The 56,306-nt window shown below is 69.6% G+C and carries 57 protein-coding genes and 4 tRNA genes; 48 read left to right on the plus strand and 13 right to left on the minus strand.

Annotation, left to right across the window (positions count from 1 at the left end):
- The 4 genes from ABT354_RS27670 to ABT354_RS27685 form a co-directional block, all read right to left on the minus strand.
- The coding region (locus tag ABT354_RS27670) for a 2-oxoacid:acceptor oxidoreductase subunit alpha (RefSeq protein ID WP_351498621.1) at positions 1 to 1,823 on the minus strand (1,823 nt) is incomplete at its 3' end.
- A 251-nt stretch (positions 1,824 to 2,074) separates the two neighbouring features.
- Positions 2,075 to 2,746, minus strand: a complete 672-nt coding sequence (locus ABT354_RS27675; protein ID WP_351498623.1) for a response regulator transcription factor — start codon at positions 2,744 to 2,746, stop codon at positions 2,075 to 2,077.
- A 315-nt stretch (positions 2,747 to 3,061) separates the two neighbouring features.
- Positions 3,062 to 4,426 carry a sensor histidine kinase gene (locus tag ABT354_RS27680; protein WP_351498625.1) on the minus strand — a complete coding sequence of 455 codons (1,365 nt, stop codon included), beginning with the start codon at positions 4,424 to 4,426 and terminating at the stop codon, positions 3,062 to 3,064.
- Positions 4,427 to 4,636: 210 nt separating this feature from the next.
- Positions 4,637 to 5,893: a sensor histidine kinase gene (locus tag ABT354_RS27685; protein ID WP_351498628.1), complete on the minus strand. Its 1,257-nt coding sequence runs from the start codon at positions 5,891 to 5,893 to the stop codon at positions 4,637 to 4,639.
- Between the two features lie 263 nt (positions 5,894 to 6,156).
- Here ABT354_RS27685 and ABT354_RS27690 point away from each other — a divergent pair, with 263 nt between their 5' ends.
- From ABT354_RS27690 to ABT354_RS27745, 12 genes are all read left to right on the plus strand, one after another.
- On the plus strand, positions 6,157 to 6,564 hold the full coding sequence (locus ABT354_RS27690) for an NADH-quinone oxidoreductase subunit A (RefSeq protein ID WP_351498630.1): 408 nt from the start codon (positions 6,157 to 6,159) through the stop codon (positions 6,562 to 6,564).
- A complete protein-coding gene (locus tag ABT354_RS27695; protein WP_351498632.1) occupies positions 6,555 to 7,274 on the plus strand; it encodes an NADH-quinone oxidoreductase subunit B in 720 nt (239 codons plus the stop codon). Before ABT354_RS27690 ends, ABT354_RS27695 begins: the two co-directional genes overlap by 10 nt.
- Positions 7,271 to 8,536: an NADH-quinone oxidoreductase subunit C gene (locus ABT354_RS27700; protein WP_351498634.1), complete on the plus strand. Its 1,266-nt coding sequence runs from the start codon at positions 7,271 to 7,273 to the stop codon at positions 8,534 to 8,536. The genes ABT354_RS27695 and ABT354_RS27700 overlap by 4 nt, the downstream gene beginning before the upstream one ends.
- Positions 8,533 to 9,501, plus strand: a complete 969-nt coding sequence (locus tag ABT354_RS27705; RefSeq protein ID WP_351498636.1) for a complex I subunit 1/NuoH family protein — start codon at positions 8,533 to 8,535, stop codon at positions 9,499 to 9,501. The genes ABT354_RS27700 and ABT354_RS27705 overlap by 4 nt, the downstream gene beginning before the upstream one ends.
- Positions 9,502 to 9,503: 2 nt before the next feature.
- Positions 9,504 to 10,136 carry a NuoI/complex I 23 kDa subunit family protein gene (locus ABT354_RS27710; RefSeq protein ID WP_351498638.1) on the plus strand — a complete coding sequence of 211 codons (633 nt, stop codon included), beginning with the start codon at positions 9,504 to 9,506 and terminating at the stop codon, positions 10,134 to 10,136.
- On the plus strand, positions 10,133 to 10,786 hold the full coding sequence (locus ABT354_RS27715; RefSeq protein ID WP_351498640.1) for an NADH-quinone oxidoreductase subunit J family protein: 654 nt from the start codon (positions 10,133 to 10,135) through the stop codon (positions 10,784 to 10,786). The genes ABT354_RS27710 and ABT354_RS27715 overlap by 4 nt, the downstream gene beginning before the upstream one ends.
- A complete protein-coding gene (gene nuoK / locus ABT354_RS27720) occupies positions 10,786 to 11,175 on the plus strand; it encodes an NADH-quinone oxidoreductase subunit NuoK (protein WP_351498642.1) in 390 nt (129 codons plus the stop codon). The genes ABT354_RS27715 and nuoK overlap by 1 nt, the downstream gene beginning before the upstream one ends.
- On the plus strand, positions 11,172 to 13,175 hold the full coding sequence (locus ABT354_RS27725; RefSeq protein WP_351498644.1) for an NADH-quinone oxidoreductase subunit 5 family protein: 2,004 nt from the start codon (positions 11,172 to 11,174) through the stop codon (positions 13,173 to 13,175). The genes nuoK and ABT354_RS27725 overlap by 4 nt, the downstream gene beginning before the upstream one ends.
- A 27-nt stretch (positions 13,176 to 13,202) precedes the next feature.
- Positions 13,203 to 14,849, plus strand: coding sequence for a complex I subunit 4 family protein (locus ABT354_RS27730; protein ID WP_351498818.1), 1,647 nt, complete (start codon positions 13,203 to 13,205; stop codon positions 14,847 to 14,849).
- Positions 14,846 to 16,471 (plus strand): NADH-quinone oxidoreductase subunit N, encoded by a 1,626-nt coding sequence (locus tag ABT354_RS27735; protein WP_351498646.1) that lies wholly within the window; start codon positions 14,846 to 14,848, stop codon positions 16,469 to 16,471. Before ABT354_RS27730 ends, ABT354_RS27735 begins: the two co-directional genes overlap by 4 nt.
- A gap of 147 nt (positions 16,472 to 16,618) precedes the next feature.
- Positions 16,619 to 17,479, plus strand: coding sequence for a zinc metalloprotease HtpX (gene htpX, locus ABT354_RS27740; RefSeq protein ID WP_351498648.1), 861 nt, complete (start codon positions 16,619 to 16,621; stop codon positions 17,477 to 17,479).
- Complete coding sequence (locus ABT354_RS27745) at positions 17,476 to 17,868, plus strand: YccF domain-containing protein (protein ID WP_351498650.1); 393 nt, start codon at positions 17,476 to 17,478, stop codon at positions 17,866 to 17,868. The genes htpX and ABT354_RS27745 overlap by 4 nt, the downstream gene beginning before the upstream one ends.
- Positions 17,869 to 17,906: 38 nt before the next feature.
- Here the strand turns inward: ABT354_RS27745 and ABT354_RS27750 are convergent, their stop codons facing one another.
- The 3 genes from ABT354_RS27750 to ABT354_RS27760 all read right to left on the minus strand — a co-directional run bounded on the left by ABT354_RS27750 (position 17,907) and on the right by ABT354_RS27760 (position 19,963).
- Complete coding sequence (locus tag ABT354_RS27750; RefSeq protein ID WP_351498652.1) at positions 17,907 to 18,635, minus strand: alpha-ketoglutarate-dependent dioxygenase AlkB family protein; 729 nt, start codon at positions 18,633 to 18,635, stop codon at positions 17,907 to 17,909.
- Positions 18,632 to 19,156 carry a methylated-DNA--[protein]-cysteine S-methyltransferase gene (locus tag ABT354_RS27755; protein WP_351498820.1) on the minus strand — a complete coding sequence of 175 codons (525 nt, stop codon included), beginning with the start codon at positions 19,154 to 19,156 and terminating at the stop codon, positions 18,632 to 18,634. Before ABT354_RS27755 ends, ABT354_RS27750 begins: the two co-directional genes overlap by 4 nt.
- Before the next feature lie 318 nt (positions 19,157 to 19,474).
- Positions 19,475 to 19,963 (minus strand): YajQ family cyclic di-GMP-binding protein, encoded by a 489-nt coding sequence (locus ABT354_RS27760; protein ID WP_351498655.1) that lies wholly within the window; start codon positions 19,961 to 19,963, stop codon positions 19,475 to 19,477.
- 196 nt (positions 19,964 to 20,159) lie between these two features.
- Between ABT354_RS27760 and ABT354_RS27765 the strand changes: the two genes are divergently transcribed.
- A tRNA-Tyr gene (locus ABT354_RS27765) sits at positions 20,160 to 20,241 on the plus strand.
- A gap of 404 nt (positions 20,242 to 20,645) precedes the next feature.
- Here ABT354_RS27765 and ABT354_RS27770 read toward each other — a convergent pair.
- From ABT354_RS27770 to ABT354_RS27780, 3 genes are all read right to left on the minus strand, one after another.
- Complete coding sequence (locus ABT354_RS27770; RefSeq protein WP_351498657.1) at positions 20,646 to 21,146, minus strand: GyrI-like domain-containing protein; 501 nt, start codon at positions 21,144 to 21,146, stop codon at positions 20,646 to 20,648.
- 152 nt (positions 21,147 to 21,298) lie between these two features.
- Entirely contained in the window at positions 21,299 to 21,955 is a 657-nt protein-coding gene (locus tag ABT354_RS27775; RefSeq protein ID WP_351498659.1) for an NAD(P)H-binding protein, read from the minus strand.
- A gap of 133 nt (positions 21,956 to 22,088) precedes the next feature.
- Positions 22,089 to 23,318, minus strand: a complete 1,230-nt coding sequence (locus ABT354_RS27780; protein WP_351498661.1) for an amidohydrolase family protein — start codon at positions 23,316 to 23,318, stop codon at positions 22,089 to 22,091.
- A gap of 402 nt (positions 23,319 to 23,720) precedes the next feature.
- On the opposite strand from ABT354_RS27780, the gene ABT354_RS27785 reads away from it, so the two are divergent.
- From ABT354_RS27785 to ABT354_RS27810, 6 genes are all read left to right on the plus strand, one after another.
- Positions 23,721 to 23,793 (plus strand) — tRNA-Thr (locus ABT354_RS27785).
- A 46-nt stretch (positions 23,794 to 23,839) separates the two neighbouring features.
- Positions 23,840 to 23,912 (plus strand) — tRNA-Met (locus ABT354_RS27790).
- A gap of 89 nt (positions 23,913 to 24,001) precedes the next feature.
- Positions 24,002 to 24,166, plus strand: coding sequence for a 50S ribosomal protein L33 (gene rpmG / locus ABT354_RS27795; protein WP_003948671.1), 165 nt, complete (start codon positions 24,002 to 24,004; stop codon positions 24,164 to 24,166).
- A 211-nt stretch (positions 24,167 to 24,377) separates the two neighbouring features.
- Positions 24,378 to 24,830: an FAS1-like dehydratase domain-containing protein gene (locus tag ABT354_RS27800; RefSeq protein WP_351498663.1), complete on the plus strand. Its 453-nt coding sequence runs from the start codon at positions 24,378 to 24,380 to the stop codon at positions 24,828 to 24,830.
- Entirely contained in the window at positions 24,827 to 25,255 is a 429-nt protein-coding gene (locus ABT354_RS27805; protein ID WP_351498665.1) for a MaoC family dehydratase, read from the plus strand. The genes ABT354_RS27800 and ABT354_RS27805 overlap by 4 nt, the downstream gene beginning before the upstream one ends.
- 224 nt (positions 25,256 to 25,479) lie before the next feature.
- Positions 25,480 to 26,535, plus strand: coding sequence for a UDP-N-acetylmuramate dehydrogenase (locus tag ABT354_RS27810; protein ID WP_502983514.1), 1,056 nt, complete (start codon positions 25,480 to 25,482; stop codon positions 26,533 to 26,535).
- 88 nt (positions 26,536 to 26,623) lie between these two features.
- Here ABT354_RS27810 and ABT354_RS27815 read toward each other — a convergent pair whose 3' ends face one another.
- Entirely contained in the window at positions 26,624 to 27,274 is a 651-nt protein-coding gene (locus ABT354_RS27815; protein ID WP_351498667.1) for an NAD(P)-dependent oxidoreductase, read from the minus strand.
- Positions 27,275 to 27,424: 150 nt separating this feature from the next.
- Here ABT354_RS27815 and ABT354_RS27820 point away from each other — a divergent pair, with 150 nt between their 5' ends.
- Positions 27,425 to 28,021, plus strand: a complete 597-nt coding sequence (locus ABT354_RS27820) for a TetR/AcrR family transcriptional regulator (RefSeq protein WP_351498669.1) — start codon at positions 27,425 to 27,427, stop codon at positions 28,019 to 28,021.
- A gap of 133 nt (positions 28,022 to 28,154) precedes the next feature.
- Here the strand turns inward: ABT354_RS27820 and ABT354_RS27825 are convergent, their stop codons facing one another.
- Positions 28,155 to 29,195, minus strand: a complete 1,041-nt coding sequence (locus ABT354_RS27825) for an adenosine deaminase (protein WP_351498671.1) — start codon at positions 29,193 to 29,195, stop codon at positions 28,155 to 28,157.
- 218 nt (positions 29,196 to 29,413) lie between these two features.
- Positions 29,414 to 30,640: a pyridoxal phosphate-dependent aminotransferase gene (locus ABT354_RS27830; protein WP_351498673.1), complete on the minus strand. Its 1,227-nt coding sequence runs from the start codon at positions 30,638 to 30,640 to the stop codon at positions 29,414 to 29,416.
- A gap of 247 nt (positions 30,641 to 30,887) precedes the next feature.
- On the opposite strand from ABT354_RS27830, the gene ABT354_RS27835 reads away from it, so the two are divergent.
- The 28 genes from ABT354_RS27835 to ABT354_RS27970 all read left to right on the plus strand — a co-directional run bounded on the left by ABT354_RS27835 (position 30,888) and on the right by ABT354_RS27970 (position 56,122).
- Positions 30,888 to 30,960 (plus strand) — tRNA-Trp (locus tag ABT354_RS27835).
- A 109-nt stretch (positions 30,961 to 31,069) separates the two neighbouring features.
- Positions 31,070 to 31,348, plus strand: coding sequence for a preprotein translocase subunit SecE (gene secE / locus ABT354_RS27840; RefSeq protein ID WP_351498675.1), 279 nt, complete (start codon positions 31,070 to 31,072; stop codon positions 31,346 to 31,348).
- 88 nt (positions 31,349 to 31,436) lie between these two features.
- Positions 31,437 to 32,414, plus strand: a complete 978-nt coding sequence (gene nusG / locus ABT354_RS27845) for a transcription termination/antitermination protein NusG (protein ID WP_351498677.1) — start codon at positions 31,437 to 31,439, stop codon at positions 32,412 to 32,414.
- A gap of 216 nt (positions 32,415 to 32,630) precedes the next feature.
- Positions 32,631 to 33,065 carry a 50S ribosomal protein L11 gene (gene rplK, locus ABT354_RS27850; RefSeq protein ID WP_351498679.1) on the plus strand — a complete coding sequence of 145 codons (435 nt, stop codon included), beginning with the start codon at positions 32,631 to 32,633 and terminating at the stop codon, positions 33,063 to 33,065.
- Between the two features lie 150 nt (positions 33,066 to 33,215).
- A complete protein-coding gene (gene rplA, locus ABT354_RS27855; RefSeq protein ID WP_351498681.1) occupies positions 33,216 to 33,938 on the plus strand; it encodes a 50S ribosomal protein L1 in 723 nt (240 codons plus the stop codon).
- A gap of 664 nt (positions 33,939 to 34,602) precedes the next feature.
- Positions 34,603 to 35,133: a 50S ribosomal protein L10 gene (rplJ, locus tag ABT354_RS27860; protein WP_351498683.1), complete on the plus strand. Its 531-nt coding sequence runs from the start codon at positions 34,603 to 34,605 to the stop codon at positions 35,131 to 35,133.
- Positions 35,134 to 35,243: 110 nt separating this feature from the next.
- Positions 35,244 to 35,627: a 50S ribosomal protein L7/L12 gene (rplL, locus tag ABT354_RS27865; RefSeq protein ID WP_351498685.1), complete on the plus strand. Its 384-nt coding sequence runs from the start codon at positions 35,244 to 35,246 to the stop codon at positions 35,625 to 35,627.
- A 616-nt stretch (positions 35,628 to 36,243) separates the two neighbouring features.
- Positions 36,244 to 39,726, plus strand: coding sequence for a DNA-directed RNA polymerase subunit beta (rpoB, locus tag ABT354_RS27870; RefSeq protein WP_351498687.1), 3,483 nt, complete (start codon positions 36,244 to 36,246; stop codon positions 39,724 to 39,726).
- Between the two features lie 97 nt (positions 39,727 to 39,823).
- On the plus strand, positions 39,824 to 43,723 hold the full coding sequence (locus ABT354_RS27875; RefSeq protein WP_351498690.1) for a DNA-directed RNA polymerase subunit beta': 3,900 nt from the start codon (positions 39,824 to 39,826) through the stop codon (positions 43,721 to 43,723).
- A gap of 577 nt (positions 43,724 to 44,300) precedes the next feature.
- Positions 44,301 to 44,672, plus strand: coding sequence for a 30S ribosomal protein S12 (gene rpsL, locus ABT354_RS27880; protein WP_003948652.1), 372 nt, complete (start codon positions 44,301 to 44,303; stop codon positions 44,670 to 44,672).
- A gap of 2 nt (positions 44,673 to 44,674) precedes the next feature.
- Positions 44,675 to 45,145 (plus strand): 30S ribosomal protein S7, encoded by a 471-nt coding sequence (gene rpsG, locus ABT354_RS27885; RefSeq protein WP_153486777.1) that lies wholly within the window; start codon positions 44,675 to 44,677, stop codon positions 45,143 to 45,145.
- Between the two features lie 38 nt (positions 45,146 to 45,183).
- On the plus strand, positions 45,184 to 47,310 hold the full coding sequence (fusA, locus tag ABT354_RS27890; RefSeq protein ID WP_351498693.1) for an elongation factor G: 2,127 nt from the start codon (positions 45,184 to 45,186) through the stop codon (positions 47,308 to 47,310).
- A 154-nt stretch (positions 47,311 to 47,464) separates the two neighbouring features.
- Positions 47,465 to 48,658 (plus strand): elongation factor Tu, encoded by a 1,194-nt coding sequence (gene tuf / locus ABT354_RS27895; RefSeq protein WP_351498695.1) that lies wholly within the window; start codon positions 47,465 to 47,467, stop codon positions 48,656 to 48,658.
- 650 nt (positions 48,659 to 49,308) lie between these two features.
- Complete coding sequence (rpsJ, locus tag ABT354_RS27900; protein WP_003948644.1) at positions 49,309 to 49,617, plus strand: 30S ribosomal protein S10; 309 nt, start codon at positions 49,309 to 49,311, stop codon at positions 49,615 to 49,617.
- Positions 49,618 to 49,631: 14 nt separating this feature from the next.
- Complete coding sequence (gene rplC / locus ABT354_RS27905) at positions 49,632 to 50,276, plus strand: 50S ribosomal protein L3 (protein ID WP_351498697.1); 645 nt, start codon at positions 49,632 to 49,634, stop codon at positions 50,274 to 50,276.
- A 5-nt stretch (positions 50,277 to 50,281) separates the two neighbouring features.
- A complete protein-coding gene (gene rplD / locus ABT354_RS27910; RefSeq protein ID WP_351498699.1) occupies positions 50,282 to 50,932 on the plus strand; it encodes a 50S ribosomal protein L4 in 651 nt (216 codons plus the stop codon).
- Complete coding sequence (gene rplW / locus ABT354_RS27915; protein WP_323449563.1) at positions 50,932 to 51,252, plus strand: 50S ribosomal protein L23; 321 nt, start codon at positions 50,932 to 50,934, stop codon at positions 51,250 to 51,252. Before rplD ends, rplW begins: the two co-directional genes overlap by 1 nt.
- 39 nt (positions 51,253 to 51,291) lie before the next feature.
- Positions 51,292 to 52,128: a 50S ribosomal protein L2 gene (gene rplB, locus ABT354_RS27920; RefSeq protein WP_351498702.1), complete on the plus strand. Its 837-nt coding sequence runs from the start codon at positions 51,292 to 51,294 to the stop codon at positions 52,126 to 52,128.
- A 12-nt stretch (positions 52,129 to 52,140) separates the two neighbouring features.
- Positions 52,141 to 52,422: a 30S ribosomal protein S19 gene (gene rpsS / locus ABT354_RS27925; RefSeq protein ID WP_030351437.1), complete on the plus strand. Its 282-nt coding sequence runs from the start codon at positions 52,141 to 52,143 to the stop codon at positions 52,420 to 52,422.
- A 51-nt stretch (positions 52,423 to 52,473) separates the two neighbouring features.
- A complete protein-coding gene (gene rplV / locus ABT354_RS27930; protein ID WP_351498705.1) occupies positions 52,474 to 52,821 on the plus strand; it encodes a 50S ribosomal protein L22 in 348 nt (115 codons plus the stop codon).
- Positions 52,821 to 53,651: a 30S ribosomal protein S3 gene (rpsC, locus tag ABT354_RS27935; RefSeq protein ID WP_351498707.1), complete on the plus strand. Its 831-nt coding sequence runs from the start codon at positions 52,821 to 52,823 to the stop codon at positions 53,649 to 53,651. The genes rplV and rpsC overlap by 1 nt, the downstream gene beginning before the upstream one ends.
- A gap of 5 nt (positions 53,652 to 53,656) precedes the next feature.
- Positions 53,657 to 54,076 (plus strand): 50S ribosomal protein L16, encoded by a 420-nt coding sequence (gene rplP / locus ABT354_RS27940; protein ID WP_351498709.1) that lies wholly within the window; start codon positions 53,657 to 53,659, stop codon positions 54,074 to 54,076.
- Positions 54,076 to 54,300 carry a 50S ribosomal protein L29 gene (gene rpmC / locus ABT354_RS27945; protein WP_003956457.1) on the plus strand — a complete coding sequence of 75 codons (225 nt, stop codon included), beginning with the start codon at positions 54,076 to 54,078 and terminating at the stop codon, positions 54,298 to 54,300. Before rplP ends, rpmC begins: the two co-directional genes overlap by 1 nt.
- The gene (gene rpsQ, locus ABT354_RS27950) at positions 54,300 to 54,587 is read left to right on the plus strand and encodes a 30S ribosomal protein S17 (protein WP_351498711.1); all 288 of its coding nucleotides are present in this window, start codon (positions 54,300 to 54,302) and stop codon (positions 54,585 to 54,587) included. Before rpmC ends, rpsQ begins: the two co-directional genes overlap by 1 nt.
- A 94-nt stretch (positions 54,588 to 54,681) precedes the next feature.
- Positions 54,682 to 55,050: a 50S ribosomal protein L14 gene (rplN, locus tag ABT354_RS27955; RefSeq protein ID WP_003956455.1), complete on the plus strand. Its 369-nt coding sequence runs from the start codon at positions 54,682 to 54,684 to the stop codon at positions 55,048 to 55,050.
- A gap of 2 nt (positions 55,051 to 55,052) precedes the next feature.
- Positions 55,053 to 55,376 (plus strand): 50S ribosomal protein L24, encoded by a 324-nt coding sequence (gene rplX / locus ABT354_RS27960; RefSeq protein ID WP_351498715.1) that lies wholly within the window; start codon positions 55,053 to 55,055, stop codon positions 55,374 to 55,376.
- Positions 55,376 to 55,933 (plus strand): 50S ribosomal protein L5, encoded by a 558-nt coding sequence (gene rplE / locus ABT354_RS27965; RefSeq protein WP_351498717.1) that lies wholly within the window; start codon positions 55,376 to 55,378, stop codon positions 55,931 to 55,933. The genes rplX and rplE overlap by 1 nt, the downstream gene beginning before the upstream one ends.
- A 3-nt stretch (positions 55,934 to 55,936) precedes the next feature.
- Entirely contained in the window at positions 55,937 to 56,122 is a 186-nt protein-coding gene (locus tag ABT354_RS27970) for a type Z 30S ribosomal protein S14 (RefSeq protein WP_004571834.1), read from the plus strand.
- Positions 56,123 to 56,306 lie beyond the last annotated feature (184 nt).

The raw sequence follows: 56,306 nt of genomic DNA on the forward strand, positions 1-56,306 counted from the left end.
ACCTTGCTGTATTGGGCCAGGACTTCTTCGAGGTTTGCGGGGAAGGGGTTGAGGTGGCGCAGGTGTGCCTGCGCGATCGGCACATTCTCGCGGCGCAGACGGCGGACGGCGGCGGTGATGGGGCCGTAGGTGGAACCCCAGCCGATGACCAGGGTCCGGGCCCCGTCCGGGTCGTCCACGGTCAGGTCCGGTACCGCGATGTTGTCGATTTTGGCCTGGCGGGTGCGGACCATGTGTTCGTGGTTGGCGGGGTCGTAGGAGATGTTGCCGGTGCCGTCCTGTTTCTCGATCCCGCCGATGCGGTGTTCCAGCCCCGGTGTCCCGGGCACCGCCCACGGCCGCGCCAGCGTCTGCGGGTCGCGTTTGTAGGGCCAGAACACCTCTGACCCGTCCGGGAGGGTGTGGTTGGGTCCGGTGGTGAACTCGGGTGTGAGGTCGGGGAGTTCGTCGACGTCCGGGATCCGCCACGGCTCGGAGCCGTTCGCCAGATACCCGTCGGAGAGGAGGAAGACGGGGGTGCGGTAGGTGAGGGCGATCCGGGCGGCCTCCAGGGCGGCGTCGAAGCACTCCCCCGGGGTCGCCGGCGCGATCACCGGCACCGGCGCCTCACCGTTGCGCCCGAACATCGCCTGCAAAAGGTCGGCCTGCTCCGTCTTGGTGGGCAGGCCGGTGGAGGGGCCGCCGCGCTGGATGTCCACGATCAGCAGCGGCAGCTCCAGCGAGACCGCCAGCCCGATCGTCTCCGACTTCAACGCCACCCCCGGCCCCGACGTCGTCGTCACCGCCAGGGCGCCGCCGAACGCCGCACCCAGCGCCGCGCCGATCCCCGCGATCTCGTCCTCCGCCTGGAAGGTGCGCACCCCGAAGTTCTTGTGCTTCGACAGCTCGTGCAGGATGTCGGAGGCCGGGGTGATCGGATACGACCCCAGATACAACCCCAGCCCGGAACGCCGGGACGCGGCGACCAGCCCCAGCGACAGGGCCAGGTTCCCCGACATGTTCCGGTAGGTCCCCGCGCCGAACGCGGAGCGGGCCGGGGCGATCTCGTAGGAGACGGCGAAGTCCTCCGTCGTCTCCCCGAAGTTCCACCCCGCCCGGAAGGCCGCCACATTCGCCTCGGCGATCTGCGGCCGCTTCGCGAACTTGCGGCGCAGGAACGCCTCCGTGCCCTCGGTGGGACGGTGATACATCCAGGAGAGCAGACCCAGGGCGAACATGTTCTTCGACCGCTCCGCCTCCTTGCGGGTCAGCCCGAACTCCTTCAAAGCCTCCACCGTGAGCGTGGTGAGGGGCACGGGGTGGACGCGGTAGCCCTCCAGGGTGCCGTCCTCCAGCGGGGAGACGGCCCACCCCACCTTCGCCATCGCCCGCTTCGCGAACTCGTCGGTGTTCACGATGATCTCCCCGCCGCGCGGGACATCCGCCAGATTCGCCTTCAGAGCGGCCGGGTTCATCGCCACCAGCACATCCGGCGCGTCCCCCGGGGTCAGGATGTCGTGATCCGCGAAATGCAGCTGGAACGACGACACCCCCGGCAGCGTCCCCGCGGGAGCCCGGATCTCCGCCGGAAAGTTCGGCAGCGTGGAGAGATCATTCCCGAACGACGCCGTCTCCGACGTGAACCGGTCACCCGTGAGCTGCATACCATCACCCGAATCACCCGCAAACCGGATGATCACCCGATCCAGCCGACGAACCTCCTTCGCCGCGGTTTCCCCGGCTGCGCCGGTTTCCCCTGGGGCGTCGGAATGGCGCTGGATTCCGAGAACGGCCTCGTCGGCCTCATCGGCATGTTCGGCGGGGCTACTGACCTGGCTGGTCACTGAACTGGACCTCCCTTGAGGCGGCTGCTCGGGGCGGCCGTCCCACTGGTCGCCCGAGGATTCACCCTACGTCGGTAAGGGTGCCCTTCCCTGGGGCTCTCAAATGGCGGACCCGCTCGTGAGACGCCTCGCTGACCTGATATGTCATATTTCGCACCCTTGGAAATCCCTTTCCGGAGGGTGCGCCTCGCTCGTCCATAAGGACTAGGTCGTGCCTTGCGGATCTTGCCCTTGGCGATGCGCCGCTAAAGCTAGGAGTTGATATAGGTCAGCACGGCGAGAACCCGCCGGTGGTCCCCCTGGCTGGGGGAGAGCCCCAGCTTCAGGAAGATATTGCTGACGTGCTTTTCCACCGCTCCGTCGCTCACCACAAGCCTCTGGGCGATGGCCGAATTGGTACGCCCCTCGGCCATGAGACCGAGGACCTCGCGCTCCCTCGGGGTGAGATGCGCCAGGACGTCCTGCTTCCGGCTGCGGCCCAGCAGCTGGGCGACCACCTCGGGGTCGAGCGCGGTGCCGCCCCGGGCCACCCGGACCACGGCGTCGACGAACTCGCGTACCTCCGCCACCCGGTCCTTGAGCAGATAGCCCACGCCCCGGCTGCTGCCCGCCAGCAGCTCGGTGGCGTACTGCTCCTCCACATACTGGGAGAGGACCAGGACCCCCAGCTCGGGGTGGTGCTTGCGCAGCCGCACAGCGGCCCGTACCCCCTCGTCGGTGTGGGTGGGCGGCATCCGTACATCCGCGACCACCACATCCGGCAGCTCACCCGAGGCGGCCAGCTCGCCGACCGTCCTGACCAGCGCGTCGCCGTCGCCCACCTGGGCTACGACATCATGTCCGCGATCGTTCAGCAGCCGGGCCAATCCCTCCCGGAGCAGTACCGAGTCCTCGGCGATGACGATCCGAACCCTGTCTTCCACCACGTGCCTGACGCCCCCATGTCGTAACCGGTGCCGCTGTCGGCTCCAGCATCCCAGTATCCGGGAGAACGACACGGTGACATGGGACGACCGGTTCCTGACGAGAGCAGCCTCATGGGGGTGCATCCCAGATGGAGCCCGGGGGAGTCCGAGGAAGGCAGGGGCCTCAAAACCCAGTCCTGTGAGGGTCTCCCTGGACGAGCGCTCAAAATTCAGCCTCGCCGGCGCTTGAGGCGCGGGGGTTCGGGGGCCGGCCCCCGACGACTGCCCGAGCCGACTCGGGGCCGAGGTCGTGCGGTCCGGGGAGCGAGGGGCTCAGCCCCTCCAGGGCAGCTCCGCCGTCACCCGGGTCGGCCCCCCCACGGGCGAGTCGATGACCAGCACCCCGTCCACCGCGTCGAGCCGCTCCGCGAGCCCCGCGAGCCCCGTGCCGCCGTCGAGCGATGCGCCGCCCTGCCCGTTGTCGGTGACCTGGAGGAGCAGTCGGTCCTCGGTACGCCAGACCTCGACCCCGGCGCTGGTGGCGCGGGCGTGCTTGCTGATGTTCTGGAGCAGCTCGGAGACGGTGAAGTAGGCGATCCCCTCCTGCGCCGCCGCCGGGCGGGTGTCCAGATCGACCTCCACGGTCACCGGGACGGTGCAGCGGGCCGCGACCGCCGAGAGGGCGGCGTCCAGCCCTCGGTCGGTGAGGACGGCGGGGTGGATGCCCCGGGCGAGGTCGCGCAGCTCCTGGAGGGCGAGCTTCACCTCGCCATGGGCCTCGTGGACCATGGCCGCGGCGGCTTCCCGGTCCTCCCGCAGCTTCTCCTTGGCGAGGCCGAGTCCCATGGCGAGGGCGACGAGGCGGGCCTGGGCGCCGTCGTGGAGGTCGCGTTCGATACGGCGGAGGTCGGCGGCGGCGGTGTCCACCACGACCCCCCGGTCCGACTCCAGCTCCTCCACCCGGCTCGCCAGCCACGAGGGCCCCAGCAGCCCGCTCACCATCAGCCGGTCCACCTGGGTGAGCCCCCGGATCAGCCAGGTGGTGAGCACGACCAGCCCGGCCCCGGCGGCGCAGACCCCCGTGATCTCGGCGAAGGAGTCGACATAGTGGGCGGTGCCGGTGCTGTCCCCGTACAGCTGGATCCCGGGGACGTCGGCGTACTCCGGCAGCGTCCAGTGCCACAGCGGGTAGAAGAGCAGGGCCCAGCCGAGCGGCCAGAGCACGATCACCAGCGTGAAGGAGATGACCGCCCAGGGGAAGTGGATCAGCGCATAGAGGAGATGCCGCCAGGAGCTGCCGCTCTTGAGGACGGCCCCGATCCATGCCAGCGGCCCGCTGGAGGCCGGGCGCAGCGGCTCGGGGGAGCCCACCGGGTGCCCGAGCATCGCCCGCGCCCGGCCGCGCTCCAGCGAGCCGAGGCCCCGGAGGCCGACGAGGCCCGCCGCGAGGACCGGGATGCCCAGGAAGGTGATGAGCAGTCCGGCGCCCAGTGTCATGGTGACCAGGGCGAAGACATAGAGGATCACGCTGATCGGGAGGCCGAGCAGCAGATAGGCGAACTCGCGCCAGGTGCGTGCCTCGAACGGCGCCCGCAGCGCCGTCGGCACCCGGCGGGTGGGGTGACCGGAGTGGTCGAACCTCTCCGGCTGGTGATCCAGGAGCACGGTAGTCGTCCGTTCTGGGGTACGCGCTGTCATGTCATCAAGAATGCGCTGGTCAGAGGGGCCAGAACCATAGGGCGGGTGGGCCTCTCGGACGGGGGGTTTTCCCTACCCCCGTCACAATCCAGCCTCTCCGGCGATTGAGGAGCGGGGGTTCGGGGGCTGGCCCCCGACGTCTGCCCGAGCCGGGCGGGGTTAGGGGTCGGCCCCGACATGGCCCCGAGCCGACTCGGAGACCCGGTCGCGCTAGCGACCCACGCGGTTTCGCCAGGGCAGCTCCGCCGTCACCCGCGTCGGCCCCCCCACCGGTGAGTCCACCACCAGCAGCCCGTCCACCGCCCCCAGCCGCTCCGCGAGCCCCGCGAGCCCCGTGCCCCGGTCGAGCGATGCGCCGCCCTGTCCGTCGTCGGTGACCTGGAGCAGCAGCCGGCCCTCCGTGCGCCAGACCTCCACCTCCGCGCTGGTGGCGCGGGCGTGCTTGCTGATGTTCTGGAGCAGTTCGGAGACGGTGAAGTAGGCGATGCCCTCGATCGCCTCGGCGGGCCGTTCCGCCAGATCCACCGAGACCCGTACCGGCGCGGTGCAGCGGGCCGAGACCGAGGAGAGCGCCGCGCTCAGCCCCCGGTCGGTGAGGACGGCGGGGTGGATGCCCCGGGCGAGGTCGCGCAGCTCCTGGAGGGCGAGCTTCACCTCACCGTGCGCCTCGTCGACCATGGCGGCCGCGGCGTCCGGATCCTCCAGGAGCTTCTCCTTGGCGAGGCCGAGTCCCATGGCGAGGGCGACGAGGCGGGCCTGGGCGCCGTCGTGGAGGTCGCGTTCGATGCGGCGGAGGTCGGCGGCGGCGGCGTCCACCACGACCCCCCGGTCCGACTCCAGCTCGGCGACCCGCCGCTCCAGCTCGTCCGAGGGCGACAGCAGACCCTTCGCCATCGCCCGGTCGGCGTTGGCCAGCCCGCGCACCACGAACGGCAGCACCGGCCAGAGCGTGAACAGCCCGACCAGGACCACGATGAAGGTCACCAGCCCCCAGGGCAGCCGGATCAGGCAGTACAGCACCGTCCGCCAGCCGACCGGGTCCTTCAGGCTCGCCCACAGCCGGCCCAGGCCGCCGTCCTTGCGGTGCGAGTTCCACAACGGGCTCGGCTCGTCGATCCGTACCCCCAGCAGGGCACGGGAGCGGGCCCGCTCGCCCCGGCCGAACAGCCGCGCCCCGGCCAGCCCGAGCGCCAGGGTCGGCAGCCCGACCACGGTGACCGACAGCACCGCGCCCACCAGAACTGTGAACGTCGCGTAAACAAATCCGGTTATCGCCACCGGCAGATTGGCCAGGAGATGGGCGATCTCCTTCCAGGTGTGCGCGTCATAGGCGAAGCGCGGTGGCGGGGGCCGGTGGTCCCCGGCCGCCCGGCCCGGACGGGGGGCCCGGCCGGGCACCGGGGTGCCCACGCGGCTGTCCCGGGCGGATCCCGCCGGGGCTTCGGATGCGGTACTGCTCACGGTCATAAGGGAAAGCCTGCACGTTAAAAGGGTCGGCGCGCCATGGGGTGGCTCGGTGGGGGCGGTGTAGGGATATCCCCACCCGGGCGGATGGGACCCGTACCGGCGCCGTTCCGGAACGGTACCGGGACGGCCGCGCGGCCCCACCCGTCCCGTTCGAACCCGGTGCGACTGCCTACCCCGGTTTGAGCAGGGCCTAGACTCGCGTCCGTACCGAACGAACACCGACAGACAGACACCAGACAGACGGACGGGAGCGAGGGGCGGACGTGCCGGAACCGACCGTGGCCGTGCTCGCGGCGGACCACGCCGACTATTACGACAGCTACTCGGTGGTCGGACTGCTCGCGGTGCTCGGCGTGCTGTTCGTCGCCGTGGCCTTCGGCGCCGGACGGCTGCTGCGGCCCGTGGTGCCCACCCCGGAGAAGCTGCTGACCTACGAGTGCGGAGTGGACCCCGTCGGGGACGGCTGGGCGCACACCCAGGTCCGCTACTACGTCTATGCCTTTCTGTACGTGATCTTCGCCGTGGACTCGATCTTCCTCTTCCCCTGGGCGACGGTCTTCGCCGCGCCGGGGTACGGGGCGACGACCCTCGTGGAGATGTTCATCTTCCTCGGCTTCCTCGCCGTGGGACTGCTCTACGCATGGAAGAAGGGCGTCCTGGCATGGACGTGACCCCCACCGCGGCCACCTCCGCCCCGGCCGCTCCCGGCCCCGCGGCCGGCCAGGGCCCCGGACCGGTCGCGCTGCCCGAGCCCCAGCGGCTCGGTGTGCTCTCCCGCCTCGCGCCCGAGCCGATGAAGGTCGTCCTGAACTGGGGACGCCGCTACAGCCTCTGGGTCTTCAACTTCGGCCTCGCCTGCTGCGCGATCGAGTTCATCGCCGCGTCGATGGCCCGCCATGACTTCATCCGGCTCGGGGTGATCCCCTTCGCCCCCGGCCCGCGCCAGGCGGATCTGATGATCGTCTCGGGGACGGTCACCGACAAGATGGCCCCCGCGGTGAAGCGGCTGTACGAGCAGATGCCCGAGCCGAAGTACGTCATCTCCTTCGGCGCCTGCTCCAACTGCGGCGGGCCCTACTGGGACTCGTACTCCGTGACCAAGGGCGTCGACCAGATCATCCCCGTCGATGTCTATGTCCCTGGCTGCCCGCCCCGGCCGGAGGCGCTGCTCCAGGGCATCCTCAAGCTCCAGGAGAAGATCGCCCGCGAGTCGCTGGGGGAGCGGTACGCCCAGGGGGGCCGGCCCTCCACCGCGCAGCTCCGCAGCGGCCCGGTCGCCCCGCCCGCGCCCGCCCTTCCCGCCGCCGGGTCCGCTTCCTCTTCCTCCGGCGCCGCCCCTTCCGCCGCCGACGGTACGGCCGGGACGGAGGACGGGCGGTGAGCCTGTACGACAGCCTCCCGGACGAGGTCACCGAGGTCTTCGGCCCGGAAGCGACCGCGGAGCACGCCTACGACCTGCTGACCGTCGACGTTCCCGCCGGCTCCTGGATCACCGCCCTGGAGACCGCCCGCGACCGGCTCGGCTGCACCTACTTCGACTGGCTGAGCGCCGTGGACGAGCCGGGTACGGGCTTCCGCGTCTGCGCCCATGTTGTCGCGCTGGAGGGCGGCCGGGTACGACGGCTGCTGCTGCGGACCACGGTCCCGCACGAGGCGCCCGTCCTGCCGACGGCGATCGAGGTCTACGCGGGTGCCGAATGGCATGAGCGGGAGACCCACGAGATGTTCGGGGTCGGCTTCACCGGCCATCCGCATCTGGTGCCGCTGCTGCTCCCGGAGGGATTCGAGGGGCATCCGCTGCGCAAGGACTTCGTGCTGGCGGCCCGGGTCGCCAAGGCGTGGCCCGGGGCGAAGGAACCGGGCGAGGCGGAGCACGGCGGGCCCAAGCGGCGGCAGATGCTGCCGCCCGGTGTCCCCGATCCGAACGAGTGGGGCCCGCTCAAGGGCCAGCTCCCGCCCGCCCCGGCCCGCCCGGCCCGTGCCCCCCGCGCGGCGGGCGCCGCCGGAGACCGTCCGGTCCGCACCCCGCGTGCCGCGGGCGCCGCCGCCGGTGACCGCCCGGTCCGCCGCGCCCGTACCGCCGGTGAGGGTTCCGCGAGCCAGGCCGCACCGGACGCCACCGCCTCGGCCACCGAAGCCCCGGCCCCCGCCGTCCCGGCCACCGAAGCGCCGGCCCCGGCCCCCGCCGTCCCGCGTCGTGCGCGCGGTGCGAGCGAGGGCTCGGCGAGTCAGCCCCGTACCGACGAAACGACGACCGAGCCGGCCACCGAGGCGAAGCCCGCCACGAAGCCCGCTGCGGCGGAGCCCTCCACGGAGGGTGATGCCGGGACACCGGCGCCCGCGCCCCGTACCCCGGACGCGCCCTGGCACAACGCCCGCCCGGCGTTCGACGGGGACCAGGCCTCGGCCGAGGGGAAGCCGGAGAGCACCGAGAGCCCCGGCACCCCCGACGCACCCGCCGCACCCGCCGACGGTTCCGACGGCACATCCGACGCCGACGGCTCCGGCAGCGCTGACGCCTCCGACGGTGCCTCCGGCTCCACCCCGGACCACGGGAGCAAACCCGGACCCGGGCCCGGATCCGGGCCCGCCGACCCCGACCCCGACCGTGATCCCGACCCCGCCGGAGGCGACCCCGCGTGAACGACGTTCTCGACGTCGCCGTCCGGCTGCTGATCGTCTTCGCCGTCTTCCTTGTCCTCCCCCTGGTCGTCGGCCAGGCCGAACACAAGGTGATGGCCCATATGCAGGGCCGCCTCGGCCCCATGTACGCGGGCGGCTTCCACGGCTGGGCCCAGCTGGTCGCCGACGGGGTGAAGTTCGCCCAGAAGGAAGACGTGGTCCCGGCCAACGCCGACCGCCGCATCTTCCAGCTGGCGCCCGCCGTCGCCCTGCTCCCCTATCTCCTCGTCCTCGTCGCCATCCCCATCGGCCCCGGCGAGGGCATGGTCGGCCAGGTCATCGACGCGGGCATCTTCTTCGTCATGGCCGTCATGGGCGCCGGGGTCCTCGGCTCCCTCATGGCGGGCTGGGCCTCGGCCAACAAGTTCTCCCTCCTCGGCGGTCTGCGCACCGCCGCCCAGCTGCTGGCGTACGAGCTGCCGATGCTGCTCGCCGCCGCCTCGGTCGCCATGGCCGCGGGCACCGTCTCCCTCCCCGGCATCCTGGACGCCTTCGAGTGGTGGTGGATCCCCTGGCAGATCGTGGGAGCGGTGGTCTTCTTCGTCGCCGGGCTCGCCGAGCTGCAGCGCCCGCCCTTCGACATGCCGGTCGCCGACTCCGAGATCATCTTCGGCGCCTACACCGAGTACACCGGTCTGCGGTTCGCGCTCTTCCTGCTCGCCGAGTACGCGGGCATCGTCGTGCTCTGTGGTCTGACCACCGTCCTCTTCCTCGGCGGCTGGCACGGCCCCTGGGGCGCCGACGGCCTCGGCTGGGTCTGGACCCTGCTCAAGACGGCCGTGCTCGCCTTCATCATCATCTGGCTGCGGGTCAGCTATCCCCGGATGCGCGAGGACCAGTTGCAGAAACTCGCCTGGACCACCCTGGTCCCGCTCGCCCTCGCCCAGATCGCCCTCACCGGCGTCGTGAAGGTGGTGACTTCCTGATCATGGCTCCCATCCCCGGCTCCGGCCTCGCCAAGGGACTGGCCGTCACCCTCCGCACGATGACGCGCAAGACCGTCACCGCGCAGTACCCCGACGTCCAGCCCGACCTGCCGCCGCGCACCCGCGGTGTGATCGGCCTGTTCGAGGAGAACTGCACGGTCTGCATGCTCTGCGCCCGGGAGTGCCCCGACTGGTGCATCTACATCGACTCCCACAAGGAGACGGTGCCCGCCGCCACCCCCGGCGGCCGTGAGCGCAGCCGCAATGTCCTCGACCGCTTCGCCATCGACTTCTCCCTCTGCATGTACTGCGGTATCTGCATCGAGGTCTGCCCCTTCGACGCGCTGTTCTGGTCGCCCGAGTTCGAGTACGCCGAGACCGACATCCTCGAACTCACCCATGAGCGGGACAAGCTCCGCGAGTGGATGTGGACGGTGCCCGCGCCGCCCGCGCTCGACCCGCGTGCCGAGGAGCCCAAGGAGATCGCCGCCGCCCACAAGGCCGCCGACAAGCTCGCCGCCGCGGCAGCAGCCGCAGCCGAGGCCGAGGCCACCGCCCAGGCGGAGGCCGCCGGGAGCCCCGAGACCCCCGAGGCCCCCGAGACCCCGCCCACCGCCGACGGAGGCCCGGCATGATCCTCGCCGCCGACACCCCGGGATTCCTCTCGCCGACCGGCGTCGAGATCACCTTCCTCCTCGTCGGACTGGTCGCCCTCGGCGCCGCCGTCATGACCGTCACCACCCGCCACCTGGTGCACGCCGCCCTGTGGCTGGTGGTCGCGCTCGGCGGACTCGCCGTCGAGTACCTGCTGCTCACCGCCGAGTTCATCGCCTGGGTCCAGGTCCTGATCTATGTCGGATCCGTGGTGGTCCTCCTTCTCTTCGGACTGATGCTCACCCGGGCCCCCATCGGGCCCTCCGCGGACGCCGACTCCGGCAACCGCCCGGTCGCCCTCGCCGTCGCCCTCACCGCGGCGGCCGCCCTGGTCTGGGTGGTCGTCGACGCCTTCCGCACCACCTGGATCGATCTCGAAGGCCCGGTCCAGGGCAGTACCGAGGTCACCGGCGCCACCCTCTTCCGCCACTGGGTCCTGCCCTTCGAGGCACTCTCCGTGCTGCTGCTGGCCGCCCTGGTCGGAGCGATCGTCCTCTCCCGCAAGAACCCCGAGGACGAGAAGGCCACCCGGCCCCCCGCCCGGCCCGGAGACACCACCCGGCCGGGAGCCACCGGCCGGCCCGGGTCCACCGGCCGCGGCCCGGCCGCCGCATCCGAGGGAGAGCGCTGATGCATCTCGCCTACCCCGCCGTGCTCAGCGTCCTCCTCTTCTGCACCGGCCTCTACGGCGTCCTCGCCCGGCGCAACGCGATCCTCGTCCTGATGTCCGTCGAGCTGATGCTCAACGCCGTCAACCTCAACCTCGTCGCCTTCGACGTATGGCTCCGGGACGCCCTCCACTCCGGCCAGGCGCTCACCCTCTTCACCATCGCCATCGCCGCCGCCGAGATCGGCATCGGCCTCTCGATCGTCCTGATGGTCTACCGCAACCGCGGCTCCTCCGACATCGACCGGCTCCGGGACACGGCCGAGCACCCCGGCGGCCCCGACGGCGCCACCGACGACCCCGCCGCGACCACCCCGCCGCCGCGGACGCAGAAGGCTGAGGCCCCCGCGTGACCACCACGACCCTCGCCGCCCTCGTCCCTCTCCTCCCCTTCCTGGGCGCGGCGGCCGGACTGCTCACCGGACGCACCGCACCCGGCTTCGTCCGCCCGCTCGCCATCGTGCCCACGGTGGCCTCGGCGGTCCTCGCGGTCGTCGTCGCCGTGCGCCAGGGCGGCGGCGAGACCCTCGACGCGGCCACCCAGCTGACCCCGACCGGCTCGGTCCCCATCGACCTCGCCCTGCACATCGACGGCTTCGCCGCCCTGGTCGCCGTCCTCGTCGGCCTGGTCGCCTGCTGTGTGCAGATCTACTCCACGGCCTATCTGCGGGACGACCCCCGCTACCCCTCCTACGCCGCCCTGGTCTCCCTCTTCACCGCCGCCATGCTCCTCGTCGTCTACTCCGGCGATCTGATGGTGCTGCTGATCGGCTGGGAGATCATGGGCATCTGCTCGTACTTCCTGGTCGGCCACTACTGGGAGACCCCCGAGGCACGGGCCGCCTCCCTCAAGGCATTCCTGGTCACCAAGCTCGGCGACGTCCCCTTCCTGATCGGTCTCTTCGCCCTCGCCACCGACGCGGGCACCTTCCGGATCACCGGCATCCTGGACGCGGTCGCCGAGGGCCGACTCGACCACCCCACCCTGGTGGCGCTGCTGCTGCTCGCCGGAGTCGCGGGCAAGTCCGCGCAGTTCCCCCTGCACACCTGGCTCCCCGACGCCATGGCCGGCCCCACCCCCGTCTCGGCCCTGATCCACGCCGCGACCATGGTCGCCGCCGGTATCTACTTCGTCGCCCGGCTCCTCCCCGTCTTCGCCGCCTCCGCCGCCGCCCTGATCGTCCTCGCCGTCATGGCGGCGGTCACCATGGTCGGCTCCGGCCTCGCCGCCCTCGCCCAGGACGACATCAAACGCGTCCTCGCCTACTCGACCATCGGCCAGCTCGGCTACATGGCGGGCGCGCTCGCCGTCGCCGACCGGGGCGCGGCCGTCTTCCACCTCCTGAGCCACGGCGCCTTCAAGGCCCTGCTCTTCCTCGCCGCCGGTGTGGTCATCCACGCCGCCGGAACCAACTCACTCGCCGCCATGTCCCGGATGGGCGCACTGCCCCGCCGCATCCCCGACGCCTACTGGACGATGACCATCGCGCTGCTCGCGCTGGTCGCGATCCCCCCCTTCGCCGGCTTCTTCTCCAAGGAAGCCGTCCTGGTCGCCGCCGAGCACACCGCCCTCGGCGACTCCACCGCCGCACCCACCGCCGCCGGCTGGACCATCCTGATCGCCGGACTGCTGGCCGCCCTGCTCACCGCCGCCTATGCCACCCGGCTCTGGCTGCTCGCCTTCCGGGGCCATGGTGCCGACGCCCCCGACCACGGCCGCGAACCCCGCGCCATGACCGGTGTGCTCTGGGTGCTCGCCATCCCCTCCCTCGGCTTCGGACTGACCTACGGCTATCTGGACGACTGGTTCGACAGCCACCCCCTCGCACCCACCCTCGTCACCGCCGTCCTCGGCACCGGCACCGCCCTCACCGGCGCGGTCGTCACCTATGCCGCCTGGCGCACCCTGCGCGCCCGCGACGGCGCCCGCTTCCCCCTCGGCGCCACCGTCGCCCACCCGGACGCCTCCCCCTCGGCGGTCGAGGCCGAAGCCGTCGAGGCCCACATCCCGGCGTACGGGTCGATCTCCTCGGCCCCCGACCCCACCGACCCCGGGCGGCTGCTCCTCGGCCCCCTGCACGCCCCCGCCGCCTCCGGCTTCCACCTCGACGCCGTCTACCACGCGCTCTTCGTCCGCCCGGTCCTGGCCGCCGCCGAACTGGTCCGCTTCCTCGACCGCGAGGTCGTCGACACCTATGTACGCGGCGCCGGAACCGGCACCCGCTGGCTCGGCACCCTCGTACGGCGGGCCCAGACCGGCAATCTCCAGACCTATGTCAGCGTGCTGCTCGCGGGCACCGTCGTCCTGGCGGTCGCCGCCGTCGTCCTCTCCCATGTCAACGCCGGATCGTGAGCCGTGATCGATATCAGCGAGTCCGTGATGCAGCTCCTCCTCGCGTTCCTCATCGTCGGCCCGCTCGCCGGGGCCGCGGCGGCGCTGCTGCCCGCCCCGCCGGGCCTGCGCGGAAAGAACCCCGACCAGGCGGTACTGCGCCACGGGGTCACGATCACCGGCGCGGTCCTGCTCGCCGCGATCGTCCTGGCCATCGGCTTCGACCATGACCAGCCGTCGAGGATGCAGGCCACGACCGACATCAGCTGGATCCCGGCGCTCGACGTCCGGATCCACCTCGGAGTCGACGGCATCTCCCTCCCCCTTCTGCTCCTGACCGCGCTGCTGACCTTCCTCTGCGCGCTCTACAGCTACTACCGGATGCCCGCGGGCCCGTCCCCGAAGGCGTTCGTCGCCCTGCTGCTCCTGCTGGAGTCGGGGACCCTGGCCACTTTCGCCGTCCTCGACCTGCTGCTCTTCTTCCTCGCCTTCGAGATGGTGCTCATCCCGATGTACTTCCTCATCGGGCGCTGGGGCGGGGAAGGCCGGGGGCCCGCCGCCCTCAAATTCATCCTCTACACCCTGCTCGGCTCCGTGGTCATGCTCCTCGGGCTGCTCCTCATCGGGCTGAAGAGCGGCACTTTCGACATGGTGGCACTCGCCACTGACAACGGCCGGGGCCTCACCGCGTCCACCCAGCTCATCGCCGTTCTGGCGATCGGGATCGGGCTCGCCGTGAAGACCCCGATGTGGCCGCTGCACAGCTGGCTCCCCGACGCCCACACCGCCGCCCCCACCGTGGGCTCGGTCCTGCTGGCGGGCGTCATGCTCAAAATGGGCACTTATGGATTCGTCCGGATCGTCCTGCCGATCGCCCCCGACGGCATGCGGACCCTCGCGCCCTATCTGGCCGCCTTCGCCGTCGTCGGCATCATCTACGGCTCCCTCGCCTGCCTCGCCCTCGCCCGGGAGGGCGCGGGCGGCGACCTCAAGCGGCTCATCGCGTACTCCTCCGTCGGCCATATGGGCTTCGTCCTGCTCGGCATCGCGACCATGACCCCCACCGGGGTCAATGGCGCGCTCTTCGCCAACATCGCCCACGGACTGATCACCGCCCTGCTCTTCTTCCTGGTCGGAGCGGTCAAGGAGCGCTACGGCACAGCGGACCTGGACACCCTCGCCGGGGCCACCGGCGCCGCCCTCTACGGCCGCGCCCCCCGCCTCGGCGGCCTGGTCGCCTTCGCCGCCGCCGCCTCGCTGGGACTGCCCGGCCTCGCCGGCTTCTGGGGCGAGATGCTCGCCCTCTTCGGCGCCTTCGACCCGGCGGACGGGCTCAGCCGCCCCGCCTTCCTCACCTTCATGGCCATCGGCGGCTTCGGCACCTTCCTCACCGCCGCGTATCTGCTGATCGTGGTCCGCCGGGTCTGCATGGGCGCCCACCGCCCCGCCCCGGCCGCCCTCCCGGCGAAGTCCACCACCCCGGCCACGCCCGCGGGCACCGGGAGCGCATCCGCCGCATCCGCCGGGCCCGCCGAAGCCACCGCACCGGCCGAGCCCGCCGACGTACGCCCCTACGAGCTGGCCGCCTGGTCCCCCCTCGTCGCCCTCACCGTCCTCGCCGGACTCTGGCCCGCGGTCCTCCTCGGCCTCACCGACCCGGCCGTGCAGCAGCTGCTCGCAGGAGGAAAGCCGTGATCACCACCGTCGGCGAAGCCGCCGCCCCCACCACCACGGCCTCCGCGAGCCTGGTCCAGTCCGTCGACTGGCTCGCCATCGCCCCGCCCACCATCACCGCCGCCGTCGCGCTGGCCCTGCTCGTCGCCGACCTCTTCGTCCCCGAGGCCCACAAGCGCTGGCTGGGCGCCGGAGCGGTCGCCGGACTCGCCGCCGCCCTGCTCACCCTCATCCCGCTCCGCGACGGCGACCGCAGCACCTTCTGCCTCACCGCCGACACCGACACCTGTAGCTACGCCGCCGACCCCTTCGCCCTCTCCATCCAGCTGCTGGTCCTCGGCGGAGCGCTGCTCACCGCGCTGATCTCGCTCCACAGCGCCCACCGGGAACACCCGGTGGGGGAGTACTGGTTCCTGCTGCTCGCCTCCGCCGCGGGCGCCGCCCTGCTGCCCGCCGCCCGTGACCTCGCCACCCTGGTGGTCGCCCTGGAGGTGGCCTCGCTGCCCGCCTTCGCCCTGGTCGGCCTGCGCCGCGGCGACCGGCTCTCCAGCGAGGCCGCGCTCAAGTTCTTCCTCTCCTCCGTCACCGCGACCGCCGTCACCCTGCTCGGCGCGAGCTTTGTGTACGCCGCCAGCGGCAGCCTCCACCTCACCCGGATCGCCGCCGAGCTGGACAACGCCCCCGACCAGCTCGACACCCTGGTCACGACCGGTGTCGTCCTGACCCTGATCGGCTTCGCCTTCAAGACCGCGGCCGTCCCCTTCCACTTCTGGGTCCCCGACACCTATGTGGGCGCGCCGCTGCCCGTGGCGGCCTTCCTCTCGGTGGTCGGCAAGGCGGTCGGCTTCTCCGGTCTGATCCTGGTCACCGTGGTCGCCTTCCCCGACCATGCCGAGGTCTGGGGCCCGGTGGTCGCCGTGCTCGCCGCCCTGACCATGACGCTGGGCAACGCGGCGGCCGTCCGCCAGGACCCCGACCTCCCGCGCAGTGCCGTCCGGCTGCTCGCCTGGTCCTCGGTGGGGCAGGCCGGGTACATCCTGGTGCCCATCGCCGCCGCCGCGTACTCCGACGACGTGGAGATCGGCGCGGCCGTCGCGTACGCCCTGATGTACGCGGTGGTGAACCTCGGCGCCTTCGCCGTGGTGGCCCTGGTGGCCCGCAGCAGCCCGCTCAACCGGATCTCCGACTACCGGGGCCTGTACGCCCGCAGCCCCCTGGCCGCCCTCGCCCTCGCCTTCTTCCTGCTCTGCCTCGCCGGTCTGCCGCCGGGGATCATCGGGCTCTTCGCCAAGGTCACGGTCTTCTCCACGGCCGTCGACGCGGGGCTGGGCTGGCTGGCCGTGGTCATGGCCGCCAATGTCGTGATCGCGCTGTACTACTACCTGAAGTGGACGGCGGTGCTCTTCCGGGCACCGGAGGAGAACGCCGCACCCGTGGCCAGCGGGGCCGTAGCCGCCTCCGGCGGAACCGCGACCGGGTCCGGCGGAACCACGACCGTGGCCGCCGACCCGGTCACCGGTTCGGCGGGAGCCGTCGCCGCCCCCGCCCTCACCCTGGCGATCGGCCTGACCACCGTGGTGGCGGTGGCCCTCTCCGGCTATCCGGAACTCGTCCTGCGGCTGGCGGCCACCGGGCTCTTCTGACCCGGATCACCCGAACGGCCGCCCCGGCCCCGGGGGCGGCGGGGAACTGGTGCCCCTCGCCTGGCGTTGACCAGTACGGAAGGGTCCACTGGAGAGTGGAGCACCATCGCAAAGGGTTCCCCTGCCGCACCACCAGGAGGGCGTACCGTGCACCGCCGGCACAATGGACTGAAGACCGCCGCACTCCTCGGCGGACTGTCCGCTCTCATCCTCGTCATCGGCAGCTTCTTCGGCCGTACGGGGCTGATCGTGGCGTTCGTCGTCGCCCTCGGCACCAACGCGTACGCCTACTGGAACAGCGACAAGCTGGCGCTGCGGGCGATGCGCGCCCGCCCCGTGAGCGAGTTCGAGGCCCCCGGGCTCTACCGGATCGTCCGTGAGCTGTCGACCTCCGTCCGGCAGCCCATGCCCCGGCTCTACATCTCGCCCACCCAGGCCCCCAACGCCTTCGCCACCGGCCGCAATCCGAGGAACGCGGCGGTCTGCTGCACCGAGGGCATCCTCCAGCTCCTGGACGAGCGGGAGCTGCGCGGAGTCCTCGGCCATGAGCTGAGCCATGTCTACAACCGCGACATCCTGATCTCCTCCGTCGCCGGAGCCCTCGCCTCCGTGGTGCTGTTCCTGGTGAACTTCGCCTGGCTGATCCCGGTCGGCCGCTCCGACGACGACGGCCCCGGCATCCTCGGACTGCTGCTGATCATGATCCTGGGGCCGGTGGCCGCCTCGATCATCCAGCTCGCCGTCAGCCGCTCCCGGGAGTACGAGGCGGACGCCTCCGGAGCCCGGATCACCGGGGACCCCCTCGCCCTCGCCAGCGCCCTGCGGAAACTCGACGCGGGCACCAAACAGCTGCCCCTCCCCCCGGAGCCCCGGCTGGAAACGGCGAGCCACATGATGATTGCGAACCCCTTCAGGCCGGGAAAGGGGCTGTCCAGGATGTTCTCCACCCACCCGCCGATGGCGGAACGCATCGCCCGGCTCGAACAGATGGCAGGTCCCCGCTCATGAAGACCGTCCTGAATGTCATATGGCTCATCCTCTGCGGCTTCTGGATGTTCCTGGGCTATATGTTCGCGGGTGCACTGCTCTGCATCACGATCATCGGCATACCCTTCGGCCTCGCCGCCTTCCGTATCGGCGTCTACGCCCTGTGGCCCTTCGGGTACACCGTGGTGGACCGCGCCGACGCCGGCGCCCCCTCCTGTGTCGGCAATGTGCTCTGGCTGGTCCTCGCGGGCTGGTGGCTGGCGCTGGGACACATCGTCACCGGTGTGGTCCTCTGCATCACGATCATCGGTATCCCGCTGGGCATCGCCAACTTCAAGCTGATACCCGTCTCGCTGCTGCCCCTCGGCAAGGAGATCGTCCCCACGGACCAGCCGTTCGCCGGCCGCTGACCGCCGCTCCCCAGTCCCCCTGACCTTCCCGGGGGCTGTCAGCCCCGCAGCCCGGTCTCCCGCAGGGTGACGTTCAGCCGCCCGCCCCGCATCCCCGTCCCGGGCGGCGCGCTCCCGGGGAGCACCTTCGGCACCCCGTGGTACGCCTGCCTGGCCGGCCCGCCGAAGACGAAGAGATCGCCCGAGGCCAGCTCCACATCGGTGTACGGGCGCCCCCGGGTGCGGGTGGTGCCGAAGCGGAAGACACAGGAGTCACCGACGCTCAGCGAGACCACGGGCGCCGGGGACCGCTCCTCGCGGTCCTGGTGCATGCCCATCCGCGCCGGGCCGTCATAGAAGTTGATCAGCGCGGTGTCGGGCGTGTACTCACCGGCGGTTCCCGCCGGACCCCCGTCGCCGTCCAGGAGCGCCCGATCCCGCCCCTGGGTGTTGTACGCGGCCGTCAGCGCCTCCCGCCCCCAGCGGACCAGCCACTCCGGCAGTGCGGCCACCCGGGCGCCGTTCACATCGTCCGCCGTACGGGAGTAGCGGTACGGCTGCCAGTGCCAGCCCAGGCACACCGTCCGTACCGACATCACCCCGCCGCCCGGCAGCACCGTATGCCGCAGGGGCACGGGGCCGCGCGCCCACTCCCGGCACGCCTCCACCAGCCGCCGCTGACGTTCGGCCGAGAGCCACCCCGGCACATGGACCGCACCCGGGGCGATCTGCACCGGAACCCCTGGTTCCGGGACAGGTCCCGGCAGGGGGAAGAGCCCCTCGGTCATGACGTCGGTCCGCCCGCCGGGGCCCCCTCCAGGGTCAGCAGCCGCTCCTTGCGCTCCAGCCCGCCCGCGTAGCCCCGCAGCGCCCCGTCGGCGCCGACCACCCGATGGCAGGGGCGGACCACCAGCAGCGGGTTCCGGCCGATGGCCGTCCCCACCGCCCGTACCCCGGCCCGGGAGGCGCCGACCCGGCGGGCGATCTCCCCGTAGCTCACCGTCGTCCCGTACGCGATCCCCTCCAGCGCCTCCCAGACCCGCCGCTGGAACGGGGTGGCCCCGCGCTCCCCGTCCGCGTACTCGATCGTGAAGCCGGTCCGCTCCCCGGCGAAGTACGCCGCGAGCTGGCCGGTGATCTCGGTGAAGGCGTCGGGGGCGAGCCGCCAGGAGTCCTGGACGACCGCGCCGCCCTTCTGCTCCGGCAGGGAGAGCGACACCAGCGCGGTGCCACCGGGCGCCGTCGGGGATGCCACGCCGACCAGCAGCAACACGCCCAGCGGGCTGTCGGCGGTCGCATACAGGGTCACCCGGTCCGGGGCGCTCCCGGTCCTCCCGGCGCCCGTGGCGCTCCCGGTGTCCGAAGCGACCCCTGCGGTCCTGGCGTTCACGGCGGTCATGGTCCGTCCCTCTCTTCCACCCGGGGCACCGTCACCCAGCACCCCACGCTTCGAGTCTCCGCCCCCGCACCCGTCTCGCGCTGGCGGAAATCGGACAGGGCCCCTCCGGGGGGCTCGCGGATCCGGAGGGTTCACGGGTCCGGGAGGGTTCACGGAAGGGGTTCACGGAGGGGAGCCGGGGCCATGGCGACGCGCCACGGCCCCGGCTCCGCGCCTCACATCACTCGATCAGCGGTAGTTCACGAACTGGATCGCGAAGTCCAGGTCCTGGGACTTCAGCAGCGTCTGCACCGCCTGGAGGTCGTCCCGGCTCTTGGAGCTGACCCGCAGCTCATCGCCCTGGACCTGGGCCTTGACGCCCTTCGGGCCCTCGTCCCGGATGATCTTCGCGACCTTCTTGGCGTTCTCCTGGGAGATGCCCTCGGTGATCGAGGCGAAGATCTTGTACTCCTTGCCGGAGATCTGGGGCTCACCCGTGTCCAGCGCCTTCAGCGAGATGCCCCGCTTGATCAGCTTGGACTGGAACACATCGAGGATCGCGGTGACCCGGTCCTCGGAGTTCGCCTGCATCAGGATCTTCTCGCCGGACCAGGAGATCGACGCTCCGACGTTCTTGAAGTCGTACCGCTGCGAGATCTCCTTCGAGGTCTGGTTGAGGGCGTTGTCGACCTCCTGCCGCTCGACCTTCGAGACGATGTCGAAACTGGAGTCGGCCATGTCCTGTGGCTCCTTGAATCGGGTGCGTGGAGGGCGGCCGGAGTCCCCGAACCGCTCGGCCAAGCCTAGCCACCCGCGCCGCTTCCGACGGCTGATCAATCCGGTGGCGGAGCACCCCCGGACATCGGGTATCGTTTACGTCGTCGCCAGGGAGCGCCACCGCACAGCGGGAAACGCCCCCGGAGACACATCCCATGGCGGTGTGCCCGAGTGGCCAATGGGAGCGGACTGTAAATCCGTCGGCTTAGCCTACCCAGGTTCGAATCCTGGCGCCGCCACGCGATAGAGAGGACCCCTGATCTGCGGAGACGCGATCAGGGGTCCTTGTGTTTTCCCCTGCCGCCGTGCGGGGGCCGGGCCATCCGCCGTGCCCGGGGGGCCGGGGTCCCGTCGGCCGCCCGGGGCGGGGGACGGTCCGCTTCCTCCTCCTCGGTGGCACCCGCCGGTGAGTCCGTCCGGCCGAGCGCGCCCCCGTAACCGCGAGGCCCGTACCCGAGGTCGGTACCCGACATCCGGAGGCGCGGCCGAGCGGTCGGCGGAGAAGTCGGAGCAGTCGGGTGATGAACCTCATACGGCGGCCGGCGCACCCCGGCGGACGGGCGGGATCCTCGCCCCGATCGTCACGGAAAGCGACCCCGCCCCGTGATGTGCGGCACACCTGGCACCGTCCGCCCCATGCCCGTCAGTCCGCCAGGCGGAAAGCGAGTTCCATCTCCCACTGGTGAGGATCGGGTTCGACCCGGGGGTCGGTGAGATAGGACTCGATACGGCAGCCCCAGCGCTCCACCCCGTCCTCCGAGCGGATCATGTCCCATGACAGCCCCTGCCCCTCGGCCCAGGCGCGGAGGTCGGCGGCGACGCCGAAGAGGTGGTCGGGGTGGCCGGTGAAGCGGACCGTGGCATAGCGGCCCCGGGGCAGCACGCCCACCCGGATGTCGCCCTCGGGCTCCGGGAGGGAGATGACCGGGACGCCCGCCTCCACATCCGATTCCCCCGCCAGGTCGACCGTGTTGAAACGGAAGAAGGGCGCCCCGGCGGGCCCGGCGCCCTGGCCGATGACCCAGCCGATCAGCTCGCCGAGCCGGTCCGCGATGACGGCGAACCCGTCCATGCGGACCGAGGCGCGGATGTACGCGTACGGGCGCTCGCCGTGCTCCACGACCACGGGTGCGATCTCGCTCATGAGGTTCCTCGGATACGGGGTGTACGGGGTGTACGGGAGGCACATCGGGGTACGGGGCACCGGCCGGTCCCGTACGGCCGCCGGAACGGATCCGACGGCACGTCAGGCCCCGTACCCGGAAGCCGGGGTGGGCAAGGGAGGGAACCGGCGGGTCAGTTGCCCACGATGTCCCGGACGGCGACGGCCACCGGCACCGAGCCGGAGATCAGCTCCAGGGTCAGCCCGGCGGTGGCGGGGGTCTCCACCAACTCCGCCAGCACCGCCGCCACATCGTCGCGCGGCACCGGCCCCCGGCCCGTCGACGCCTCCAGCCGGACCAGCCCCGTACCGGCGTCGTCCACGAGCATCCCCGGCCGCAGGATCGTCCAGTCCAGCGCCGTACGGGCCCGTACGGCGTCGTCCGCCTCGCCCTTGGCCCGCTGATAGGCGTCGAGCACCTCTTCGCCCGCGCGCCCGGCGTCGGCGCCCATCGAGGAGACCACCACGAAGCGGCGCACCCCCGCCCGCTCGGCGGCGTCCGCGAAGAGCACGGCGGCGGCCCGGTCCACGGTGTCCTTCCGCTCCGCGCCGCTGCCCGGCCCCGCACCGGCGGCGAAGACCGCCGCGTCCGCCCCGCGCAGCACCTCGGCGACCTCGTCCACCGAGGCCGACTCCAGGTCCAGCACGACCGGTTCGGCCCCGGCCTCCCGCAGGTCCGCCCCGTGATCCGGGTTGCGGACGATCCCTACCGCCTCATGCCCGCCCGCCGAGAGCAGCCGCTCCAGACGCAGGGCGATCTGACCATGTCCTCCAGCGATGACAATGCGCATGCCTCCGACCGTACGTCCAATGCGCCGCTCCCGCCTCACACTCCGCCCGTGTCCCGGGGCCGCTCCGGAGGCCCGCCGGCCGGCCGGGGAGGTCACGGCCACCGCCCGGGGAGGTCACGGCCGTGGCGGGCCGTCAGGGACGCCCCTGGCGGGGCAGCTCCAGCGCCACCGCGACGGCCGAGTCGCAGTACTCCCGTACCGCACTGGTACGGGCCACCACCCGCCCCCGGTGGATCACGATGCGGCTGTACGCGAGGGAGAGCACCCCCGCGATCCGCTCCCCGCGCACCGCCAGCAACTCCGCCGGGAAACCCGCCTCCACCCGGACCTCCGGCAGCCCCATCGCCTCCCGGGCGGCCGGGCCGACCGCGTCATAGGCGTCCTGGGGGCGCAGCCCCGCCTGCGACGCCAGCAGATAGGCCGCCTCCAGGGGGTCGCCCCGGCCCACCGGGTTGGAGACGTCCCGCAGCGCCCCGCCGCCCGCCGCGACCCGGACCCCGGCCGCGCGCAGCAGCCGTACGGGGGTGCTGCCCCGGTGCTCCAGCGTCCCGCAGCCGCCCTGGGGCAGACAGATCACCGTCACCCCGGCCGCCGCGAGCCGGTCGGCGGCGCGGGAGGCCGTCTCGCGGGGGAGCGCGGAGAGCCCCGCGCAGGGGCCGATGGAGACCCGGGGCCGCAGCCCGCCCGCCATCGCCGCCAGCCGGGTCAGCCGCGCCGGGTCGTCGCCGTGGGTGTGCAGATCGACCGGGCAGCCGTGCTCGGCCGCCACCTCCAGCACGGTCTCGGCATAGCCGATGGGGTCGGGGTCGGCGTCCGGGCAGCCGCCGACGACCGCCGCGCCCATCTTCACCGCGTCCCGCAGCATCGCCAGCCCGTCCGCGCCCGCGATCCCGGTGAGCAGCCGGGGCACGGCCACGGTCGTCAGATCGGCGAGCCCGCGCAGCGAGCGCCGGGCCTGGAGCACCGCCTCCAGCGGGCCGAGTCCCTGGACCGGGCCGATCCGCACATGCGAGCGGAGCGCGGTGGCCCCGTGTCCGAGCTGGAGGAGGGCGGCCTCGGTGGCCCTGCGCTGCACATCGTCGGAGGCGTACGAGACGGGCCCGGGGGTGTCCGCCGTGAGCGCGGTGTCGCCATGGGCGTGGGGCTCGGCCGGCGCGGGCAGCAGCAGATAGCCGCTGAGGTCCACCCGGGCGGAGGGGGCGGGGAGGCTGCCCGCGGTGCCGACCGCCTCGATCCGTCCGCCGCCCAGCCGGACGTCGACGGTGCGGCCGTCGGTGAGCCGGGCGCCGCAGAGCAGCAGCGCGGTGGTGTCTACCTCTCGCTGGGCCTCGCCGTCGGACGGCTGCGGCTGACTGTCGGGCATCGCGCTCCTGCTCCTGCCCCTGCCCCTGCGGGGCGGGTTCGGGCTCCGGATCGGTCTCGGGCTCGCTGGGTCTCGGGCTCGGTCTCGGGCTCTCTGGCTCTTGGGCTTCGCTGGGTCTCGGCCTCGGGCCGCGTGGGCGGAGGAGGAAGATCACACAGCCTGGGCCGAGCCTAGGGGCGCTCCGGCCGCGCTTCGGGGAAGAGCGAAATAGTCGTACCGGTGAGCCGGGGGTCTCGGCCGACCTGCCCCGGGGGCCCCGCCGGACCCGTCCGTTCCGCCCTGCGCGGCCCCGGGGAAGGCGCCGGGAACGGCCCGGAACGGGCCCGGCGGACCATGCCGGACAGGACCGCAGGAAACGGATTTGGGCGATCGGCGACGGACCGTGTAATGTCTTCCTCGCTCGCCCCAATAGCTCAGTCGGTAGAGCGTCTCCATGGTAAGGAGAAGGTCTACGGTTCGATTCCGTATTGGGGCTCTGGTGTCGGTGATCCTCACCCTCGGGTGAGGGGATCCGGTATCAAAGCGGTGTAGCTCAGTCGGTAGAGCAAGCGGCTCATAATCGCTGTGTCACCGGTTCAAGTCCGGTCACCGCTACACACAGTAGCCGATTGTGGGGTCGGTCCTCCGGTCGGCTACTCTCTTATGCGTTCATAGTTGTAACCGTCCGTCCAAGGAGCACTCACGTGGCTGCCACCGACGTCCGCCCGAAGATCACGCTGGCCTGCGTGGAGTGCAAGGAGCGGAACTACATCACCAAGAAGAACCGGCGTAACAACCCGGACCGACTGGAGATGAAGAAGCACTGCCCGCGCTGCAACGCGCACACCGCGCATCGCGAGACGCGCTAAAACAGGCTCGTACACGAGGCCGTCCCCTTCCCTGGGGGCGGCCTCGTGTCGTTTGTCCGGCCCGCCGAGCGGCCCCGGGTCCGCCGCTCCGGTGGCTCCCCGGCCCGCCTCGCGCCCGGTCGGCGAGGATCGTGAGACCACGGGGACCGTGGGAACCATCGAAGACCCGGGCGCGGCCCATCCGGGACCGCCCGGCAGGAGGGAGTCGTTCATGGCGCTCGACCAGACCTTCGTGGGGCGGAGCTATCCGCCCACGGAGACCTACGAGGTCGGCCGGGAGAAGATCCGGGAGTTCGCCGAGGCGATCGGGGACGGTCACCCCGCGTACACGGACCGGGCGGCCGCCCAGGCGCTCGGTCACCCCGATGTGATCGCTCCGCCCACCTTCGCCTTCGCGATCACCTTCCGTGCCGCCGGTGTGGCCATCCAGGACCCCGCGCTGGGTCTGGACTACAGCCGGGTGGTCCACCGCGAGCAGAAGTTCGCGTACACCCGCCCGGTCCGCGCGGGCGACCGGCTGAGCGTGGTCTCCACGATCGAGAGCATCAAGCACCTCGCGGGCAATGACGTGGTCGAGATCCGGGGCGAGGTCCACGACGAGACCGGCGCTCCCGTGGTGACCGCATGGACCAAGCTGGTGGCGCGCGCCGCCGAGGAGGCGTGATGACGAAGGTCTCCTACGCGGATGTCGAGGTTGGCACCGAGCTTCCGGCCCAGAGTTTTCCTGTGATACGGGACACCCTGGTCCGTTACGCCGGGGCCTCGGGCGACTTCAACCCGATCCACTGGAACGAGAAGTTCGCCGTCGGGGTCGGGCTGCCGGATGTGATCGCGCACGGCATGTTCACCATGGCCGAGGCCGCCCGGGTGGTCACCGACTGGACCGGGGACCCGTCCGCCGTGGTCGAGTACGGGGTCCGCTTCACCAAGCCGGTCGTGGTGCCCAATGACGACAAGGGCGCGGTCATCGAGGTCAGCGGCAAGGTCGCGGCCCTGCTCGACGACGGTCTGGTACGGGTCGATCTGACCGCGACCAGCGCCGGCGAGAAGGTGCTCGGCATGGCGCGGGCCGTGGTCCGCCTCGCCTGAGCCGGTACATGAGGCCCCTGAGACCCTTCAAGGCCCCCTGAGGACGCCTGAGGCCCTCTGAGGTCCCGGATGCCTCTGGGGTCCCTGGGGGCCCTGGGGTCCTCTGGAGGGGCTCGCTTCCGGGGCCGGGCGGTCCGCCCGGCCCCGTGCGCGCGGCGCGGTGGCCACGCGACCCGCGCGGGCGCCGTGCCCCCCGCCGGGGCGCTGACCGTACCCTGGTGCCCGTGCAGGAACTCCACGACGCCCCCCTCGCCCCCCTGACCACCTTCCGGCTCGGCGGCCCGGCCACCCGGCTGATCACCGCCACCACCGACGACGAGGTGATCGCGGCCGTCCGTGCGGCGGACGCCGCCGGGACCCCGCTGCTGATCGTCGGCGGCGGCAGCAATCTCGTCATCGGGGACCGGGGCTTCGACGGCACCGCGCTGCGGATCGCCACCCGCGGGCTGCGGCTCGACGGCACCGCGCTGGAGCTGGCCGCCGGCGAGGTGTGGACCGACGCGGTGGCGCACGCCGTCGACGCCGGTCTCGCGGGGATCGAGTGCCTGGCCGGCATCCCCGGCTCGGCCGGGGCCACCCCGATCCAGAACGTCGGGGCGTACGGCCAGGAGGTCGCCTCCACCATCACCGAGGTCGTCGCCTACGACCGGCGCGCCGGACGGGTCGTCACCCTCCCCGCCGCCGAGTGCGGTTTCGCGTACCGCCACAGCCGTTTCAAGGAGGACCCGGACGGCCATGTCGTCCTGCGGGTCCGCTTCCGGCTGGAGGACGCGGGCGGGCTCTCCGCGCCGGTGCGGTACGCGGAGGCGGCGCGCGCCCTCGGTGTCCGGCCGGGGGAGCGGGCGGATCTCGCCGCGACCCGCTCCACCGTCCTCGCGCTGCGCGCGGGCAAGGGCATGGTCCTGGACCCGGCCGACCACGACACCTGGTCGGCGGGGTCGTTCTTCACCAACCCCGTCCTCACCGAGGGGGAGTACGCGGCCTTCACCGACCGGGTGCGGGACCGGCTCGGCGCGGAGGCCGTGCCCCCCGCGTACCCGGCGGGGGAGGGGCTCACCAAGACCTCCGCCGCCTGGCTGATCGACCGGGCGGGCTTCACCAAGGGGTACGGCGCGGGTCCGGCCCGTATCTCCACCAAGCACACGCTCGCGCTCACCAACCGGGGCGGGGCCACCACCGAGGATCTGCTCGCCCTCGCCCGCGAGGTCGTGACCGGGGTCCGGGACGCCTTCGGGATCACCCTGGTCAATGAGCCGGTGACGGTCGGCGTCCGGCTCTGACCGCGAGGGCCGGAGCCGGCCGCCGGGCCGGTACGGTACCCAGGACTGGACCGCGTACGCGGGGCCGGACCGAGTGCGCCGGGTCGGGTCAGTACGCGACCCCGACGGGCCGCCGGACCGCCGCCGGGTCGTCGATCAGGGCGAGCATCGCATGGGCCACATCGGCCCGGGAGATCGTCCGCGCGCTGCGCGGGTTCCCGCCGACCGCCGTGCGGTAGACCCCGGTCAGCGGGGTGTCCAGCAGCCGTGGAGGGCGTACGGAGGTCCACTCGGCCGAGCCGGCCGCCAGCTCCCGCTCCATGACCTCCAGATCCTCGTAGAACCGCCGGAACACGCGGCTCACCAGGGCGGCCGAGACCCGGTCGACCAGCGGCTCCCCGGGGGGCGGGGCACCGAGCGGGGTGGCCGAGACCACCAGCAGCCTGCGGGTCCCCTCCGCCTCCATGGCGGTGAGCACCGAAGCGGTCAGCCGCGCCACCAGACCGGCGGTGGCGTCCGCGGCCTTGCGCGCGCCCAGTCCCGAGAGCACCGCGTCCCGCCCCGCGACCGCTTCCCGCAGGCTCTCGGGCCGGGTCAGATCGGCGGGGAACACCGTCAGCCGGGCGTCGTCGGGGAGGACACCGGGGGCCGGGCCCGCAGGGCCGCGTACCACCGCCGTCACCTCGTGGCCCGCGGCCAGCGCCTGCCGGACGATCTGACGGCCCACTCCTCCGGTGGATCCGAACACGGTGAGTCTCATCGCTTCTCCTCGGGGCGCGGCGGCCGACCCTGTGGGCCGGTCGTGCGGTCGACAGGTTGGTGAGTATTCACTCACCTCTAGGGTGGGTACTCACCACCCCGTCGTCAATCGGAATCCGGCCATCGCTCGGACCGGTTCGGAGGAGCAGTCATGCGGAAACCGGCCCGCGCCCGCATCCTGGACGCCGCCCATGAGCTGATGCTCGGCATCGGTCTCGCCCGGACCACCACCAAGGAGATCGCCCGGGCCGCGGAGTGTTCGGAGGCGGCGCTCTACAAGAGCTTCACCAGCAAGGAGGAGCTGTTCATCGCGGTACTCGACGAACGGCTGCCCCGGCTGGGCCCCCTGCTGGGCGAGCTGACCGCCCGGCCGGGGGAGGGGGACCTGGAGGAGAATCTGACCGAGGTGGCCCGCCGGGCGGCGCGGTTCTACGCCCAGACCTTCCCGATCGCCGCCTCGCTCTACGCCGACCCCGGGCTCAAGGCCCGCCATGAGACGGCCCTGCGCGCCCTGGGCACCGGGCCGCACAAGCCGATCCAGTGGCTCGACGGCTATCTCCGTGCCGAGCGGGAGGCGGGCCGGGTCGCCGCCGGGGCCGACACCTATGCGGCGGCCTCCCTGCTGCTGGGTGCCTGTGCGCACCGGGCCTTCGCCTATGACGAGAGCGAGGGGGGCACGCCCGCGCCGCCGCTGGACGCGTTCGCCGAGGGGATCGCCCGCACCCTGCTGGCCGGATTGCGCCCCTAGCCCGTACAGCCCCTAGCCCGTACAGCCCCTGGCCCGTACAGCCCCTGGCCCGTACAGCCCCTGGCCCGTACCGCCTCCGGCCCGTACCGCTCCTGACCCGTACCGCGCCGCCCGTACCGGTCAGGCCGGTCCGTCAGGCCGTGGGTGCCGCCGGCTCCTCGGCGAGCCAGTCGTCGACCCCCGCCAGCAGCCGGGCGCGCACATCCTGGGGGGCCGCGGAGCCCCGGACCGACTGGCGGGCCAGCTCCGCCAGCTCATGGTCGGTGAAGGCGTGGTGGCGGCGGGCGAACTCGTACTGCGCGGCCAGCCGGGAGCCGAAGAGCAGCGGGTCGTCCGCGCCCAGCGCCATCGGCACCCCCGCCTCGTACAGCGTCCGCAGGGGCACGTCGCCCGGCTTCTCGTACACCCCGAGCGCCACATTCGACGCCGGGCACACCTCGCAGGTCACCTGGCGTTCGGCGAGCTTGCTCAGCAGCCGGGGGTCCTCGGCCGCCCGGACGCCGTGGCCGACCCGGGAGGCGCGCAGATCGTCCAGGCAGTCCCGGACCGAGGCCGGGCCGTTCAGCTCGCCGCCGTGCGGGACCGCCAGCAGCCCGCCCTCCCGGGCGATGGCGAAGGCGCGGTCGAAGTCCCTGGCCATGCCGCGGCGTTCGTCGTTGGAGAGTCCGAAGCCGACGATGCCCCGGTCGGCGTAGCGGACCGCCAGCCGGGCCAGGGTCCGGGCCTCCAGCGGGTGCTTCATCCGGTTGGCGGCCACCAGCAGCCGCATCCCGAGGCCGGTCGCGCGCGAGGCGCTCTCCACCGCGTCCAGGATGATCTCCAGCGCCGGGGTCAGCCCGCCCAGCAGGGGGGCGTACGAGGTCGGGTCGACCTGTATCTCCAGCCAGCCGGAACCGTCCCGGACGTCCTCCTCGGCCGCTTCCCGCACCAGCCGGCGGATGTCGTCGGGGGAGCGGAGGCAGGACCGGGCGATGTCATAGAGCCGCTGGAAGCGGAACCAGCCGCGTTCATCGGTGGCCCGCAGCTTCGGGGGCTCCCCGCCGGTCAGCGCGTCGGGGAGCCGGACGCCGTACTTGTCGGCCAGTTCGAGCAGGGTGGCGGGGCGCATCGATCCGGTGAAGTGCAGATGCAGATGGGCCTTGGGCAGCCGGGTGACATCACGTACGTGCTCCATTCCAGGATCTTGCCGCATCCTCGGGCCGGGAGGTAAGCGGATTCCCCGATCGGTTCACTTGCTCGAACGTGTGTGCGAGATGGGGGGTACGGGGAACAGGGGGTACGAGGAACAGAGGGGGTACGGGGAACAAGGGGTGCACGGGATACGGCTACGGCCCCGGCCCCACCCCGGTACGGGGGCGGAGCCGGGGCCGTGGGAGGCCGCCGAGGGAACGATCAGGCGGTGGCCTCGGCGAGCAGCTTCTGTACCCGCGCCACGCCCTCCACCAGGTCCTCGTCGCCCAGTGCGTAGGACAGCCGCAGATAGCCCGGGGTGCCGAAGGCCTCACCCGGGACCACGGCCACCTCGACCTCGTCCAGGATCAGCGCGGCCAGCTCCACCGAGGTCGCGGGGCGCTTCCCGCGGATCTCCCGGCCCAGCAGCTCCTTGACCGACGGGTAGACGTAGAACGCGCCCTCCGGCTCGGGGCAGACCACACCGTCGATCTCGTTGAGCATCCGCACGATCGTGCGGCGGCGGCGGTCGAACGCCTCCCGCATCTCGGCCACCGCGTCCAGGTTCCCGGAGACCGCGGCGAGCGCCGCCACCTGGGCGACGTTGGAGACATTGGAGGTGGCGTGCGACTGGAGGTTGGTCGCCGCCTTCACCACGTCCTTGGGGCCGATGACCCACCCGACCCGCCAGCCGGTCATGGCATAGGTCTTGGCCACGCCGTTCACCACGACACAGCGGTCGCGCAGCTCGGGCACGACCGCGGCGATCGAGGTGAAGGTGGTGTCCCCGTAGACCAGGTGCTCGTAGATCTCGTCGGTCAGCACCCAGAGACCGTGCTCGGCGGCCCAGCGGCCGATCGCCTCGGTCTCCTCCCGGCTGTAGACCGCGCCGGTCGGGTTGGACGGGGAGACGAAGACCACGACCTTGGTGCGCTCGGTGCGGGCCGCCTCCAGCTGCTCGACGGAGACCCGGTAACCGGTGGTCTCGTCCGCCACCACATCGACGGGGACACCGCCCGCGAGCCGGATCGACTCCGGGTAGGTGGTCCAGTACGGCGCCGGGACGATCACCTCGTCGCCCGGGTCCACGATCGCCGCGAACGCCTCGTAGATCGCCTGCTTGCCGCCGTTGGTCACCAGGACCTGCGCCGGGTCGACCGCGTAGCCGGAGTCGCGCAGGGTCTTCTCGGCGATGGCCTTCTTCAGCTCGGGCAGCCCGCCCGCCGGGGTGTAGCGGTGGTACTTGGGGGTGCGGCAGGCGTCGACCGCCGCTTCGACGATGTACTCCGGAGTCGGGAAGTCGGGCTCGCCCGCACCGAAGCCGATCACCGGGCGGCCGGCGGCCTTGAGGGCCTTGGCCTTGGCATCGACGGCGAGGGTGGCGGACTCGGAGATCGCGCCGACGCGGGCGGAGACCCGGCGCTCGGCGGGAGAGGTAGCAGCGCTCATACCGTCCATCGTCCCAGACGCGGCAGGGGCCCGGCACAGGTGTTCCGGCCCCCGGACACCGGGCCCCGGGCCCCCTCTCCCCGGGGCACCCGGGGTCTTCCGGCAGGCCGGGCGGGTGCCGGCAAGAACCGCCCCGGAGTTGTCTGTTCGACGCGAGGCCGCTGAGCACGTACACTCACTCGTCGTTGGCCCACACCGACCGCATCCACGGATCTTCACCGGATGATGTAGGTTGTGGACACCACCAAGGGTCGTAGCTCAATTGGTAGAGCACTGGTCTCCAAAACCAGCGGTTGGGGGTTCAAGTCCCTCCGGCCCTGCTACACACACCTTCGCCAGGCTGTGTGCGCATGTACGTAGATTCAATGGAACCGCCGTGCGGCGTCACCGGGCGCGGCACGGCCACGACCCGGGATCAGGTGAAAGAAAGTGACGGACGCCGTGGGCTCCATCGACACGCCTGATGCCGAGGACGAGGCTCCCCGGAAGTCCCGCAAGGGCGGTAAGCGCGGCAAGAAGGGCCCCCTGGGCCGTCTCGCGCTCTTCTACCGGCAGATCGTCGCCGAGCTCCGCAAGGTCGTCTGGCCGACGCGCAACCAGCTGTCGACGTACACCACAGTGGTGATTATCTTCGTCGTCATCATGATCGGTCTGGTGACCGTGATTGACTATGGATTCCAGGACGTCGTCAAGTACGTCTTTGGCTGATCCCGCGGAGGGTGCCGCCAAGGGCCCATCGGCATGACGGCGCCTTCCGTATGTTCCACCCATCTGTAGCCAGGAAGAAGCAGCCACCGTGTCTGACCCGAACCTGAACGATGCCGTTGAGCCCGGTGACGAGCGCTTCGAGTCGGCCGAGGCCGCTGAGGACGCGCTCGACATCGTTGAGGCCGCGGATTCCATCGACCCGGACCAGGCGGACGCTGCTGACGCCGAGGCCGGCGAGCCCGCCGAGGAGGCGGCCCTCCACACGGAGTCCGACACGGACGATGTCGAGGACGCCGAGGCCGACGACTCCGAGATCGTCGACGCCGACGACGCCGCTGACGCCGAGGGCTCCGACACGGACGATGTCGAGGACGCCGACGAGGCGGGCGACTCCGACGACGAGGACGAGGACAGCGACTCCGAGGAGCCTGCCGAGGCCGAGGAGACCGTCGACCCCATCACCGCGCTCCGCGAGGAGCTGCGCACCCTGCCCGGCGAGTGGTACGTGATCCACACCTACGCCGGGTACGAGAAGCGGGTCAAGGCCAACCTGGAGCAGCGCGCCGTCTCGCTCAACGTCGAGGAGTTCATCTACCAGGCCGAGGTGCCCGAGGAAGAGATCGTCCAGATCAAGAACGGCGAGCGCAAGAACGTCCGCCAGAACAAGCTTCCCGGCTATGTCCTGGTCCGGATGGACCTCACCAACGAGTCCTGGGGCGTTGTCCGCAACACCCCCGGCGTGACCGGCTTCGTCGGCAACGCCTACGACCCGTACCCGCTGACCCTGGACGAGATCGTCAAGATGCTCGCCCCGGAGGCGGAGGAGAAGGCGGCCCGCGAGGCGGCCGAGGCCGAGGGCAAGCCCGCCCCGGCGCGCAAGGTCGAGGTCCAGGTGCTCGACTTCGAGGTCGGCGACTCGGTCACCGTCACCGACGGCCCGTTCGCCACCCTCCAGGCCACGATCAACGAGATCAACGCCGACTCGAAGAAGGTCAAGGGTCTGGTCGAGATCTTCGGCCGCGAGACCCCGGTCGAGCTGAGCTTCGACCAGATCCAGAAGAACTGATCCACGCCGCTCGGATCCAGCGGGAACCGAGCGGTACGGACCGATCCGGCCACCCGCCGGACACCCATTCTTCCGACAGGTCGGAACCCCTCTCCGGAGCGGTTCTGACCTTTCGGTTTTTAACCCCGCGCCCATACCCGTTATCGTGGTGCGGTATGCCTCCATCCGGATGACGGATGGAGGGCGAACACTCTCACTAGGACCCGGAGAGAGCACATGCCTCCCAAGAAGAAGAAGGTCACGGGGCTTATCAAGCTCCAGATCCAGGCCGGCGCGGCCAACCCGGCTCCGCCGGTCGGCCCCGCCCTGGGTCAGCACGGCGTCAACATCATGGAGTTCTGCAAGGCCTACAACGCCGCGACCGAGTCGCAGCGTGGCATGGTCGTGCCGGTGGAGATCACGGTCTACGACGACCGTTCCTTCACCTTCGTGACCAAGACTCCGCCGGCCGCCAAGCTGATCCTCAAGGCCGCGGGTGTGGACAAGGGCTCCGGCGAGCCGCACAAGACGAAGGTCGCGAAGCTCACGCGCGACCAGGTCCGCGACATCGCCACCACCAAGATGCCCGACCTCAACGCCAACGACCTGGACGCCGCCGAGAAGATCATCGCCGGCACCGCCCGTTCCATGGGCATCACGGTCGAGGGCTGATTTCCCGTTCCGCCCGGCGGCCGGCCCAGGCCGTACGCCGTGCGTACGAGAATCCCCCGAGGCGACGGGCATCCGCCCCGTGACCTCCGTGGTAGGACCAGGCGCTGGTCCGGACCACATCTCCCCACCTGAGCAACAGCAGGAGCAGAAGTGAAGCGCAGCAAGAATCTCCGCGCTGCGGACGCCAAGATCGACCGGGAGCGCGTGTACGCCCCGCTCGAGGCCGTCCGTATCGCCAAGGACACCGCGTCCACCAAGTTCGACGGCACCGTTGAGGTCGCCCTGCGTCTGGGTGTCGACCCGCGCAAGGCCGACCAGATGGTCCGTGGCACCGTGAACCTCCCGCACGGCACCGGTAAGACCGCCCGGGTCCTGGTCTTCGCGACCGGCGACCGTGCCGAGGCCGCGCGTGCCGCGGGCGCCGACATCATCGGCGCCGACGAGCTGATCGACGAGGTCGCGAAGGGCCGTCTGGACTTCGACGCCGTCGTCGCCACCCCGGACCTCATGGGCAAGGTCGGCCGCCTCGGCCGGGTGCTCGGTCCGCGTGGTCTGATGCCGAACCCCAAGACCGGCACCGTCACCCCCGATGTCGCCAAGGCTGTCACCGACATCAAGGGCGGCAAGATCGAGTTCCGCGTCGACAAGCACTCGAACCTGCACTTCATCATCGGCAAGGTCTCCTTCGACGAGACCAAGCTGGTGGAGAACTACGCCGCGGCGCTGGACGAGATCCTGCGGATCAAGCCCTCCGCCGCGAAGGGCCGCTACATCAAGAAGGCGACCCTGACCACCACGATGGGCGCCGGCATCCCGCTGGACGGCAACCGCACCCGTAACCTCCTCGTCGAGGAGGACCCGGCCGCCGTCTGAGAATGACGACGGTTCCGGGCGGCATGTCGATCACCCACAGTGATCTTCGGTAAATGCCGGGCGCGGTACAACCTCAGGACCGGCTCGCTCGTCTCACCAGAGACAAGCGGGCCGGTTCCGTCGTTTCCCGGACCCTCCCGCCTCCACGGGGCGCCGTGGGGCCCTCTGGGCCCCGGCCGGCTCCCCGTGGGCACCGGGAAGGCCCGGGAGCCGTCACGGCGGGGGAGACCCGGCCGGAGACGGCGCCCGGCACCCCCGGGCCGGGGTTACGGGGGTACCCCGGTCCGGGGGCGCCCGGCTGCCCGCCGACTGCCCGCCGCGGGGTCGTGGCCCGCGGGTGGTCCGGTGCCGGGATCCCGACCCGCAGGTTGTCCGGTGCCGGGCTCTTGACAGGGCGCCGCACCCGATTTGCGTCGTCGCGGCAGGGTCCCGTACTCTTCCGAGGAAGCCAAAGACCGCTGGTCGTTGCCGCGTCCTCATTCAGAGAGTGTGGCGACCGAAGGATCCGCTGACTGCGGACGACCCGCGCAGGTGACTGTGGAAAGTTCCTGGATTCCCATCCGGTCGAGCTACGCCCCGTGCGCCTGCGCCGGGGCGTTTTGTTTGTTCAGTCCCCTCCTTCGGGTCCGCGCGGTCCTCATCACCCGGAAGGAGGCCGACGCTCATGGCTAGGCCCGACAAGGCTGCCGCGGTAGCCGAGCTGGCGGACCAGTTCCGCAGCTCGAACGCCGCCGTGCTGACCGAGTACCGGGGTCTCACCGTGGCGCAGCTCAAGACGCTGCGTCGTTCGCTCGGTGAGAACGCCCAGTACGCCGTGGTGAAGAACACGCTGACCAAGATTGCGGCCAACGAGGCCGGGATCACTTCGCTGGACGACCAGTTCTCTGGTCCGACGGCGGTCGCCTTCATCACCGGTGACCCGGTGGAGTCGGCGAAGGGTCTTCGTGACTTCGCCAAGGACAACCCGAACCTGATCATCAAGGGCGGTGTCCTTGATGGCAAGGCGCTGTCCGCCGATGAGATCAAGAAGCTCGCGGACCTCGAGTCCCGCGAGGTTCTGCTCGCCAAGCTGGCGGGCGCCATGAAGGGCAAGCAGTCCCAGGCTGCCTCGCTGTTCCAGGCGCTCCCGACGAAGCTCGTCCGCACCGTGGACGCGCTTCGCGCCCAGCGCGACGAGCAGGGCGGTGCCGAGTAATTCGGCTCGCGCATTGATCGGGGCCCCTCGGGGGCGCTGATCTCAGCGGGCCGCACGCCCGCCGTCATATACATCCGGCACCAGCCGATTTAGTGGAAGGATCGCCCATCATGGCGAAGCTCAGCCAGGACGACCTGCTCGCGCAGTTCGAGGACATGACCCTCATCGACCTCGCCGCGTTCGTGAAGGCGTTCGAGGAGAAGTTCGACGTCACCGCCGCCGCTGCCGCGCCGGTCGTCGTCGCCGGTGCTGCCGGTGGCGCTGCCGAGGCCGTCGAGGAGCAGGACGAGTTCGACGTCATCCTCACCGGTGCCGGCGACAAGAAGATCCAGGTCATCAAGGTCGTGCGTGAGCTGACCTCCCTGGGTCTGAAGGAGGCCAAGGACCTCGTGGACGGCACCCCGAAGCCGGTCCTGGAGAAGGTTGCCAAGGAGGCCGCCGAGAAGGCTGCCGAGTCCCTCAAGGCCGCCGGCGCCTCCGTCGAGGTCAAGTGACCCCACGGAGTCCCCAGTGACTCTCCGGGCCCGGTGAGGCCCGCCAGGAGCCCTCGCGGCCCCTGCGGGCCCCCCGCCGGACCCAGCCAAAGGCGATCACCCATCAGGGTGGTCGCCTTTGGCGTTGGGCGACGGGTGCGTTGCACTTCCCCGGCCGGGGAGTATGGTGATCATCGCCGCGCCGATCCCGATCGGGTCATCCCTGATCCCGACCGGGTCATCCCTTGTCAGCGCCGCTCCCGGCCGCAGGCGGGGACCGGGGGGCCTTGACGAACCGCACGCAGCGCGCAATTCTCAGGACGCGTCGTCACAACGATCCGGATCCGAGGCATGGATCGGCGACCGAGCGGGCAGTATCGAGGTGCGCCTCATGGCGCGAGGCAAACGCGGAGATGAGAACAACGAGGGTGATCGAAACCCGCACTGGACATCAGTGTGCCATGTGGCTACACTGACCCTTTGCGCTGCCTGTTAGCTGCCCCCTGCCCGTCACCAGGGGCATCCCCTCGCATGAGCACAGCGGATTGATCCATCCCTGACCTGGGACTTCTTTCTCTGTGCCGGGCTTGGGAACGGTACGCGCGTAGTGAGTCCGAGCCCTCGGAAGGACCCCCTCTTGGCCGCCTCGCGCAACGCCTCGACCGCGAATATGAACAACGGCGCCAGCACTGCCCCGCTGCGCATCTCCTTTGCAAAGATCAAGGAGCCTCTTGAGGTTCCGAACCTCCTCGCGCTCCAGACCGAGAGCTTTGACTGGCTGCTCGGCAATGCCGCGTGGAAGGCTCGGGTCGAGGCGGCTCTGGAGAGTGGACAGGACGTCCCCAGGAAGTCCGGTCTGGAAGAGATCTTCGAGGAGATCTCGCCGATCGAGGACTTCAGCGGTTCGATGTCGCTGACCTTCCGCGACCACCGCTTCGAGCCTCCGAAGAACTCCATCGACGAGTGCAAGGACCGCGACTTCACCTTCGCCGCGCCGCTCTTCGTCACGGCCGAGTTCACCAACAACGAGACCGGCGAGATCAAGTCCCAGACGGTCTTCATGGGCGACTTCCCGCTCATGACCAACAAGGGCACCTTCGTGATCAACGGCACCGAGCGTGTCGTGGTCTCGCAGCTGGTCCGCTCGCCCGGTGTCTACTTCGACTCCTCCATCGACAAGACGTCCGACAAGGACATCTACACCGCCAAGATCATCCCGTCCCGGGGTGCCTGGCTGGAGATGGAGATCGACAAGCGCGACATGGTCGGTGTCCGCATCGACCGCAAGCGCAAGCAGTCCGTCACCGTGCTGCTCAAGGCCCTCGGCTGGACGACCGAGCAGATCCTTGAGGAGTTCGGCGAGTACGAGTCGATGCGCGCCACCCTGGAGAAGGACCACACCCAGGGCCAGGACGACGCGCTCCTCGACATCTACCGCAAGCTCCGTCCGGGCGAGCCGCCGACCCGTGAGGCCGCCCAGACGCTGCTGGAGAACCTCTACTTCAACCCCAAGCGCTATGACCTGGCCAAGGTCGGCCGTTACAAGGTCAACAAGAAGCTTGGCGCCGATGAGCCGCTGGACGCCGGCGTGCTCACCACCGATGACGTCATCGCGACGATCAAGTACCTGGTCAAGCTGCACGCCGGCGAGACCGAGACCATCGGTGAGAACGGCACCCAGATCGTTGTCGAGACCGACGACATCGACCACTTCGGCAACCGTCGTCTGCGCAATGTCGGTGAGCTGATCCAGAACCAGGTCCGTACGGGTCTCGCCCGTATGGAGCGCGTCGTGCGTGAGCGCATGACCACGCAGGACGTCGAGGCGATCACGCCGCAGACCCTGATCAACATCCGGCCGGTCGTCGCCTCCATCAAGGAGTTCTTCGGCACCAGCCAGCTGTCCCAGTTCATGGACCAGAACAACCCGCTGTCGGGGCTCACCCACAAGCGCCGTCTGTCGGCGCTCGGCCCCGGTGGTCTCTCCCGTGAGCGGGCCGGCTTCGAGGTCCGTGACGTGCACCCCTCGCACTACGGCCGCATGTGCCCGATCGAGACCCCCGAAGGCCCGAACATCGGTCTGATCGGCTCGCTCGCCTCCTACGGCCGGGTCAACGCCTTCGGCTTCGTGGAGACCCCGTACCGCAAGGTCGTCGACGGCCAGGTCACCGACGAGGTCGACTACCTGACCGCCGACGAGGAGGACCGCTTCGTCATCGCCCAGGCCAACGCGACCATCTCGGACGATCTGCACTTCACCGAGCCGCGTGTCCTGGTCCGCCGCCGTGGCGGCGAGGTCGACTACGTCCCGCCGACCGAGGTCGACTACATGGACGTCTCGCCGCGCCAGATGGTGTCGGTCGCGACGGCCATGATCCCCTTCCTTGAGCACGACGACGCCAACCGTGCCCTCATGGGCGCGAACATGATGCGTCAGGCCGTTCCGCTGATCACGGCCGAGGCGCCGCTGGTCGGTACCGGCATGGAGTACCGCTGCGCGGTCGACGCCGGTGACGTGATCAAGGCCGAGAAGGACGGTGTGGTCCAGGAGGTCTCCGCGGACTACATCACCGTCGCCAACGACGACGGCACCTTCACCACCTACCGGGTGGCCAAGTTCTCCCGTTCCAACCAGGGAACCTCGGTCAACCAGAAGGTCATCGTCTCCGAGGGCGACCGGGTCATCGAGACCCAGGTCCTCGCCGACGGCCCCGCCACCGAGAACGGTGAGATGGCCCTCGGCAAGAACCTCCTCGTGGCCTTCATGCCGTGGGAGGGTCACAACTACGAGGACGCGATCATCCTGTCGCAGCGCCTCGTCCAGGACGACGTCCTCTCCTCGATCCACATCGAGGAGCACGAGGTCGACGCCCGTGACACCAAGCTCGGCCCCGAGGAGATCACCCGGGACATCCCGAATGTCTCCGAGGAGGTCCTGGCCGACTTGGACGAGCGCGGCATCATCCGCATCGGTGCCGAGGTCATCGCCGGCGACATCCTGGTCGGCAAGGTCACCCCGAAGGGTGAGACCGAGCTGACCCCGGAGGAGCGCCTGCTCCGCGCGATCTTCGGTGAGAAGGCCCGTGAGGTCCGTGACACCTCGCTGAAGGTCCCGCACGGCGAGACCGGCAAGGTCATCGGCGTCCGCGTCTTCGACCGCGAGGAGGGCGACGAGCTGCCGCCCGGCGTCAACCAGCTGGTCCGGGTGTACGTGGCCCAGAAGCGCAAGATCACCGATGGTGACAAGCTCGCCGGCCGTCACGGCAACAAGGGCGTCATCTCCAAGATCCTCCCGATCGAGGACATGCCGTTCCTGGAGGACGGCACCCCGGTCGACATCATCCTCAACCCGCTGGGTGTCCCGTCCCGAATGAACCCGGGACAGGTCCTGGAGATCCACCTCGGCTGGCTCGCCAGCCAGGGCTGGAAGGTCGAGGGCAACGAGGAGTGGATGGAGCGGCTGCGGGTCATCGGCGCCGATGACGTCCAGCCCGGCACCAATGTCGCGACCCCGGTCTTCGACGGTGCCCGCGAGGACGAGATCGCCGGTCTCTTCGAGTCCACGATCCCCAACCGCGACGGCGACCGCATGGTCCTCCCGTCCGGCAAGGCGAGGATGTTCGACGGCCGCTCCGGCGAGCCGTTCCCGGACCCGATCTCCGTCGGGTACATGTACATCCTCAAGCTCCACCACCTGGTCGACGACAAGCTGCACGCCCGGTCGACCGGCCCCTACTCGATGATCACCCAGCAGCCGCTGGGTGGTAAGGCCCAGTTCGGTGGCCAGCGCTTCGGAGAGATGGAGGTGTGGGCGCTGGAGGCTTATGGCGCCGCCTACGCCCTCCAGGAGCTGCTGACCATCAAGTCCGACGACGTCACCGGCCGTGTGAAGGTCTACGAGGCCATCGTCAAGGGCGAGAACATCCCCGAGCCCGGCATCCCCGAGTCCTTCAAGGTGCTCATCAAGGAGATGCAGTCCCTGTGCCTCAACGTGGAGGTGCTGTCCTCGGACGGTATGTCCATCGAGATGCGCGACACCGACGAGGACGTCTTCCGCGCTGCGGAAGAGCTCGGCATCGACCTGTCCCGGCGCGAGCCGAGCAGCGTCGAAGAGGTCTGACGGGTCCGGCCGGGATCACCTCCAGGTGATCCCGGCCGCTGCCCCGGACCCCGTACAGACCACCTTGAGACACAACCCTGAGAGGGATTGACGCATAGTGCTCGACGTCAACTTCTTCGACGAGCTTCGGATCGGCCTTGCCACCGCTGACGACATTCGCCAGTGGTCGCACGGCGAGGTCAAGAAGCCCGAGACGATCAACTACCGCACGCTCAAGCCGGAAAAGGACGGGCTCTTCTGCGAGAAGATCTTCGGCCCCACCCGGGACTGGGAGTGCTACTGCGGCAAGTACAAGCGTGTCCGCTTCAAGGGCATCATCTGCGAGCGCTGTGGCGTCGAGGTCACCCGCGCCAAGGTGCGCCGTGAGCGGATGGGCCACATCGAGCTGGCCGCCCCCGTCACCCACATCTGGTACTTCAAGGGCGTGCCGTCCCGCCTGGGCTACCTGCTGGACCTCGCGCCGAAGGACCTGGAAAAGGTCATCTACTTCGCCGCGTACATGATCACGTACGTGGACGACGAGCGCCGGACCCGCGACCTGCCCTCGCTGGAGGCGCATGTCTCCGTCGAGCGTCAGCAGATCGAGAACCGCCGTGACGCGGACGTCGAGGCCCGTGCCAAGAAGCTGGAGACGGACCTCGCCGAGCTGGAGGCCGAGGGCGCCAAGGCGGACGTGCGCCGCAAGGTGCGCGAGGGCGCCGACCGCGAGATGAAGCAGCTGCGCGACCGCGCCCAGCGCGAGATCGACCGCCTCGACGAGGTGTGGAGCCGCTTCAAGAACCTCAAGGTCCAGGACCTGGAGGGCGACGAGCTGCTCTACCGCGAGCTGCGCGACCGCTTCGGCACCTACTTCGACGGTTCGATGGGCGCCGCCGCGCTCCAGAAGCGCCTGGAGTCCTTCGACCTCGACGAGGAGGCCGAGCGCCTCCGCGAGATCATCCGTACCGGCAAGGGCCAGAAGAAGACCCGTGCGCTCAAGCGCCTCAAGGTCGTCTCCGCCTTCCTGCAGACCAGCAACAGCCCCAAGGGCATGGTGCTGGACTGCGTCCCGGTCATCCCGCCGGACCTGCGTCCGATGGTGCAGCTGGACGGTGGCCGCTTCGCGACCTCCGACCTCAACGACCTGTACCGCCGTGTGATCAACCGGAACAACCGCCTCAAGCGTCTTCTCGACCTCGGTGCCCCCGAGATCATCGTGAACAACGAGAAGCGGATGCTCCAGGAGGCCGTCGACGCGCTGTTCGACAACGGCCGCCGCGGCCGTCCGGTCACCGGTCCGGGCAACCGCCCGCTGAAGTCCCTGAGCGACATGCTCAAGGGCAAGCAGGGCCGTTTCCGTCAGAACCTCCTCGGCAAGCGTGTGGACTACTCCGCGCGTTCCGTGATCGTCGTCGGTCCGCAGCTCAAGCTGCACCAGTGCGGTCTGCCGAAGGCCATGGCGCTGGAGCTCTTCAAGCCGTTCGTGATGAAGCGCCTGGTCGACCTGAACCACGCGCAGAACATCAAGTCGGCCAAGCGCATGGTCGAGCGCGGTCGCACCGTGGTCTACGACGTCCTCGAAGAGGTCATCGCCGAGCACCCGGTGCTGCTGAACCGTGCGCCCACCCTGCACCGCCTCGGCATCCAGGCCTTCGAGCCGCAGCTGGTCGAGGGCAAGGCCATCCAGATCCACCCGCTCGTCTGTACCGCGTTCAACGCGGACTTCGACGGTGACCAGATGGCCGTCCACCTGCCGCTCTCCGCGGAGGCGCAGGCCGAGGCCCGCATCCTGATGCTGTCCTCGAACAACATCCTCAAGCCGGCCGACGGCCGTCCGGTCACCATGCCCACCCAGGACATGGTGCTCGGCCTCTTCTTCCTCACCACGGACGAGGCGGAGCGCGAGGTGCGTGGCGAGGGCCGGTCCTTCGGCTCCACCGCCGAGGCGATCATGGCGTTCGACGCCCGTGAGCTCTCCCTCCAGGCCAAGGTCGACATCCGCTTCCCGGTGGGCACCATCCCGCCGCGCGGCTGGACCCCGCCGGTCCGCGAGGAGGGCGAGCCCGAGTGGCAGCAGGGCGACAGCTTCCGGCTGCGTACCACCCTGGGCCGCGCGCTCTTCAATGAGCTGCTGCCCGAGGACTACCCCTTCGTCGACTACTCGGTCGGCAAGAAGCAGCTCTCCGAGATCGTCAACGACCTCGCCGAGCGCTACCCCAAGGTCATCGTGGCGGCGACGCTCGACAACCTGAAGGCGGCGGGCTTCCACTGGGCCACTCGTTCCGGCGTCACCGTCGCCGTCTCGGACATCGTCGTCCCGGAGGCGAAGAAGGCGATCGTCGCCTCGTACGAGGCCAAGGACGAGAAGATCCAGAAGCAGTACGAGCGCGGCCTGATCACCAAGCAGGAGCGCACGAACGAGCTGATCGAGAACTGGACCCGCGCGACCAATGAGGTCGCCGAGGCGATGAACGCGAACTTCCCGAAGACCAACCCCATCTTCATGATGGTGGACTCGGGTGCTCGTGGAAACATGATGCAGATGCGTCAGATCGCCGGTATGCGTGGTCTGGTGTCGAACGCCAAGAACGAGACCATCCCGCGTCCGATCAAGGCGTCCTTCCGCGAGGGCCTGTCCGTGCTGGAGTACTTCATCTCCACCCACGGTGCCCGTAAGGGTCTGGCCGACACCGCCCTGCGTACCGCCGACTCGGGTTACCTCACCCGTCGTCTGGTGGATGTCTCGCAGGACGTCATCATCCGCGAGGAGGACTGCGGCACCGAGCGCGGTCTCAAGCTGCGGATCGCGGCGAAGGGCGCCGACGGTGTGCTCCGCAAGACCGACGACGTCGAGACGTCGGTGTACGCGCGGATGCTCGCCGAGGACGTCGTCATCGACGGCAAGGTCATCGCGCCCGCCAATGTCGACCTGGGCGATGTCCTGATCGACGCCCTGGTCGGCGCCGGCGTGGAGGAGGTCAAGACCCGCTCGGTCCTGACCTGTGAGTCCGCGGTCGGTACCTGTGCCTTCTGCTACGGCCGCTCGCTGGCCACCGGCAAGCTGGTCGACATCGGTGAGGCGGTCGGCATCATCGCCGCCCAGTCCATCGGTGAGCCCGGTACCCAGCTGACGATGCGTACCTTCCACACCGGTGGTGTGGCCGGTGACGACATCACCCAGGGTCTGCCCCGAGTCGTCGAGCTCTTCGAGGCCCGTACGCCCAAGGGTGTCTCCCCGATCTCGGAGGCGGCCGGCCGCGTCCGTATCGAGGAGACCGAGAAGACCAAGAAGATCGTCGTCACCCCGGACGACGGCAGCGAAGAGACCGCTTACCCGATCTCGAAGCGTGCCAAGCTCATGGTGCACGAGGGCGATCACGTCGAGGTGGGCCAGAAGCTCACCTTCGGTGCGACCAACCCGCACGATGTGCTGCGCATCCTCGGCCAGCGCGCCGTTCAGGTGCACCTGGTCGGCGAGGTCCAGAAGGTCTACAACTCGCAGGGTGTGTCGATCCACGACAAGCACATCGAGATCATCATCCGGCAGATGCTCCGCCGGGTGACGATCATCGAGTCCGGCGACGCGGAGCTGCTGCCGGGCGAGCTGGTCGAGCGCTCGAAGTTCGAGACGGAGAACCGTCGTGTGGTCACCGAGGGTGGTCACCCCGCCTCCGGTCGTCCGCAGCTGATGGGTATCACCAAGGCGTCGCTGGCCACCGAGTCGTGGCTGTCGGCGGCGTCCTTCCAGGAGACGACCAGGGTTCTGACCGACGCGGCGATCAACGCCAAGTCGGACTCCCTGATCGGCCTCAAGGAGAACGTCATCATCGGTAAGCTCATCCCGGCCGGTACGGGCCTCGCCCGTTACCGCAACATCCGGGTGGAGCCCACCGAGGAGGCCAAGGCCGCGATGTACTCGGCCGTCGGCTACGACGACATCGACTACTCGCCGTTCGGCTCCGGCTCCGGCCAGGCCGTCCCGCTGGAGGACTACGACTACGGTCCGTACAACCAGTAAGCGGTAGCGAGAACGACGAGAGGGCGGTCACCCCGTACACACGGGGTGACCGCCCTCTCGGTCGTTCAGCGGGTCGTCCACCGGGCCGGCGGGGGTGCGGCCGGGTCGACCGTCCGGGTGGTTGGCGGGAGGCGCTCCAGGGTGCCCTCGGGCGCCGGGAGGGCGCCCGAGGGCCCGCGGGGAGGCCCGGTGGGGCCCCGGCGGGCGTCCGGCGGCCGGGCGGCGACCCGCCCGGCCCCGGTGACCTGCGCCGTCGCCCGGCCGGGCGTACACTGCCCCCGCACGCGTGCCCCGCCCGCCGAACGCGCCGACTCCCGATATCGGCCGAGCCGTGGGGGGTACGCGCATTTGTTTTGACCGCAGCCCATGCGGTAGGTACGCTCTGACCTTGTGCCTGGGGTGTGCCTGGGCTCCTGCGCGTGTCCTCAACCGCGTGAGAGTCCGATCTCGGCCGCCGTTGTCTGCACCCTCTTCCGCCGTTACGGCGGGAGTCCCGCAGCCGCGACACACCCGACCGCGTGGGTCGGAGATGTTCCAGGTTAGTTGTACTGAACGGCACACAGAAACCGGAGAAGTAGTGCCTACGATCCAGCAGCTGGTCCGTAAGGGCCGGCAGGACAAGGTCGAGAAGAACAAGACGCCCGCACTGGAGGGTTCGCCCCAGCGCCGCGGCGTCTGCACGCGTGTGTTCACGACCACCCCGAAGAAGCCGAACTCGGCCCTGCGTAAGGTCGCGCGTGTGCGTCTGACCTCTGGCATCGAGGTCACGGCCTACATCCCGGGTGAGGGACACAACCTGCAGGAGCACTCCATCGTGCTCGTGCGTGGTGGCCGTGTGAAGGACCTGCCGGGTGTTCGCTACAAGATCATCCGCGGTTCCCTGGACACCCAGGGCGTCAAGAACCGTAAGCAGGCCCGCAGCCGCTACGGCGCCAAGAAGGAGAAGTAAGAATGCCTCGTAAGGGCCCCGCCCCGAAGCGCCCGGTCATCATCGACCCGGTCTACGGTTCTCCTCTGGTGACGTCGCTCATCAACAAGATCCTGCTGAACGGCAAGCGTTCCACCGCCGAGCGGATCGTCTACGGCGCCATGGAGGGTCTTCGTGAGAAGACCGGCGCCGACCCGGTCATCACGCTGAAGCGTGCGCTGGAGAACGTCAAGCCGTCCCTCGAGGTCAAGTCCCGCCGTGTCGGTGGCGCGACCTACCAGGTGCCGATTGAGGTCAAGCCCGGCCGCGCCGCCACCCTCTCGCTGCGCTGGATCGTGGGTTACTCCCGCGCCCGTCGCGAGAAGACCATGACCGAGCGCCTCATGAACGAACTGCTCGACGCCTCGAACGGCCTCGGCGCTTCGGTCAAGAAGCGTGAGGACACGCACAAGATGGCCGAGTCCAACAAGGCCTTCGCGCACTACCGCTGGTAGTCGCTACCCCCATCGAGACCGAGAGAAGACTGAGCCATATGGCCACCACTTCGCTTGACCTGGCCAAGGTCCGCAACATTGGGATCATGGCCCACATCGACGCGGGCAAGACGACGACCACCGAGCGCATCCTGTTCTACACCGGTGTGAGCTACAAGATCGGTGAGGTCCACGACGGCGCTGCCACGATGGACTGGATGGAGCAGGAGCAGGAGCGCGGCATCACGATCACGTCCGCCGCGACGACCTGTCACTGGCCGCTCGAGGATGTCGATCACACGATCAACATCATCGACACCCCGGGCCACGTGGACTTCACCGTCGAGGTGGAGCGTTCGCTCCGCGTCCTCGACGGCGCCGTCACCGTGTTCGACGGTGTCGCCGGTGTTGAGCCGCAGTCCGAGACCGTCTGGCGCCAGGCGGACCGCTACGGCGTTCCGCGTATCTGCTTCGTCAACAAGCTCGACCGCACCGGTGCCGAGTTCCACCGCTGTGTCGACATGATCAGCGACCGCCTGGGCGCGACGCCGATCGTGATGCAGCTGCCGATCGGTGCCGAGGCCGACTTCAAGGGTGTCGTCGACCTCGTCACCATGAAGGCGTTCGTCTGGTCCGCCGAGGCGACCAAGGGCGAGATGTACGACATCGTCGACATCCCGGCCACGCACACCGAGGCCGCCGACGAGTGGCGCGGCAAGCTGCTGGAGACCGTCGCCGAGAACGACGACGAGATGATGGAGCTGTTCCTGGAGGGCCAGGAGCCCACCGTCGAGCAGCTGTACGCGGCCGTCCGCCGTATCACCATCGCCTCCGGCAAGGGCGACGGCGTCACCGTCACGCCCGTGTTCTGTGGCACCGCGTTCAAGAACAAGGGCGTCCAGCCCCTGCTCGACGCGGTTGTGCGCTTCCTGCCCTCCCCCCTGGACGTCGAGGCCATCGAGGGCCACGACGTCAAGGACGCGGAGCTGGTCGTCAAGCGCAGGCCGTCCGACGACGAGCCGCTGTCGGCGCTGGCGTTCAAGATCATGAGCGACCCGCACCTCGGCAAGCTCACCTTCGTGCGCGTCTACTCCGGCCGTCTGGAGTCCGGCACCGCGGTGCTGAACTCCGTGAAGGGCCGCAAGGAGCGCATCGGCAAGATCTACCGTATGCACGCCAACAAGCGTGAGGAGATCGAGTCGGTGGGCGCCGGTGACATCGTCGCCGTCATGGGCCTGAAGCAGACCACCACCGGTGAGACGCTCGCGGACGAGAAGAACCCGGTGATCCTGGAGTCCATGGACTTCCCGGCGCCGGTCATCGAGGTCGCGATCGAGCCCAAGTCCAAGGGCGACCAGGAGAAGCTGGGTGTCGCCATCCAGCGTCTCGCGGAGGAGGACCCCTCCTTCCAGGTGCACACCAACGAGGAGACCGGCCAGACCGTCATCGGCGGTATGGGCGAGCTTCACCTCGAGGTGCTGGTCGACCGGATGCGGCGCGAGTTCAAGGTCGAGGCCAACGTCGGCAAGCCGCAGGTCGCGTACCGGGAGACGATCCGCAAGGCCGTCGACCGCGTGGACTACACCCACAAGAAGCAGACCGGTGGTACCGGTCAGTTCGCCAAGGTGCAGATCGCGATCGAGCCCATCGAGGGCGGCGACGCGTCCTACGAGTTCGTGAACAAGGTCACCGGTGGCCGCGTTCCCAAGGAGTACATCCCCTCCGTGGACGCGGGTGCGCAGGAGGCCATGCAGTTCGGCATCCTGGCGGGCTACGAGATGACGGGCGTGCGCGTCACGCTCCTCGACGGCGCCTTCCACGAGGTCGACTCCTCCGAGCTCGCCTTCAAGATCGCCGGTTCGCAGGCGTTCAAGGAGGCCGCTCGCAAGGCCAGCCCCGTGCTCCTCGAGCCGATGATGGCCGTCGAGGTCACCACGCCCGAGGACTACATGGGCGATGTCATCGGTGACATCAACTCCCGCCGTGGCCAGATCCAGGCCATGGAGGAGCGGGCCGGCGCCCGGGTCGTCAAGGGCCTGGTGCCGCTCTCGGAGATGTTCGGCTACGTCGGCGACCTCCGCAGCAAGACCTCGGGTCGCGCAAGCTACTCGATGCAGTTCGACTCCTACGCCGAGGTTCCCCGGAACGTCGCCGAGGAGATCATCGCGAAGGCCAAGGGCGAGTAACTCACCCGAGTACACGCTTTAGGCTTGTCACCGGAGCCTGCCGGGGCATTCCGTTCCAGACCGGGACGGAATGCCCCCGGGCCCCGGCATCCCAGCAAAGATCACCTGGCGCCGATGAGTAAGGCGTACAGAACCACTCCCCAGGAGGACCCCAGTGGCGAAGGCGAAGTTCGAGCGGACTAAGCCGCACGTCAACATCGGCACCATCGGTCACATCGACCACGGTAAGACGACCCTCACGGCCGCCATTACCAAGGTGCTGCACGACGCGTACCCGAACCTGAACGAGGCTTCGGCGTTCGACCAGATCGACAAGGCTCCTGAGGAGCGCCAGCGCGGTATCACCATCTCCATCGCGCACGTCGAGTACCAGACCGAGTCGCGTCACTACGCGCACGTCGACTGCCCGGGTCACGCCGACTACATCAAGAACATGATCACGGGTGCCGCGCAGATGGACGGCGCCATCCTCGTGGTCGCCGCCACCGACGGCCCGATGCCGCAGACCAAGGAGCACGTGCTCCTGGCCCGCCAGGTCGGCGTTCCGTACATCGTCGTCGCCCTGAACAAGGCCGACATGGTGGACGACGAGGAGATCCTGGAGCTCGTCGAGCTCGAGGTCCGTGAGCTCCTCACCGAGTACGAGTTCCCGGGCGACGACCTGCCGGTCGTCCGCGTCTCCGCGCTGAAGGCGCTGGAGGGCGACAAGGAGTGGGGCGAGAAGCTCCTCGGCCTGATGAAGGCCGTGGACGAGGCCATCCCGCAGCCCGAGCGTGACGTCGACAAGCCGTTCCTGATGCCGATCGAGGACGTCTTCACGATCACCGGTCGTGGCACCGTCGTCACCGGTCGTATCGAGCGTGGTGTCCTCAAGGTCAACGAGACCGTCGACATCATCGGCATCAAGACCGAGAAGACCACCACCACGGTCACCGGCATCGAGATGTTCCGCAAGCTGCTCGACGAGGGCCAGGCCGGTGAGAACGTCGGTCTGCTCCTCCGTGGCATCAAGCGCGAGGACGTCGAGCGCGGCCAGGTCATCATCAAGCCGGGCTCGGTCACCCCGCACACCGAGTTCCTCGCGCAGGCCTACATCCTGTCGAAGGACGAGGGTGGCCGTCACACCCCGTTCTTCAACAACTACCGCCCGCAGTTCTACTTCCGTACCACGGACGTGACCGGCGTCGTGACCCTCCCCGAGGGCACCGAGATGGTCATGCCGGGCGACAACACCGCCATGTCGGTTCAGCTGATCCAGCCGATCGCCATGGAGGAGGGCCTGAAGTTCGCCATCCGTGAGGGTGGCCGGACCGTGGGCGCCGGCCAGGTCACCGAGATCGTCAAGTAGTTTCGACGTTCTGACCTGGCAGCTCGCCACGAGCTGTTGAGGCGGAGGCCCCGCACCGTTCATCCGGTGCGGGGCCTCTGCTGCTTTCGGGTGGCCCTCCGTGCCCCCGCCGGGGCCCCGGGAGCCGCTGTACGGGGGTGAGCCGGGCGCATCGGCCCGGCGGGGCCCCATCGGGCGCACCGGGCCGTCGGCGGCCGGTCCGCGGGCCGGGAGCGATGGTCCTCCGCCGGAAAACGGCCCTGCCGTCTGCGTGGGCATTCGTGACCTGGGGTAGTCTCTAAGGCTCGATTGGCCAGGCCGCCGCCTGGTATGGCAGACTGTCCGGGTTGCTCGGTTGAGTGCCGATGCTGCGCGCCTCCCGCCGGGAGGACCGGAAGCGAGTCCCACAGTACTCGTCGCTCCATCTGCCGTGAGGCAGCGCTGGTGCGGACGTACGGGAATCTTTCGGGAAGTGTCAGCGGGGTGCAGACCAGGCACTCGGTGGGTGTTTTCCCCCGATCGCGGGTCTGGGCCCGCGCCCCCTTGGTTGGGATGTCCTCTGTGGGACATCTGCGTAGAGGGAGCGCGACACGCCCGACCGCGTGGGTCGGAGAAAACGCAGGACTCACCGGGTTCCGGAGCATTCACTAGAGACAGGACTACTAGTAGCCATGGCGGGACAGAAGATCCGCATCCGGCTCAAGGCCTACGACCACGAGGTCATCGATTCCTCGGCGAAGAAGATCGTCGAGACGGTGACCCGCACTGGTGCGTCGGTCGCGGGCCCGGTGCCGCTGCCCACTGAGAAGAACGTGTACTGCGTCATCAAGTCGCCGCACAAGTACAAGGACTCGCGCGAGCACTTCGAGATGCGCACGCACAAGCGCCTGATCGACATCCTCGACCCGACGCCCAAGACCGTTGACTCGCTGATGCGCCTGGACCTTCCGGCCGGCGTTGACATCGAGATCAAGCTCTGAGAGGCGCGGAAGAGATGGCAAAGCAGATCAAGGGCGTCCTGGGCGAGAAGCTCGGCATGACCCAGGTCTGGGACGACAACAACCGTGTCGTCCCGGTGACCGTCGTCAAGGCCGGGCCGTGCATCGTCACCCAGGTCCGTACGAATGACATCGACGGCTACGAGTCGGTCCAGATCGCCTTCGGCGAGATCGACCCGCGCAAGGTGAACAGGCCCCTCAAGGGTCACTTCGCCAAGGCCGACGTGACCCCCCGCCGCCACCTGGTGGAAATCCGCACCTCCGACGCCAGCGAGTACACGCTCGGCCAGGAGGTCACTGCCGCGGTGTTCGAGTCCGGCGTCAAGGTTGACGTCACGGGCAAGAGCAAGGGCAAGGGCTTCGCCGGTGTCATGAAGCGTCACAACTTCAAGGGCCTCGGCGCCGGTCACGGCACCCAGCGCAAGCACCGCTCTCCCGGCTCCATCGGTGGCTGCGCCACCCCGGGCCGTGTGTTCAAGGGCCTCCGCATGGCGGGCCGCATGGGCAACGAGCGGGTCACCACCCAGAACCTGACCGTTCACGCCGTTGACGCGGAGAAGGGCCTGCTCCTCATCAAGGGTGCGGTTCCTGGTCCGAACGGCGGCCTGGTCCTGGTCCGCACTGCGGCCAAGGGGGCCTGAGGACTATGAGCACCATTGACATTCTGTCGCCCGCGGGCGACAAGACCGGGACCGTCGAGCTCCCGGCCGAGATCTTCGACGCCAAGGTCAGCGTTCCGCTGATCCACCAGGTCGTCGTCGCGCAGCTGGCCGCCGCCCGTCAGGGCACGCACAAGGTCAAGACGCGTGGCGAGGTCCGTGGTGGTGGCAAGAAGCCCTACCGCCAGAAGGGCACCGGCCGCGCCCGTCAGGGTTCGACCCGCGCTCCGCAGTTCGCCGGCGGTGGCGTCGTGCACGGCCCCGTGCCGCGCGACTACTCGCAGCGCACCCCCAAGAAGATGAAGGCCGCCGCCCTGCGCGGTGCCCTCACCGACCGGGCCCGCAACGCGCGTATCCACGTCGTCAGCGGCGTGGTCGAGGGTGGCGTGTCCACCAAGGCCGCCCGGACGCTGTTCGGCAAGATCTCGGAGCGCAAGAACCTGCTCCTGATCGTCGAGCGCTCCGACGAGGCCGCGTGGCTGTCCGCCCGCAACCTGCCCCAGGTGCACATCCTGGAGCCGGGCCAGCTGAACACGTACGACGTGATCCGCTCCGAGGACGTGGTCTTCACCCAGGCCGCCTTCGAGACCTTCGTGTCTGGCCCCGAGGCCAACGAGACCGAAGGGAGCGACGCCTGATGGCTGAGACGACCGTAACCAGCAAGACCTTCGCGGACCCGCACGACCTCCTCGTCAAGCCGGTGGTTTCCGAGAAGAGCTACGCGCTGCTGGACGAGAACAAGTACACGTTCATCGTCGACCCGCGTGCCAACAAGACCCAGATCAAGCAGGCCATTGAGAAGGTCTTCTCGGTCAAGGTCACCGGGGTCAACACGATCAACCGCCAGGGCAAGCGCAAGCGCACCCGCACCGGTTTCGGCAAGCGCGCCAACACCAAGCGCGCCATCGTGACCCTCGCCGAGGGCGACCGTATCGACATCTTCGGCCAGGCCTCCTAACGGAGCGCCCTGGTCCGAATATCGGACGAGGACTGAGAAATGGGTATCCGCAAGTACAAGCCGACGACTCCGGGCCGTCGTGGCTCCAGCGTCGCCGACTTCGTCGAGATCACGCGGTCCACGCCGGAGAAGTCGCTGGTCCGCCCCCTGCACAGCAAGGGCGGCCGTAACAACACCGGTCGTGTGACCGTCCGTCACCAGGGTGGTGGCCACAAGCGCGCCTACCGTGTGATCGACTTCCGTCGTCACGACAAGGACGGCGTTCCGGCGAAGGTCGCTCACATCGAGTACGACCCGAACCGCACCGCGCGCATCGCGCTCCTGCACTACGCGGACGGCGAGAAGCGCTACATCATCGCGCCGCGTGGCCTGTCGCAGGGCGACCGTGTCGAGAACGGCCCCGCCGCCGACATCAAGCCCGGCAACAACCTGGCGCTGCGCAACATCCCGGTCGGTACGACCATCCACGCCATCGAGCTGCGGCCCGGCGGCGGCGCGAAGTTCGCCCGCTCCGCGGGTGCCTCCGTGCAGCTGCTGGCGAAGGAGGGCTCCATGGCCCACCTTCGTATGCCGTCCGGTGAGATCCGCCTGGTCGACGTCCGCTGCCGCGCCACCATCGGCGAGGTCGGCAACGCCGAGCAGTCGAACATCAACTGGGGTAAGGCCGGCCGCCTGCGCTGGAAGGGCGTCCGCCCGACCGTCCGCGGTGTCGCGATGAACCCGGTTGACCACCCGCACGGTGGTGGTGAGGGCAAGACCTCCGGTGGTCGCCACCCGGTCAGCCCGTGGGGTCAGAAGGAGGGTCGTACTCGTTCTCCCAAGAAGGCGAGCAGCAAGTACATCGTCCGCCGCCGCAAGACGAACAAGAAGCGCTAGGAGCGGGTTTAGATGCCGCGCAGTCTCAAGAAGGGGCCCTTCGTCGACGACCACCTGATCAAGAAGGTGGACGTACAGAACGAAGCTGGAACCAAGAACGTCATCAAGACCTGGTCCCGTCGCTCGATGATCGTCCCGGCGATGCTGGGCCACACGATCGCGGTGCACAACGGCAAGATCCACGTCCCGGTGTTCGTCACCGAGTCGATGGTCGGCCACAAGCTCGGTGAGTTCTCGCCGACTCGCACCTTCCGAGGCCACGTCAAGGACGACCGGAAGTCGAAGCGCCGCTAATAGCGGGGTGGAACGACTATGACGAACGTGTCAGACACTGAAGGGACAACCATGGAAGCCAGGGCCCAGGCGCGGTACATCCGCGTCACGCCCATGAAGGCCCGCCGCGTGGTGGACCTCATCCGTGGCATGGATGCCGCGGAGGCTCAGGCGGTCCTGCGTTTCGCCCCGCAGGCCGCGAGCGTGCCGGTTGGCAAGGTGCTGGACAGCGCCATTGCCAATGCCGCGCACAACTACGACCACACGGACGCCTCTTCGCTGGTCATCAGCGAGGCGTACGTGGACGAGGGCCCGACCCTGAAGCGGTTCCGTCCGCGTGCCCAGGGCCGTGCCTACCGGATCCGTAAGCGGACCAGCCACATCACCGTGGTCGTCAGCAGCAAGGAAGGAACCCGGTAATGGGCCAGAAGGTTAACCCGCATGGGTTCCGGCTCGGCATCACCACGGACTTCAAGTCCCGCTGGTACGCCGACAAGCTGTACAAGGACTACGTCAAGGAAGACGTCGCCATCCGGCGGATGCTGACGTCCGGCATGGAGCGCGCCGGCATCTCGAAGGTTGAGATCGAGCGCACCCGTGACCGTGTCCGCGTGGACATCCACACCGCTCGCCCGGGCATTGTCATCGGTCGCCGTGGCGCCGAGGCCGACAAGATCCGCGGCCAGCTGGAGAAGCTGACCGGCAAGCAGGTCCAGCTGAACATCCTCGAGGTCAAGAACCCCGAGGTGGACGCTCAGCTGGTGGCCCAGGCCGTCGCCGAGCAGCTGTCCTCCCGTGTCTCCTTCCGTCGCGCCATGCGTAAGAGCATGCAGTCGGCGATGAAGGCGGGCGCCAAGGGCATCAAGATCCAGTGTGGTGGCCGTCTCGGCGGCGCCGAGATGTCCCGCTCGGAGTTCTACCGCGAGGGCCGTGTGCCGCTGCACACGCTCCGCGCGAACGTCGAGTACGGCTTCTTCGAGGCCAAGACGACCTTCGGCCGCATCGGCGTGAAGGTCTGGATCTACAAGGGCGATGTCAAGAACATCGCCGAGGTCCGCGCCGAGAACGCCGCCGCCCGTGCCGGCAACCGTCCGGCCCGTGGTGGTTCCGACCGCCCGGCCGGCCGCGGTGGCCGTGGTGGCGAGCGTGGCGGTCGCGGTCGCAAGCCGCAGCAGAGCGCCGGCGCCGAGGCCCCCAAGGCCGAGGCCGCTGCCGCTGCTCCGGCTGAGAGCACCGGAACGGAGGCCTGACCGACATGCTGATCCCCCGTAGGGTCAAGCACCGTAAGCAGCACCACCCCAAGCGGAACGGTATGTCCAAGGGTGGTACTCAGGTCGCGTTCGGCGAGTACGGCATTCAGGCCATCACTCCGGCGTACGTGACCAACCGCCAGATCGAGGCGGCCCGTATCGCGATGACCCGCCACATCAAGCGTGGCGGCAAGGTCTGGATCAACATCTACCCGGACCGTCCGCTGACCAAGAAGCCTGCCGAGACCCGCATGGGTTCTGGTAAGGGTTCCCCGGAGTGGTGGATCGCGAACGTCAAGCCCGGTCGCGTGATGTTCGAGCTGTCCTACCCGAACGAGAAGATTGCGCGTGAGGCCCTCACTCGCGCAGCCCACAAGCTGCCGATGAAGTGCCGGATCGTCAAGCGCGAGGCAGGTGAAGCGTGATGTCGACCGGTACCAAGGCGTCGGAGCTGCGCGAGCTGGGCAACGAGGAGCTTGTCAACAAGCTCCGCGAGGCCAAGGAAGAGCTGTTCAACCTCCGCTTCCAGGCGGCGACGGGCCAGCTCGAAAACCACGGTCGGCTCAAGGCCGTCCGTAAGGACATCGCCCGGATCTACACCCTGATGCGCGAGCGCGAGCTGGGCATCGAGACGGTGGAGAGCGCCTGATGAGCGAGAACAACGTGACTGAAGAGACCAAGGCCGAGCGCGGCTTCCGCAAGACTCGCGAGGGTCTGGTCGTCAGCGACAAGATGGACAAGACCGTCGTCGTCGCCGTCGAGGACCGCGTGAAGCACGCTCTGTACGGCAAGGTCATCCGCCGTACGAGCAAGCTCAAGGCTCACGACGAGCAGAACGCCGCGGGCATCGGCGACCGTGTCCTCCTCATGGAGACCCGGCCGCTGTCCGCGACGAAGCGCTGGCGCGTCGTCGAGATCCTCGAGAAGGCCAAGTAATCACTCGAAGGGCTGACCCTTCGAGTCAGTTCCGCCAGGCTCCGGGGGCCGCATCGCGGCCCCCGGGGAACCGGCAGACAAACAGGAGATAGACGTGATCCAGCAGGAGTCGCGGCTGCGTGTCGCCGACAACACTGGTGCCAAGGAGATCCTTTGCATCCGTGTTCTCGGTGGCTCCGGTCGCCGCTACGCGGGCATCGGTGACGTCATCGTCGCCACCGTCAAGGACGCGATCCCCGGTGGCAACGTGAAGAAGGGTGACGTCGTCAAGGCGGTCATCGTTCGCACCGTCAAGGAGCGCCGCCGCCAGGACGGCTCGTACATCCGCTTCGACGAGAACGCCGCCGTCATTCTGAAGAACGACGGCGACCCTCGCGGCACCCGTATCTTCGGCCCCGTCGGCCGTGAGCTGCGCGAGAAGAAGTTCATGAAGATCATCTCGCTCGCGCCGGAGGTGCTGTAAGCATGAAGATCAAGAAGGGCGACCTGGTCCAGGTCATCACCGGTAAGGACAAGGGCAAGCAGGGCAAGGTCATCGCGGCCTTCCCCCGTGAGGACCGTGTTCTCGTCGAGGGTGTCAACCGGGTCAAGAAGCACACCAAGGCCGGCCCGACCGCTCGCGGTTCCCAGGCCGGCGGGATCATCACCACCGAGGCCCCCATCCACGTGAGCAACGTTCAGCTCATCGTGGAGAAGGACGGCAACAAGGTCGTGACCCGTGTCGGTTTCCGCTTCGACGACGAGGGCAACAAGATCCGCGTTGCCAAGCGGACGGGTGAGGACATCTGATGGCTACCACCACCACTCCGCGTCTCAAGACGAAGTACCGCGAGGACATCAAGGGCAAGCTGCTTGAGGAGTTCTCGTACGAGAACGTCATGCAGGTCCCGGGCCTCGTCAAGATCGTGGTCAACATGGGTGTGGGCGACGCCGCCCGCGACTCCAAGCTGATCGAGGGTGCCATCAAGGACCTCACCACGATCACCGGCCAGAAGCCGGCCGTCACCAAGGCCCGTAAGTCCATCGCGCAGTTCAAGCTGCGTGAGGGCCAGCCGATCGGTGCACACGTCACCCTCCGTGGCGACCGCATGTGGGAGTTCCTGGACCGCACCCTGTCGCTGGCGCTTCCGCGCATCCGCGACTTCCGTGGTCTGTCCCCCAAGCAGTTCGACGGCCGTGGCAACTACACCTTCGGTCTCACCGAGCAGGTCATGTTCCACGAGATCGACCAGGACAAGATCGACCGCGTCCGGGGTATGGACATCACCGTGGTCACCACGGCGACCAACGACGCTGAGGGCCGCGCGCTCCTCCGTCACCTCGGCTTCCCGTTCAAGGAGGCGTGAGCCGTGGCGAAGAAGGCTCTCATTGCCAAGGCCGCCCGCAAGCCCAAGTTTGCTGTGCGTGCCTACACGCGCTGCCAGCGTTGCGGTCGTCCCCACTCCGTGTACCGCAAGTTCGGCCTCTGCCGCGTGTGCCTTCGTGAGATGGCTCACCGTGGCGAGCTGCCGGGCGTGACCAAGAGCTCCTGGTAGTCCCACCTTTTAGGGATTACCAGACGCTCTCGGTAAGCAGAGGGTCGGCGGAGGCCCAGCGCTCCATGGCTTAGGCTAGGAGGGTTGGGCGTCCGCCGCCCGTACGACTTACTACGCCGTAGGTCCCCGCACCGCACCCGTCCCGCCTCTGTGTGGGGAGAGGGATGGCGCATACAGGAAACCC

The sequence above is a fragment of the Streptomyces sp. NPDC000594 genome, assembly GCF_040299965.1.
GTDB lineage: Bacteria > Actinomycetota > Actinomycetes > Streptomycetales > Streptomycetaceae > Streptomyces.

Coding starts and splice junctions, on each gene's coding strand:
- ABT354_RS27680 (WP_351498625.1), bottom strand. CDS start 4,426: ATGACAGCGCGTACCCCAGAACGGACGACTACCGTGCTCCTGGATCAC.
- ABT354_RS27685 (WP_351498628.1), bottom strand. CDS start 5,893: ATGACCGTGAGCAGTACCGCATCCGAAGCCCCGGCGGGATCCGCCCGG.
- ABT354_RS27695 (WP_351498632.1), top strand. CDS start 6,555: ATGGACGTGACCCCCACCGCGGCCACCTCCGCCCCGGCCGCTCCCGGC.
- ABT354_RS27710 (WP_351498638.1), top strand. CDS start 9,504: ATGGCTCCCATCCCCGGCTCCGGCCTCGCCAAGGGACTGGCCGTCACC.
- ABT354_RS27715 (WP_351498640.1), top strand. CDS start 10,133: ATGATCCTCGCCGCCGACACCCCGGGATTCCTCTCGCCGACCGGCGTC.
- nuoK (WP_351498642.1), top strand. CDS start 10,786: ATGCATCTCGCCTACCCCGCCGTGCTCAGCGTCCTCCTCTTCTGCACC.
- ABT354_RS27730 (WP_351498818.1), top strand. CDS start 13,203: ATGCAGCTCCTCCTCGCGTTCCTCATCGTCGGCCCGCTCGCCGGGGCC.
- ABT354_RS27745 (WP_351498650.1), top strand. CDS start 17,476: ATGAAGACCGTCCTGAATGTCATATGGCTCATCCTCTGCGGCTTCTGG.
- ABT354_RS27750 (WP_351498652.1), bottom strand. CDS start 18,635: ATGACCGAGGGGCTCTTCCCCCTGCCGGGACCTGTCCCGGAACCAGGG.
- ABT354_RS27760 (WP_351498655.1), bottom strand. CDS start 19,963: ATGGCCGACTCCAGTTTCGACATCGTCTCGAAGGTCGAGCGGCAGGAG.
- ABT354_RS27770 (WP_351498657.1), bottom strand. CDS start 21,146: ATGAGCGAGATCGCACCCGTGGTCGTGGAGCACGGCGAGCGCCCGTAC.
- ABT354_RS27775 (WP_351498659.1), bottom strand. CDS start 21,955: ATGCGCATTGTCATCGCTGGAGGACATGGTCAGATCGCCCTGCGTCTG.
- ABT354_RS27780 (WP_351498661.1), bottom strand. CDS start 23,318: ATGCCCGACAGTCAGCCGCAGCCGTCCGACGGCGAGGCCCAGCGAGAG.
- ABT354_RS27800 (WP_351498663.1), top strand. CDS start 24,378: ATGGCGCTCGACCAGACCTTCGTGGGGCGGAGCTATCCGCCCACGGAG.
- ABT354_RS27815 (WP_351498667.1), bottom strand. CDS start 27,274: ATGAGACTCACCGTGTTCGGATCCACCGGAGGAGTGGGCCGTCAGATC.
- ABT354_RS27820 (WP_351498669.1), top strand. CDS start 27,425: ATGCGGAAACCGGCCCGCGCCCGCATCCTGGACGCCGCCCATGAGCTG.
- ABT354_RS27825 (WP_351498671.1), bottom strand. CDS start 29,195: ATGGAGCACGTACGTGATGTCACCCGGCTGCCCAAGGCCCATCTGCAT.
- ABT354_RS27830 (WP_351498673.1), bottom strand. CDS start 30,640: ATGAGCGCTGCTACCTCTCCCGCCGAGCGCCGGGTCTCCGCCCGCGTC.
- rplK (WP_351498679.1), top strand. CDS start 32,631: ATGCCTCCCAAGAAGAAGAAGGTCACGGGGCTTATCAAGCTCCAGATC.
- rplJ (WP_351498683.1), top strand. CDS start 34,603: ATGGCTAGGCCCGACAAGGCTGCCGCGGTAGCCGAGCTGGCGGACCAG.
- rplL (WP_351498685.1), top strand. CDS start 35,244: ATGGCGAAGCTCAGCCAGGACGACCTGCTCGCGCAGTTCGAGGACATG.
- rpsG (WP_153486777.1), top strand. CDS start 44,675: ATGCCTCGTAAGGGCCCCGCCCCGAAGCGCCCGGTCATCATCGACCCG.
- fusA (WP_351498693.1), top strand. CDS start 45,184: ATGGCCACCACTTCGCTTGACCTGGCCAAGGTCCGCAACATTGGGATC.
- rpsJ (WP_003948644.1), top strand. CDS start 49,309: ATGGCGGGACAGAAGATCCGCATCCGGCTCAAGGCCTACGACCACGAG.
- rplC (WP_351498697.1), top strand. CDS start 49,632: ATGGCAAAGCAGATCAAGGGCGTCCTGGGCGAGAAGCTCGGCATGACC.
- rplD (WP_351498699.1), top strand. CDS start 50,282: ATGAGCACCATTGACATTCTGTCGCCCGCGGGCGACAAGACCGGGACC.
- rplW (WP_323449563.1), top strand. CDS start 50,932: ATGGCTGAGACGACCGTAACCAGCAAGACCTTCGCGGACCCGCACGAC.
- rplB (WP_351498702.1), top strand. CDS start 51,292: ATGGGTATCCGCAAGTACAAGCCGACGACTCCGGGCCGTCGTGGCTCC.
- rpsS (WP_030351437.1), top strand. CDS start 52,141: ATGCCGCGCAGTCTCAAGAAGGGGCCCTTCGTCGACGACCACCTGATC.
- rplV (WP_351498705.1), top strand. CDS start 52,474: ATGGAAGCCAGGGCCCAGGCGCGGTACATCCGCGTCACGCCCATGAAG.
- rpsC (WP_351498707.1), top strand. CDS start 52,821: ATGGGCCAGAAGGTTAACCCGCATGGGTTCCGGCTCGGCATCACCACG.
- rplP (WP_351498709.1), top strand. CDS start 53,657: ATGCTGATCCCCCGTAGGGTCAAGCACCGTAAGCAGCACCACCCCAAG.
- rpmC (WP_003956457.1), top strand. CDS start 54,076: ATGTCGACCGGTACCAAGGCGTCGGAGCTGCGCGAGCTGGGCAACGAG.
- rpsQ (WP_351498711.1), top strand. CDS start 54,300: ATGAGCGAGAACAACGTGACTGAAGAGACCAAGGCCGAGCGCGGCTTC.
- rplX (WP_351498715.1), top strand. CDS start 55,053: ATGAAGATCAAGAAGGGCGACCTGGTCCAGGTCATCACCGGTAAGGAC.
- rplE (WP_351498717.1), top strand. CDS start 55,376: ATGGCTACCACCACCACTCCGCGTCTCAAGACGAAGTACCGCGAGGAC.